The following is a 56,873-nucleotide window of genomic DNA, read 5'->3' on the forward strand; positions in this document are numbered from 1 at the left end:
ACGGCCACCGGAGGGGCGCTCGTCACGGCGGTCGCGGCCCTGGTAGCCACCGGAGGACGGGCGCTCGTCGCGGCGCTCGAAGGAACGGCCGCCGGTGGGACGGTCGCCGCCGGAGCGGAAACCACCGGAGGACGGACGGTCGTCACGACGCTCGAACGAACGGCCACCGGTCGGGCGGTCGCCGCCGGAGCGGAAACCACCGGACGGACGGTCGTCACGACGCTCGAACGAACGGCCACCGGAGGGGCGCTCGTCACGGCGGTCGCGGCCCTGGTAGCCACCGGAGCCCTGACGGTCGTCACGACGGCCGTAGTTGCCCCGGTCGTCACGGCGCTGCGGCTCGGGCTGGACCGGAATGGCCGCGATCCGGACTGCCTCGGCAGCCGCGGCCTCGGCGATCTCCAGGGCCTTGGCGGCGACGGCCTCTTCCGGGTCCTCGCCACGCTCGCGGGCCGAGCGCATGGTGAGGCGGTCGGCCTCCTCGCGCAGCTCGGTGGCCCGGCGCTGCAGCTTCTCCAGCTCGCGGGTCATCTCGGCGACCTCACGCTCGGCCTGCGCCGCGGCGTTCTGTACGGAGTCGGCCTGGACGTCGGTCATCGAGCGGGCGCCGGTGATCGTGGCGACCTCCTCGTCGAAGACGCCCGAGCCGCCGATGATGTGGCGCGAGGCGTCGACGCCCGCGTCCTCCATCAGACGGAAGATGGTCTTGCGCTGGTGCGGAAGCGCCAGCGACACGACCGTGCCGGACTCACCGGCACGGGCGGTACGGCCCGAGCGGTGCAGGTAGTCCTTGTGGTCGGCGGCCGGGTCGACGTTCAGCACCAGGCCGACGCCGTCCACGTGGATACCGCGCGCGGCCACGTCGGTCGCGACGAGGACGTTGACGAGACCGCCCTTGAAGTCCTCCAGCACGCGGGTACGCGCGCCCTGCGTCATACCGCCGTGCAGCGCGTCGGCCTTGACGCCCGACTCGAGGAGCTGCTCGGCGACGCGGTCGGCACCCATCTGGGTACGGACGAAGATGATCGTGCGGCCCTTGCGGGCTGCGATGGCGGCCGTGACCGGCGCCTTGTCCTTCGGCTTCACGACGAGCACGTGGTGGGTCATGGTGGTGACCGCGCCCTGCGCCGCGTCGACCTCGTGCGTGACCGGGTCCTTCAGGTAGCGCTTGACCAGCGAGTCGATCTCGTTCTCCAGGGTGGCGGAGAACAGCAGACGCTGGCCGCCGACCGGAACCTGGTCGAGGATCTCGGTGACCTCGGGCAGGAAGCCCATGTCGGCCATCTGGTCGGCCTCGTCGAGGACCGCGATCTGGATCTTGTCGAGCGAAGCGGCGCCACGGTTCATCAGGTCGCGCAGCCGGCCCGGGGTGGCGACGAGGATGTCGACACCGCGCTCCAGCGCGTAGATCTGGTTGGACATCGAGGTACCGCCGCAGACGACCTTCATCTTGAGGCCGAGAACGTCGCCGTACGGCTGCAGCGCGTCGGCGACCTGCATGGCGAGCTCACGGGTCGGCGTCAGGATGATGCCGCGCGGGCGCTTCTTCTCGGTGTGGCCGCCGGCGAGCAGCGACAGCAGCGGCAGGCCGAAGGAGAGCGTCTTGCCGGAGCCGGTACGGCCACGGCCGAGGATGTCCTTGCCGGCCAGGGCGTCCGGGATGGTCGCGGCCTGGATCGGGAACGGCTTGGTGACGCCGTTCTGCGCGAGCTTGCGGACGATGCCCTCGGCGAGACCCAGTTCTCCGAAGGTGACGCCGGTGTATTCCTCTTCCTCGGCCTCTTCGGCCTCGGCGGAAACCTCTTCGGCGGAAGCGTCGTCACCGGCGACTACGGCCTCGGCGGCCGCGTCGTCCTCGGTGACGGTGAAGTCGGTGGTGGTGTCGGCCTCGACGGCGTCGGTCTCGGTGGACTCGACGGCGGTGATCTCGGCCGTGGTGTCGATCGTGGTGTCGTCAGCCACGGAGTCGTCCATGGGCATGGCGGTACGGTCGGCGGTGTTAATGGGCATGCTAAAGCTGAACCTCTCGGAGACTCGGCACGCGCCAGCTCCGGGGTTCGCATACAACCGCCTCAATGCGGTCAGCAGCCTGGAGAAAAGGAACGCGCCACGCGGCGCTCTTCGGATTCGGCGCCGGGCATTAGGATCAAACGATCTACCAGCATACGCATCTCCGGCCCGATTGACCAATCGGGCCGGGAGCACGCTGCTAGGCCACCTACTTTACACCGGATACGGCGGATTCACCGGGGCCGGCGAGTGATGCCGGTTACACCGGATGCACTGGATGCGCTGGATGCGCTGGATGCGCTGGATGCGCTGGATGCGCTGGATGGGCCGGTTACGCCGCTGGGGCCGATTCGACGGGTGACTCCGACGGCGAGGCGGGCGTCGACGCGGGCGGAGCCGGAGGCTCGGTGGTCGCCGAAACCGTGGCGGAAGGCGTGGGGCTGGACGCCGGCGTGGTGGGGGTGGCACCGCCCGGCCCGGCGGACGGCTTGCCCGCTCCCGGGGACGGTGCCGGCTTCACGGCGGCGGGGGCACCGCCCACCGGCGGCACCCCGCCGGCGGAGGCGGACGCGGACGGCGACCCGTTCGGCTTGGCCTTGTGCCCGCCCGGCACCACCCTGGTGCCGTCCGGCAGCGTTCCATCGGGCCCCGCGCCGACCCGCGCCGACGGTGAGACCCCCTGCGGCCGCGGATCGTCCCGCGAGTCCCCGGTGCTCATACAGCCGGCCGTCAGCAGGACGGCGGTGGCGGCGAGTAGGGCTCCGGCGGTCCGCGCGGCGGCGCGGGAGGAGGAAGGGGGCACGTGCATGCACCTCGGGGAGTCAGGACGCGGCGGGCAGGGTCTCTGGTGCCCAACGCCCGTGCCACCCCCCAGGACACGCCCGGCCCGTCACGTCACCCCATGGCCGAGCGCGTGCGGCCCGCCCGTCACCTCACCCGTAGCCGAGCGCGTGCAGCCGCTCGTCGTCGATGCCGAAGTGGTGGGCGATCTCGTGAACGACCGTCACCTCGGTCTCCGCGACCACGTCCGCGCGGTTGTCGCACATCCGCAGCGTCGGCCCCCGGTAGATCGTGATCCGGTCCGGCAGGACCCCGGCGTACCACTCACCGCGCTCGGTCAGGGGTGTCCCCTCATAGAGGCCGAGCAGATCGGGGTCCTTGGGGTCGGGCTCGTCCTCGACGAATACGGCGACGTTGTCCATCAGCCGTGTCAGCTCGGCCGGAATCCGGTCGAGCGCTTCGCCGACCAGTTCCTCGAACTCCTCACGCGTCATCTCCAGCACCCGCCCATTGTCGGTCATGGGCGGCACTTTCCCCCGGCGTACGGCTCACTTCCGGGCGCCCCCTCGGCCCACCCTTCACCCCACCCCTCACCCCACCCCGCACCCGGCCCCGACCGCCCCCGCGACCGGCCGGTAAACCGTTTTGGCGATACCCGGCGGCATCCCATATGCTTCTCTCGTCCCCGACGGCGCCGACAAGCGCCCAAGGCGGGCCAATTAGCCCTCATCGTCTAGTGGCCCAGGACGCCGCCCTTTCAAGGCGGTAGCACGGGTTCGAATCCCGTTGGGGGTACGCTTTACCGTGTGTGAGACTCGTCTTACACATAGCTAGGTCCTGTGGAGCAGTTTGGAGTGCTCGCCACCCTGTCAAGGTGGAGGCCGCGGGTTCAAATCCCGTCAGGACCGCTGCGGCTGGGTAGCTCAGTTGGTACGAGCGACCGCCTGAAAAGCGGTAGGTCGCCGGTTCGACCCCGGCCCCAGCCACCGCACGACGAAGGCCCCGTCTCCGGACGGGGCCTTCGTCGTTCCCCAGCAGAACTTCCCCAGCAGAACTCCTCCGCTCGGAACTCCCCCGCCCAGCTCTTCGCCGGTGTCCGATGCGTCACACTCCCCCGCACCGGAGCCCCGCCCCGCACCCCCGTCGATCCCCCGCCATTCAGGCCCGGATTCAACGACTTTTGGCGGATCTCCCGCCCCGGCCGCGCGCCGCTCCCGGTCCGGTACGGGTCGAGCCCCGCTGGCACCGCGGCGAAATGATTCGCGGACTCTTCCGGCCGGGTGAGATCCTGGGGGCCGTATGTCTACGCAGCCTGCTTCCGCCTCCAGTGCCGCCGGCCAGCCCGGCCCCGCCACCCTCGCCGACCTGGGATCCCGTCTCTCCGCACTGTCGCTCCGCGACGAAGTGCGGCTCGGCCGCCGTCTTGAAGGCGCCCGCCGGATCCGCAAGACCGAAGCCCGCGCGGCGGTGCTGGCGGAGATCGCCGGCCAGATCGAGCAGGGCGAGGCGCGTGTGGAACGCCGGCGCGCCGCCGTGCCGAAGATCAGCTACCCCGAGCAGCTGCCGGTCAGCCAGAAGAAGGACGAGATCCTGGCGGCCGTCCGCGATCACCAGGTCGTGATCGTCGCGGGTGAGACCGGCTCGGGCAAGACCACCCAGATCCCCAAGATCTGTCTGGAACTGGGGCGCGGGGTGCGGGGCCTGATCGGCCATACGCAGCCCCGCCGGATCGCCGCCCGTACCGTCGCGGACCGGATCGCGGAGGAGCTGGACACCCCGCTCGGCGAGGCCGTCGGCTGGAAGGTCCGCTTCACCGACCAGGTCGGCGACCGCACCCTGGTCAAGCTGATGACCGACGGCATCATGCTCGCGGAGATCCAGACCGACCGCGAGCTGCTGCAGTACGACACGATCATCATCGACGAGGCGCACGAGCGCAGCCTCAACATCGACTTCATCCTGGGCTACCTCGCCCAACTGCTCCCCCGCCGCCCCGACCTCAAGGTGATCATCACCTCGGCCACCATCGACCCGGCGCGCTTCTCCCGGCACTTCGGGGACGCCCCGGTCGTCGAGGTGAGCGGGCGGACGTTCCCCGTGGAGGTCCGCTACCGGCCGCTGCTCGCCGAAGAGGGCGATGACGACGACCGCGACCAGGTCACCGCGATCTGCGACGCGGCGGAGGAGCTCCAGCGCGAGGGCCCGGGCGACATCCTGGTCTTCCTCTCCGGCGAACGGGAGATCCGCGACACCGCGGACGCCCTCAACAAGCTGAACCTGCGCTCCACCGAGGTGCTGCCGCTGTACGCGCGGCTCTCCTCGGCCGAGCAGCACCGGGTGTTCCAGAAGCACGCCGGCCGCCGCATCGTGCTGGCCACGAACGTCGCCGAGACGTCCCTGACCGTGCCCGGCATCCGGTACGTGATCGACCCGGGCAATGCCCGTATCTCCCGCTACAGCCACCGCACCAAGGTCCAGCGGCTGCCGATCGAGGCGATCTCGCAGGCCAGCGCCAACCAGCGCAAGGGCCGTTGCGGGCGTACCTCGGACGGCATCTGCGTACGGCTGTACTCCGAGGAGGACTTCGAGTCCCGCCCGGAGTTCACCGACGCGGAGATCCTGCGCACCAACCTTGCGTCCGTCATCCTCCAGATGACGGCGGCCGGGCTGGGCGACATCGCCAAGTTCCCCTTCATCGACCCGCCGGACAGCCGTCACATCAAGGACGGCGTCCAGCTCCTGGAGGAGCTCGGCGCGCTCGACCCGAAGGAGAAGGACCACCAGAAGCGGCTGACGCCGCTGGGCCGCAAGCTGGCCCAGCTGCCGGTCGACCCGCGGCTCGCCAGGATGGTGCTGGAGGCCGACCGCAACGGCTGTGTCCGTGAGGTCATGGTGATCGCGGCAGCGCTGTCGATCCAGGACCCGCGTGAGCGGCCCGCGGAGAAGAAGCAGCAGTCGGACGAGAAGCACCGCCGGTTCGCCGACGAGACCAGCGACTTCCTGGCGTATCTGAACCTGTGGCGCTATGTGCGCGAGCAGCAGAAGGAGCTGTCGTCCTCGGCCTTCCGCCGGATGTGCCGGTCGGAGTTCCTGAACTATCTGCGGATCCGCGAGTGGCAGGACATCTACAGCCAGCTGCGCTCGGTCGCCAAGACCATGGGCATCCATCTGGAGGAGAAGGAGAGCGACGCCGCTCCCGACTCGCAGCGGCTGCACACCTCGCTCCTCGCCGGGCTGCTGTCGCACCTCGGGCTGAAGGACACCGACAAGAACGAGTATCTGGGCGCCCGCAGCGCCAAGTTCGCGATCTTCCCCGGTTCGGCGCTGTTCAAGAAGCCGCCGCGCTGGATCATGTCGGCCGAGCTGGTGGAGACCTCGCGGCTGTGGGCGCGGGTCAACGCGAAGATCGAGCCGGAGTGGGTCGAGCCGCTCGCGCAGCACCTGGTGAAGCGCACCTACAGCGAGCCCCACTGGGAAAAAGATCAAGCCGCGGTGATGGCGTTCGAGCGGGTGACGCTGTACGGCGTGCCGATCGTCGCGCAGCGCAAGGTGAATTACGGACGGATCGACGCAGAGGTCTCGCGGGATCTGTTCATCCGTAACGCGCTGGTCGAGGGCGACTGGCGCACCCATCACCAGTTCTTCCACGACAACCGCAAGCTGCTCGGTGAGGTCGAGGAGCTCGAACACCGGGCCCGCCGCCGGGACATCATGGTCGACGACGAGACGCTCTTCGACTTCTACGATCAGAAGCTGCCACAAGACGTCGTATCCGGCGCCCACTTCGACTCCTGGTGGAAGCAGAAGCGCCGGGACGAACCCGAACTGCTCAACTTCGAGCAGTCGATGCTGATCAACGAGGCGGCCCAGACCGTCACCAAGGACGACTACCCGGACTCCTGGCGCCAGGGCCGGCTCAAGTTCAAGGTGACGTACCAGTTCGAGCCGGGCGCGGACGCGGACGGCGTGACCGTCCACATCCCGCTCCAGGTGCTCAACCAGGTCGTCCCCGACGGCTTCGACTGGCAGATCCCGGGCCTGCGCGAAGAGGTCGTCACCGAACTGATCCGGTCGCTCCCCAAGCCGATCCGCCGGCACTACGTCCCCGCGCCGAACTACGCGAAGGCGTTCCTGGACCGGGTGGTGCCCGTCCAGGAGCCGCTGCCCGACACCCTCGCCCGCGAGCTGCAGCGGATGGTCGGCGTCCGGATGGACGTCGAGGACTTCGACCTCGGCAAGGTCCCCGACCACCTCAAGATCACCTTCCGGGTGACCGACGAGCGCGGCCGCAAGCTCGCCGAGGACAAGGACCTGGAGGCGCTCACGCTGCGGCTGAAGCCGAAGACGCGTGAGGTGATCTCCAAGGCCGCCGACGCCATCGGCATCGAGCAGCGCACCGGCCTGACGCAGTGGACCATCGGGAGCCTGCCGCGCACCTTCGAGACCCGGCGCGGCGGTCAGCCCGTGAAGGCGTTCCCCGCGCTGGTCGACGAGGGCGCGAGCGTCGCCGTGCGGCTCTTCGACACCGAGGCCGAGCAGAGCGCGGCGATGTGGCGCGGCACCCGCCGGCTGATCCTGCTCAACATCCCCTCGAACCCGTCGAAGTTCGCGCAGGGCCAGCTGAACAACGAGGCCAAGCTGGCGCTCTCGCGCAATCCGCACGGCAGCATCCAGGCGCTCTTCGACGACTGTGTGACCGCCGCCGCCGACAAGCTGATCGCCGACCACGGCGGGCCGGCCTGGGACGAGGAATCGTTCCGCAAGCTCTTCGACAAGGTGCGCACCGACCTGGTCGACGTGACCGTGAAGACGGTGGCCCGGGTCCAGCAGGTGCTGGCCGCCTGGCAGGCCTGTGAGCGCCGTCTGAAGGGCACCACGAGCCTGGTACTGGTCGCCAACCTCACGGACGTCAGGGAGCAGCTGGCGGCCCTCGTGCCGGCCGGCTTCGTCACGGCCACCGGGCTGCGGCGGCTCCCGGACCTCATGCGGTACCTGGTGGCGGTCGACCGCCGGCTCCAGCAGATGCCCACGAACGTCCAGCGGGACACCATGCGCATGGAGAAGGTGCTGGAGATCCAGCGCGAGTACGCGGAGCTGCTGGCGTCCCGGCCGGCCGGGCGCCCGGTTCCGGACAAGGTTCGGGACATTCGCTGGCTGATCGAGGAGCTACGGGTGAGCTACTTCGCGCACGCGCTGGGCACCTCGCAGCCGGTCTCCGACAAGCGGATCTTCAAGGTGCTGGACGAGGCCTGGGGCTGACGGCTCCGGGTGCGGGGGCCGGCGCGGGCCGGTCCCGGGGGACGGTCCGCGAGGGGCCGTTGGCCGGTCCGCGGCCGTGCCGCCGAACGGGTTCGACCCCACCCCCTGACCTGCTGTACAGTCTCTCTCGCAGCGCAGGAAGGTTCAGCGCGGCAAAGCCTGGTCCTGTGGAGCAGTTTGGAGTGCTCGCCACCCTGTCAAGGTGGAGGCCGCGGGTTCAAATCCCGTCAGGACCGCATCATCGAAAGGCCCGGATCCCTTGTGGATCCGGGCCTTTCGCGTTGCCGGCGGCCCGTGCCGCTCCCCGTGCCCCGCCCGGCGGCCGGGGCTGTGCGCCGTCTTGACGGGTCCTGGCGGCCGCCGGTACGCCTTCGGTATGACGCCGACTCCCAGGCACGAGACGAGGGCGCTCCTGCGCGCCCACCTGGCGGCCGCTTCAGGGACCAGGCACCTCACCCGACACTGCGTCACCTGCCACCGCCTGCTGCGGCTTGCGCTTCTGAAGCCCGATTCCCCATTACCGCAAGGATCTGAGCAGCCACAAGACCCGTGCATGTGACGGGCGTCACCCAAAGATTTCCAAGACGTGGGGAACTCGACCCCCTTCTGGGGGGTGTCAATTTAATATGTGCAATTGCACCTGTGCCCGATCTGCCCGCGATGCGCATCGGTCGGCACCGACAGGTCCGCGCAAGATGCCCACAAGACTCCACAGCAGACCCCACAGAGGCGCGCGTACGGCCGGCCGCGCCGCCCGGCGCAACTGCCCGCGAAAGCCCCGCAACGTCCCGCAACGCCCCCTCAGTGGCCTCGTGGCGCCCCCCAAGGGCCCCTGGGAGCACAAAAAAGATCGCATCGGACCCGGCGGAGTCCGATGCGACCTTCTGTGTCCTTGTGGCGTCCCCGATGGGGGCAGGGAGCCCGTGGAGCTGGTGGAGCAGGTGACTTATGGGGTGGGGGCCCCATAAGACGGCCCTAAAGGGCATGTAAGGGCTAGTCAGGCCTCGCTGCGCTGCTGCGGAATGCCCGCCAGAAGTGCGCGGACCTCCGCCTCGCGGTAGCGGCGGTGCCCGCCGAGCGTGCGGATGGACGTGAGCTTCCCAGCCTTGGCCCACCGTGTGACCGTCTTCGGGTCCACGCGGAACATCGTGGCGACCTCAGCGGGGGTCAGCAGCGGCTCGGCATCAGGGGTGCGAGCGGTCATGAGCGGCCTCCTCGAGAGAACCGAACCAGCGCGGTTCTTCCTCTAAATTCTGCACCTTGACCCGTGTTGCCCGAAATGGCGGACGCGGGCCGAGTCGGTAATAGGACGAACGGCTTGTCCTCGGCACTACAACTACACCATCCGTCCAGCCTCGTCGGCCAAACCGATGGAATTGCCCTCTCAGGGGTTCAAGCTCTACGGAAGCCGATGGACCATGCCATAACGGACAGTCACTCCAGAGTGACGATCAGTCACAGCTGGATCACCAGCCCCATCCCCACCCTCAAGATATGCAATACCGGACAACCCGCCCATTGCTGGACGGAATAAGCTCTTCCAGGACTCGTTGTCCCATATTGGCACGACCGGTAGGGATGTCCGCAAGAGTCCAGTTACGTGCTCTCCGTCACGCTTGAGCCAATGGCCCGGATCGGGACCAACGTCCCCGGCCCTCCGGCGGCGCGTCGGCAGCCGCCGGCGTCAGCTCGCGAACTGCAGTTCGCGGATGGTCCGCCAGCGCTCGGTGAGCCGCTCGTACGCCTCGGAGGCGGCCGCTCCCGACCCGTCCTTGAGCGCGGCCAGACCCTCGGCCACATCGGCGGCCGACCGGTCCTCCGCGAGATCCGCCTCGGGGATCGCGTGCACCAGGCCGCCGTAGTCCAGCTCGACCATGGAACGCGGGTGGAACTCCTCGAGCCAGCGGCCCACGTCGATCAGGCCGTCGATCAGCGGGCCTTCCTCCAGCGCGTCCTTGAGCACCCGCAGCCCGCGCGCCACCCGGCGGCGGGCCTGCACCATCGGCGTCCGGTACCGCATCAGCGGCTCCTTGGACTCGCCGAGCCCGGCCGGCTCGTACTCCCGCTCGTCATCGCCGAACAGGGCGAACCAGCGGACCGGTACGTGCCAGGTCGCTGAGCGGATCCACGGCCGGGCGTCCGGGTTGCGCTCCCGCCATGCCTCGTGGTCCGCCTCGGCCTGCGCGCGCACCACGGCGGGCAGCACGGCGTCCAGCACGATCTCCGGAAGCTGCTCGGAGAGGGCGTCCAGCGCCAGCCAGCCGCGCAGCCGGGTACGCCAGGGGCAGATGTGCGTCACGCCGTTGACGACGGCCACGAAGGCGTCGCGGCTCTCGTGCACCGGGACGGCCACCGGCGGGACCGGCAGCAGGTCGGCCAGCGACTGCCGCAGCTCGTCCTGTGCGGTCCGCACCTCGCCCGCGGCCGCATACCGGTACCAGTGGGTGCGTTCGGGCTCGGGGAACGCCGCCAGCGGCTCGTAGACCCGCAGATACGCCGCGTACGGGACCAGCACCGACGACAAGCCCACACCCGCTCCCTCGTGACCGGCTCTCACCCGAATCGTCCCACGCTCCGGCCCGCGGTGGGGGTGATCCACAGCACTGTGCCCGTCCGGGGGGCCGGCGCCGGCCGAGGGGTCCTCCGGAATGTCGTTCCGCACAGCTCCGGAACACCCTCGTCCACTTTTTTCCGCGCTCTTTCCGCGTTCCCTCAGAGTGCCTTCCGGCGGCCGCGGCCCGCTACGGCGCGGCCCGGAGCGGTGCTCGGGAGGACGTACCGTGCGCAGCGGAGGCCGTTGGCGATCACCCGGCCGGGCCCTACGGCCGTACGGGCCGCCTGCGGGCAATACGCTTGCGCCAACCGGCCCTCCCCACCCGCACGGAGGGCAACCTCTGGACTGCAGGAGTCACCACCGTGACCGACGTTCTTCAGACTTCCAGCGTCGTCTCCAAACTGTTCCGGTCGGAACAGGGCGGACACGAGCAAGTCGTCTTCTGCCAGGACCGTGCCAGCGGCCTCAAGGCCGTCATCGCGCTCCACTCCACCGCTCTGGGCCCGGCCCTCGGCGGTACCCGCTTCTACGACTACGCGACCGACGAAGAGGCCGCGCTCGACGCCCTCAACCTCTCCCGCGGCATGTCGTACAAGAACGCTCTGGCCGGCCTCGACCACGGTGGCGGCAAGGCCGTGATCATCGGTGATCCGGAAGCGATCAAGAGCGAAGAACTCCTGCTCGCCTACGGCCGTTTCGTGGCCTCGCTCGGCGGCCGTTACGTCACCGCCTGCGATGTCGGCACCTACGTGGCCGACATGGACGTCGTCGCCCGCGAGAACCGCTGGACGACCGGCCGCTCCCCCGAGAACGGCGGCGCCGGCGACTCCTCCGTGCTGACCGCCTTCGGTGTCTTCCAGGGCATGCGGGCCGCCGCCCGCAGCCAGTGGGGCGAGCCCACGCTGCGCGGCCGCCGGGTCGGCATCGCCGGCGTCGGCAAGGTCGGCCACCACCTGGTGGAGCACCTGATCGAGGACGGTGCCGAGGTCGTGATCACCGACGTCCGCGCCGACGCCGTCGACCGGATCCGCGCCCGCCACCCGCAGATCAGCGCCGTCTCCGACGCCGATGTCCTGATCCGGACCCCGCTCGACGTCTACGCGCCCTGCGCGCTCGGCGGCGCGCTGAACGACGAGACCGTGCCGGCCCTCACCGCCACCATCGTGTGCGGCGCGGCCAACAACCAGCTCGCCCACCCGGGCGTCGAGAAGGACCTCGCCGACCGCGGGATCCTCTACGCGCCCGACTACGTGGTGAACGCCGGTGGCGTGATCCAGGTCGCGGATGAGCTGCACGGCTTCGACTTCGACCGGGCCAAGGCCAAGGCGACGAAGATTTTCGACACCACCGCCGCCATTTTCGACCGCGCGCGGACCGACGGCATTCCGCCGGCCGCCGCCGCGGACCGGCTCGCCGAGCAGCGCATCGCGGACCGGACCCCGGCCGCCGACTGGCTGCGTCCCGAGGCAGGCTGATTTCAGCCACTTACCCGCCGGTCACCCGCCGCTCACCTGGTGTGCGGCGGGCGGCCGCCTGTCCGAGGGCAGGCGACCGCCCGGTGATCTCCCCCGGAACGGCCCGGTGGTCCACCCGCTGACGCGGTGGGTGACCGAACGCACGACGCGATAGCAAGTTCGCGCTAGAACCGGGTAAAATCACGGCTGACCAGCCAGGACAGGGCCCACTTCGGCTCCCGCTCCGACGCGCGTCGTGCGGGCGACGTACCGTGCGGCTCCGGAAGCAGGTACCGTTGAGGGCCTACGGACCGGTCCCTCCCCGGAGAGACCGCTCCGATTCATGAACGCGTGTCAAGACTCGGGGCCATCGAGCCCCGCCGTTGAGGGGGTCGAGCCATGGGGCGCGGCCGGGCCAAGGCCAAGCAGACGAAGGTCGCCCGCCAGCTGAAGTACAACAGCGGCGGTACAGATCTGACACGTCTGGCCGACGAGCTGGGCGCATCGTCACCACTTCCGGTACTTCCGCCGGAGCCTGTTGTGGACGATGACGACGAGAACGACGACGACGATCCGTACGCACAGTACGCGAGTCGTTACAACGATGATGACGACGACGAGGACTCCGAGCCCTCGCCGCAACGTCGTCACTCTTGACGCTGCACTTCTACAGACCCGGTCCGGGGCCCGCCCCGGACCGGGTTTCGTCATGGCCCATGGTGCCTAGGGCCTGTCCGCTGGACAGACCCCAGGCGCCCGGACCTGGCTACTTCGCGTAGTCGCCGGTCAGGGTCACGGCCTCGGCGTGGTCACCGCGTTCGACGACCTCGCCACTCACCCATGCCTCCACACCGCGGTCGGCGAGAGTGGCGAGCGCCACATCCACCGAGTCCTGCGGCACGACGGCGATCATGCCGACGCCCATGTTCAGCGTCTTCTCCAGCTCCAGCCGCTCCACCCCGCCCAGCTCACCGACGGTGGTGAAGACCGGGTCCGGCCGCCAGGTCGAACGGTCGACGGTGGCGTGCAGGTGGTCCGGGATCACGCGGCCCAGGTTGTTGGCCAGACCGCCGCCGGTGATGTGCGAGAACGCGTGCACCGGGGCGAGCCGGGTGAGCGCCAGGCAGTCCAGCGAGTAGATCTTGGTCGGCTCCAGCAGCTCCTCGCCGAGGGTCCGGCCGAACTCCGGAACGTCCCGGTCCAGCTCCCAGCCGGCCCGGTCGAAGAAGACGTGGCGCACCAGCGAGTACCCGTTGGAGTGAAGTCCCGACGACTCGATCGCGATCACCGCGTCACCCGAACGGATACGATCCGCGCCCAGCACCTCGTCGGCCTCGACCACACCGGTACCGGCGCCCGCGACGTCGAAGTCGTCCGGGCCCAGCAGGCCCGGGTGCTCGGCGGTCTCGCCGCCGACCAGCGCGCAGCCGGCCAGGACACAGCCCTCGGCGATGCCCTTGACGATCGCCGCGACCCGCTCCGGGTAGACCTTGCCGACGCAGATGTAGTCGGTCATGAAGAGCGGCTCGGCGCCGCACACGACCAGGTCGTCCACGACCATGCCGACCAGGTCGTGGCCGATCGTGTCGTAGACGCCCATCCGGCGGGCGATGTCGACCTTCGTGCCGACGCCGTCCGTGGCGGAGGCGAGCAGCGGCCGCTCGTAGCGCTTGAGCGCGGAGGCGTCGAAGAGTCCGGCGAACCCGCCGAGGCCGCCCACGACCTCGGGCCGGGTGGCCTTCTTGACCCACTGCTTCATCAGGCCCACAGCGCGGTCGCCCGCTTCGATGTCCACGCCGGCGGAGGCGTAGCTGGCGCCGGTATTCTCAGGCATGGCTGGGAACTTTCACGTCGTCGAGTAGATGCGGTGCGATCGCCGGGGCGGCGATCAGGGGAGCCGGTTTCACGGGCGCCGGCTCCCGGGGTGGAGCGTCACGGCAGTAGTCCGAGTTTGCCCGACTACGGACGGCGCAGCGCGTCGGCGGCGTCGGTGCCACCGGCCAGCTCGCTCTCCAGGAGCTGCTTGCCGAGCAGCTCCGGGTCGGGCAGATCCATCGGGTAGACACCGTCGAAGCAGGCGCGGCACAGGTTCGGCTTGGCGATCGTCGTCGCCTCGACCATCGCGTCCAGCGAGATGTACGCGAGCGAGTCCGCGCCCAGCGACTTGCCGATCTCCTCGACGGACATGCCGTTGGCGATCAGTTCGGCGCGGGTCGCGAAGTCGATGCCGAAGAAGCACGGCCACTTGACCGGCGGCGACGAGATCCGGATGTGGACCTCGGCGGCCCCCGCCTCACGGAGCATCCGCACCAGCGCGCGCTGGGTGTTGCCGCGGACGATCGAGTCGTCCACGACGATCAGGCGCTTGCCGCGGATGACGTCCTTGAGCGGGTTCAGCTTGAGCCGGATACCCAGCTGCCGGATGGTCTGCGACGGCTGGATGAAGGTCCGGCCGACGTACGAGTTCTTGACCAGGCCGGTGCCGTACGGGATCCCGCTCGCCTCGGCGTAGCCGACGGCGGCCGGCGTGCCGGACTCCGGAGTCGGTATCACCAGATCGGCTTCGACGGGGGCCTCGGCGGCGAGCTTGCGGCCCATCTCCACCCGGGACAGATAGACGTTCCGGCCCGCGATGTCGGTGTCAGGGCGCGCCAGGTACACGTACTCGAAGATGCAGCCCTTGGGCTTGGCCTCCGCGAACCGGGTGGTCCGCAGACCGTTCTCGTCGATCGCGATCAGTTCGCCGGGCTCGATCTCCCGGACGAAGCTGGCACCGCAGATGTCGAGGGCGGCGGACTCCGAGGCGACGACCCAGCCGCGCTCCAGCCGGCCGAGCACCAGCGGGCGGATGCCCTGCGGGTCACGCGCCGCGTACAGCGTGTGCTCGTCCATGAAGACAAGGCTGAAAGCACCCTTGACCAGAGGCAGCACCTTGCCGGCGGCGAGTTCGACGGAGAGCGGCTTGCCGTCCTCGTCGACCTGTCCGGCCAGCAGCGCTGTCACCAGGTCGGTGTCGTTGGTGGCGGCCACCCGCGTGGCCCGGCCATTGCCCTGGGGCAGGTCGGCGACCATCTCGGCGAGCTCCGCCGTGTTGACCAGGTTGCCGTTGTGACCGAGCGCGATCGACCCGTTGGCGGTGGCACGGAAGGTGGGCTGGGCGTTCTCCCACACCGAGGCACCGGTGGTCGAGTAGCGGGCGTGACCGACGGCGATATGGCCGGTCAGAGAGCCGAGGGAGGTCTCGTCGAAGACCTGGGAAACAAGCCCCATGTCCTTGAAGACCAGGATCTGGGAGCCATTACTCACAGCGATGCCCGCGGACTCCTGTCCGCGGTGCTGCAGGGCGTACAGACCGAAATAGGTGAGCTTGGAGACCTCTTCGCCGGGGGCCCAGACACCAAAGACGCCGCAAGCGTCCTGGGGGCCCTTCTCGCCGGGGAGCAGGTCGTGGTTGAGTCGTCCATCACCACGAGGCACACAGCGAGTCTAAGGCAGATTCGACCCGCGTCCGAACGGGCGACGGACCGCGAACCCCGCGATCACGGGTGTGACCACGGGTGTCTCACCGCAGGTGAGGCGAGGATCACGTGCTTTACGGGCCCTGAGCGGACACCGTGTGAGCACCCCACTACGGGGTGGTGGGGACGGGGGTCCTGCGGACCCGCTCAGCCGAGCGCCGGTGGCGGCTCAGCCGATGACCGGGAGACCGGCGGGGTGGCTCAGCCGAGGACCGGGAGACCGGTGGGGTGGCTCAGCCGAGGACCGGGAGATAGGGACCGAGATCGGCCCGCTCCCCGCTCGCCGAGACGGCGGCGGCGTGGAGCGCGGTCTTCCAGTCGGTCCGGCCGGTGGCGAGCCGGATCCACGTCAGGGGATCGGTCTCGACGACGTTCGGCGGCGTGCCCCGGGTGTGCCGGGGCCCCTCCACGCACTGAACGGCCGCATACGGTGGAATGCGGACCTCGACGGAGTTCCCGGGCGCCTTGACCGCCAGCGCGTCGGCCAGCAGCCGGGTGACGGCCGCGACGGCCTGCCGGTCGTGCACCACCTCCACACCGGTGGCGCGCGCCAGATCGTCGCCGTGCACCACCAGCTCCACGAGCCGGGTGACGGTCATGTCCAGCGCCCGCATCGCCCCGAACACATGCGGAACGATCCGGTCCGCCCGGACCGCCTCGTCCAGGAACGGCTCGATCCGCTCGGCGGCCGCGTCGAGCGCGTGCTTGACGTCGGTGATGCCGGCGGCGGTCTCCCGCGTCGAAGCGTCCAGCCGGTCCGCGATGGCGGCGGTGGACACCGCCCACACCGACAACCCGGTGACCGGAGGCACCGGATCCGGCACGGGCTCACCGAGCAGCGACCCGACGGCGTCGATCTGCCGCACGATGTGCGCCACCAGCAGCCGCACATCCCACCCGGGCAGCCCGGAGGGCCTGGTCAGCTGCTCGTCCGTGAGCGATCGCACCGCCGCCCGCACCGCCCCCACCTGTGCGACGAGCGCGGCCCGCGTCCTGGCGGGGTCATAACTACGGGCACGGCGACCGGCTGACGTCATGCCTCCGAGCCTATGGGGCTCCCCCCGGGTTGTCCCCAGGCTTTCACCGCCCGGGGCCCGGCCCCGGACTCAGCCCTGGCGGGGGCGCTCGAAGGTCAGCAGCAGACCCTCGACGGCGCCGGGGCCGATGCGGCCCTTGACGTCGGCCGCGGTGATCGACTTCAGCGCCCAGCCGTCACCGGCGTGCTTGTTGAGCGTCTTCTCCAACTTGTCGCCGTCCAGCGCGTCACCGATCAGCGATTCGCGGAACGAAACAACCTTGTACTCGAACATGGCCCAGCCCCTCGTGCGTACGTACGGAATCCGTCCGCCGCCACCCAACCACGCTCCCGCGGGGTTACGGGGCGGCGGGGGCGGATCCGCCGCCCTTGAGGGTTTCGAGGAAGGCCGCGAAGCGGGCGGGGGTGGTGGAGAGGACGACGCCGGGCGCTTCGCTTTCCCGGAGGAGGACGGTTCCGTTGACGGCGGCCGCCAGCTCTACGCAGTTCTCGCCGCCGGAATCGCTGAACGAGGACTTCTGCCACTGAAGCTGAGACATGTTCGCCGCTCCTAAAGTGCGTAGGCGACGTGCTGGATCAGACCCAGCGAGTCTTTCACCAAGTGGCTTTCCGGCACTGCGCCGGGGTCGATTGGAGCCAGGGCCGCAGCAGCCAACCGTACGAACGTGTCGGCGTAGCTCTCGACGACTGTGTCTCCCCCGAGGAAAACGGTGCGTTCAGCCGGGGTATCGGCCACAACCGTTTCCAGTCCGGGCGCTTGGCCGTGCAAGAGCGAGAAGGAGGTGCTGAAGCTTCTGACCGCCCCGACGTCGAACGGGAGGATCTGCAGCGTCACATTCGGCAGACGTGCGGCCTCGATCAGCCGCATCAGCTGCTCGCGCATGACATCTGGGCCACCGACGGCAATCCTCAGCGCCGCCTCATGGACCACGGCATGCAGTGGAAGCGCGTCATCGCCGATGAGTAGGTGCTGCCGCTCCAGCCGAAACCGCACCGCCGGTTCGATGTCCGGTCGTTGTGCACTGCCGAGAATGGCCCACATGTACCCCTCGGTCTGCAAGAGACCGGGGATGAACAGCGTCTCGTAGCTACAGGCTCGCTTAGCTCCCGCCTCAAGCTCCGCCAGGTCCAGGGCGATCGGCGATACCAACTTGCGGTGCTCGGTCCACCAGCCCTTGCCGGAATCCTCCGCCATGTCGACGAGCGCCTCGACGTAGGGCTCATCCGTGCATCCGTACGCCTCGCACAGCGCGCGGAGCCGCGAAGTGACGATGGAGGTCCGGCCGGCCTCGATGTGGCTGAGGTGGGCCGACCCCATCCCAATCACCTCGCCAGCCTCTTTCGTGACCATGCCGGACCTCTCACGGAGCTTGCATAGTTCAGCACCCAGCCGACGCTGCCGCTCAGTGATGCTGGTGCGCAGTCCCAATGGGGCTCCTTCGAAGAAGTTCGCTCACAGTCTGCACCCGGCCGGTGACCCGGTCCATCACCTTCGACGATTGAGTTGCAATGCTGAACCCAATTCCCCTACCGTCTGTGATGTCGCCATCACAGGGCGCACGCTCGCAGTAGGACGGCAGCGCATCGCTACCCCATGCCCCGGCACGGGAAGGGCGACAGGCCACCGCATGGGGGCGTTTCCCAGAACCGTTCGGAGAGCCGCATGAACGCGAAGGACGAACCCCCTCGAACCCCGCCCGGTGAGGGCGCGGGCGCCGACGACGAGTGGGACTACTCGCTCCAGATCCCGCACGACCTGCGCGGCGCCGGCATCGCGCGCTGCACGCTCAGAGCGGTGCTCAACGCGTACGGGCTGGCGCCGATGATCGAAGTGGCGCAGCTCGTCGCGGCCGAACTCGTCGCGAACGCGCTGGAGCACTCCAGCGGGCCGGTCAGTCTGCGACTGCACTGGCGGGAGAGAAACCTGCGGCTCGGGGTGTGGGACACCAGTCCCGCGAAGCCGGAGTTCCTGACCGTCACGGACGAGGCCGAACACGGGCGCGGCATGTGGCTGGTCACCGGGCTCGCGGCGGCGTGGGGGTGCCACCTGCTCGGGGAGGAGCCCTTCGGGCTCGCGGGGAAGCTCGTGTGGGCGGACATCGCGGCGGGGTCCGCTGCCGCGTAACCGGAACGGGCGGGCGGTGGCTGAGGTCAGAGCAGTGCGAAGTGCTCTTCTGCGGCGCTGCGCACCTTGACCGGGCGGAGGGGAGGCCCCGGCGCTGCGCGCCTGCCAGGGAAGCGGTCCGTTGCGCGGCCCGGCGAGGCGGAGGGATTCCGGTCCGCTGCGCTCCGGGCGGGGTGGAGGGGAGCTGCGGCCGACGAGGCAGCACGGCCCGGCGGGTTGGGGCGCACCCCGCCTCTCGAACTCCGGCCGCTCTCAAAGGGAACGAACTGTGTGGCCGCAGCCCCGGCATGTTGAGTTTTGACCGCCCTTAGTGATCCACATCAACTCAAAAACCACCTCACAGGTCCCACGGAACACCATGTGTCACAGCCACCCCACTTCGCCGGGAGAAGAGCGGATCAGAACGTCAACCGGAGGCGCACCGCACGGCCCACCACCCCGCCCGGGGCGCGAAGCGAACCCGGCCCCCTGCGAAGGCCCCTCAAACGCCCCACCCCCAGGGCACCTCCGGCCGCGACCGGCCCACCACCCGCCAAGGGGAGCGCAGCGGACCGCCTCGCTGGCAGGCGCGCAGCGCCGGGCCTCCCCCTCCGCCCGGTCAAGGTGCGCAGCGCCGCAGAGGAGCACTCCGTATCTGACCTCAGCCACCCACCCGCCGTGCCACGAAGAACCGCCGGAGCAATACGCACTGCCGTCGCCAGCAGGCACGCCCTTCCCCACCCCTTCGTTCTCTCCCCACGCACAGACCGAGCCGCGCCGTCCGGGTCTCAACCAGTCGTTCGTGGCCCGGGTTCAGGCTCTGGAGTGCTTTTCCTTCGGGGTAACGTCGCCGAAAATCGTGCGGCGAGCTGAGCGTGACCGGTACAACCTTGGAGTCCGAGGCTCCTCACGGAGGCGACGGTTCCTCCCGCTCCGACGATTCTGGCTGGCGTACCGTGGCTCGTGCGACCCGAGGAGACGACCATGAGTACGCAGCCCGAGCACCCTGGCGGAGAGCTGATCCCCAGGCCCGAGCGAACCCCTGACGCTCTACGGGTCGCCCTCGCCCGGATCGCACCGCACCGGCTGGAGGAGATGGAGCGCCAGAAGAACGAAGCGTTCTCCATGGCTGCCCAGCACGACGCGCTCGGCCCTATTCGGATGTGGCTGCTGATCTGGTCAGGCGAAGTCGAAATCGAGCGTCGCCCGGACCTCTCCGAGCGGCGGCGCAAGGCGGAGCGAGCGGCTCAGACTCTCCCCAGAGAAGATCCAGCCTGGCGTGCGGCCATGGACGAAATCGTCGCCTTGACCGAAGAGGCACGCGCGGCAGTGGCCGGATGAATTGGTGCTGGGAGTACGACCCGAACGAAGAACACGTCATCGGTGGGGCACCGCCCGCCCTGGTTGCCGCCGTGGAAAAGCACTCGGTATCGCTCTGACCTCAGCCCCTACCGGCCCCCAACAGGTCCCCGCTCCTCCCCGGCCCCGGCGGCGCCCCCGCCTCGACGAACCACTCTCTCCCCAACACCAGTCCGAAGATCGGTGCCGGGAGGCGGATCAGTAGGCGGAACAGTGCCGACGAGCGGCCTTTGCCCTCTCCCGCTTGGGATCGGTGGGCGGCGAGGGCGGCGCGCTTTTGCTGGGCGTAGGGGCGGACGTTGATGCTGTGGGTGATCGCCGCTCGCGGGGTGAAGGACGTGCGCATCACCTCCGGGTCGTAGCGGACCGGCACCCGGAGGAGGCGCAGCGCACGGAACACCCGGTCGATGGGCTCGCGCGGCAGCGTCGCCTCCAGGACGCGGGTGCCCGTCAACCGGGCCGCCCGCGCGCCCACTTCGTGGACCCGGACGTGGTCGCGGTGGCCGTAGCCGCCCTGGGCGTCGTAGCTGAGCAGGACGTCGGCCCGCTCCTCACTCAACAGCTCCGCGAGCTTCGACGCGGCCTCGTCCACGTCCGCGCGGGCGAAGCGCACGCGGTCCGGTGGGTCCGGGAACAGCAGTGGGCCGTGGCCGCTGTCGGCGTATCCGAGGTGCACCACGCGGGCGACGCCCAGCAGCGCGGCGCTCGCCCGCAGTTCGTCCAGGCGCAGGGTGCCGTCCGGGCGGGTCGCCTCGCCCATGATCCCGTCGCAGGCGACGGCCACGACCACCCGGTGACCCTCCGCGGCCAGCCGCGCCAGCGTGCCGCCGGTGAGCAGCACCTCGTCGTCCGGATGGGCATGGAACGCGAGAATCGTCGTCATCCCGGCCATCCTGACAGGCCCTGGCAGGCGCCGGCAGGCATGCGAACGGCTCGGCCCCGGCTCCTCGGAAGAGGAGCCGGGGCCGAGCCGAGAGGCGGTCTCAGGCCAGCAGAGCCGGGATCGTCGCCTCGTGCGCCTGCTTCAGCTCACTCAGCGGGATCGTGAACTGGTCCTGGATCTCGATCGTCTCGCCGTCCACGACACCGATGCGCGCGGCCGGGAGGCCTCGCGCGCCGCACATGTCGTTGAAGCGGAGCTCCTCGCTGCGCGGGACGGCGACGACCGCGCGGCCGGCCGACTCGCTGAAGAGGAAGACGAACGGGTCGAGGTCGTCCGGGACGACGATCCGGGCGCCCTTGCCGCCGCGCAGGCACGACTCGGTGACGGCCTGGATGAGGCCACCGTCCGAGAGGTCGTGCGCTGCGTCGATCATGCCGTCGCGGGAGCCGGCGATGAGGATCTCGCCGAGCAGCCGCTCGCGCTCCAGGTCCACCGCGGGCGGCAGGCCGCCGAGGTGGCTGTGGACGACCTCGGACCAGGCGGAGCCGCCCAGTTCTTCCTTGGTGTCACCGAGGAGGTACAGGAGCTGGCCCTCTTCCGCGAACGCCATCGGCGTACGGCGGTTGACGTCGTCGATGACGCCGAGCACCGCGACCACGGGGGTCGGGTGGATGGCGACGTCACCGGTCTGGTTGTAGAGCGAGACGTTGCCGCCGGTGACCGGGGTGCCCAGGATCAGACAGCCGTCGGCCAGACCGCGGGTGGCCTCGGCGAACTGCCACATGACGTCCGGGTCCTCGGGGGAACCGAAGTTGAGGCAGTCCGAGATGGCGAGCGGCTTGGCGCCGGTGGCGGCGACGTTGCGGTACGCCTCCGCCAGCGCGAGCTGCGCGCCGGTGTACGGGTCGAGCTTGGTGAAGCGGCCGTTGCCGTCGGTGGCGATGGCGACGCCGAGGTTGGTGTCCTCGTCGATGCGGACCATGCCCGAGTCCTCGGGGTGCGACAGCACCGTGTTGCCCTGCACGAACCGGTCGTACTGGTCCGTGATCCAGGACTTCGACGCCTGGTTCGGCGACGAGACGAGGGCCAGCACCTGGCGGCGCAGTTCGTCACCGCCCGCCGGGCGGGCGAGCTTGTTCGCGTCGTCGGCCTGGAGGGCGTCCTGCCAGGACGGACGGGCGTACGGGCGGTCGTAGACCGGGCCCTCGTGGGCGACGGTGCGCGGCGGGACGTCGACGATCTGCTCGCCGTGCCAGAAGATCTCCAGCCGCTCGCCGTCGGTGACCTCACCGATGACGGTGGCGATGACGTCCCACTTCTCGCAGATCTCGAGGAAGCGCGCGACCTTGCCGGGCTCGACGATCGCGCACATGCGCTCCTGGGACTCACTCATGAGGATTTCCTCGGGCGAGAGGGAGGAGTCGCGCAGGTGGACGGTGTCGAGTTCGACGCGCATGCCGCCGGAGCCGGCCGAGGCCAGCTCGGAGGTGGCGCAGGACAGGCCCGCGCCGCCGAGGTCCTGGATGCCGTCGACGAGGTCGGCCTTGAAGATCTCCAGGGTGCACTCGATGAGGAGCTTCTCCTGGAACGGGTCGCCGACCTGGACGGCGGGGCGCTTGCTGGGCTTGGCGTCGTCGAAGGTCTCCGAGGCGAGGACCGAGACGCCGCCGATGCCGTCGCCGCCGGTGCGGGCGCCGTAGAGGATGACCTTGTTGCCGGCGCCGGACGCCTTGGCGAGGTGGATGTCCTCGTGCTTCATGACGCCGACGCAGAGCGCGTTGACGAGCGGGTTGCCCTGGTAGCAGGCGTCGAAGACGACCTCGCCACCGATGTTCGGCAGGCCCAGACAGTTGCCGTAGCTGCCGATGCCGGACACGACGCCGGGCAGTACGCGCTTGGTGTCGGGGTGGTCCGCGGCACCGAAGCGCAGCGGGTCCATGACCGCGACCGGCCGGGCACCCATCGCGAGGATGTCGCGGACGATGCCGCCGATGCCGGTGGCCGCGCCCTGGTGGGGCTCGATGTACGAGGGGTGGTTGTGCGACTCGACCTTGAAGGTGACCGCGTAGCCCTGGCCGACGTCGACGACGCCGGCGTTCTCGCCGATGCCGACGAGCATGGCGTCGTTCTCGGGGGCCTTCTCGCCGAACTGCTTCAGGTGGACCTTGCTGCTCTTGTACGAGCAGTGCTCGGACCACATGACGGAGTACATCGCGAGTTCGGCGCCGGTCGGGCGGCGGCCGAGGATCTCGCGGATGCGCGCGTACTCGTCGGGCTTGAGGCCGAGTTCAGCCCAGGGCTGGTCGGCCTCGGGGGTCTTTTCGGCGTTCGTGACGGTATCGAGGGTCATGCGGTGACCAGCTTCTTCAGGATCGAGGTGAAGAATCCCAGACCGTCGGTGCGACCGGTGCCGATCAGCGGCTCGACGGCGTGCTCGGGGTGCGGCATGAGGCCGACGACGTTTCCCGCGGCGTTGGAGATGCCGGCGATGTCGCGCAGCGAGCCGTTGGGATTGACGTCGAGGTAGCGGAAGACCACGCGGCCCTCGGCTTCCAGTTCGTCCAGCGTCCGCTCGTCGGCCACATAGCGGCCGTCGATGTTCTTCAGCGGGATGGAGATCTCCTGGCCGGCCGAGTAATCGGCGGTCCAGGCGGTGTCCGCGTTCTCCACCCGCAGCTTCTGGTCGCGGCAGATGAAGTGCAGGTGGTTGTTGCGGAGCATCGCGCCGGGCAGCAGGTGCGATTCGGTCAGCACCTGGAAGCCGTTGCAGATGCCGAGGACCGGAAGACCGTCCCTGGCGCCCGCGATGACCGACTCCATGACGGGGGAGAAGCGCGAGATCGCGCCGGCCCGCAGGTAGTCGCCGTAGGAGAAACCGCCGGGCAGGACGACCGCGTCGACCTGGTGGAGGTCCTTGTCGCGGTGCCACAGCGGCACCGGCTCGGCACCGGCGACGCGGATCGCGCGCTGGGTGTCGCGGTCGTCGAGCGTTCCGGGGAAGGTGACGACGCCGACGCGTGCGGTCACGACTCCACCTTCACGGAGAAGTCCTCGATGACGGTGTTGGCAAGGAAGGTTTCGGCCATCTCCCGGATGCGGGCGAGGGCGGCGTCGTCGACCGGCCCCTCGACCTCGAGTTCAAAGCGCTTTCCCTGGCGGACGTCCGCGATCCCTTCGAACCCGAGACGCGGCAGTGCACGGTGCACCGCCTGGCCCTGGGGGTCGAGGATCTCCGGCTTGAGCATGACGTCGACTACGACGCGTGCCACTGGCACTCCCGGTGTTGTGGTGGTGCGTGAAGTGACTTCAGCGTACCCGTCGCAAAAATCTACGCGGGTAGATATCCTGTTCTCCGCCGGTTGACGCTCATCACGTTTAAGTATCGGCCGTGCGATTCTCTAGGGGATGCGTTTCAAGAAACGTAGGGTCCCGATTGCGACGGGACACGCGGAGGAATAATCCTCCGGCTTCCCGACGTAATGCATGGCATCGTACAAATGAAAACTTATTGTCCCCGACTTGTCGGCTTCATCGCATCGACCCAGCTCAGCCGCAGATCAGTCGTTGATCAGTGGTAGCCAGGAGGCCGGCAGAAGCCGATTCCGCACGAAAGGACCGACACCCATGGCGCAGCGCGTAGTGGTCAGCCTCTCCGACGATCTCGACGGCGGCGAGGCAGCGGAGACGATCGTTTTCGGGATCGACGGAAAGTCCTTCGAGATCGACCTGTCGGCGGTCAATGCCGACAAGCTGCGGAGCGCCCTGTCGCCGTATGTCGGCGCCGGCCGGAAGCACGCCCGCTCGGGAAAGGTCTACAAGCGCACGGCCGTCGCGCCCGACCCGGCCGCGGTGCGCGCGTGGGCCCGGTCCAACGGCTTCGACGTGCCGCCGCGCGGCCGCATCCCGAAGAAGGTCTACGAGGCGTTCAACGAAGCGAGTTGAGCCGGAGGGCGTCCGTCCGTGATCTTGCGCCCTACCGACTGGACAGGCACCCCCTGTGTTCCGCTACTGTTTGGAGCACGCCGAGGGCAGGGTCGAAAGACCAGGTCGTCGATAGTCACGCGGGTGTAGCTCAGTAGTAGAGCGCCCCCCTTCCAGGGGGGAGGCGCAGTGTGCGATCCCTGTCACCCGCTCTGACTGTTCTGACCGGTCCAATGGATCGGGTAGAGTAGTCCTGCGCAACAGCGCGGTGCGGACGTAGCTCAGTTGGTAGAGCGCAACCTTGCCAAGGTTGAGGTCGCCAGTTCGAACCTGGTCGTCCGCTCAGTTCAATGAAGTCCCCGGTCGGATCTCCGACCGGGGACTTCATTGTTTCAGCCTTCTTCGCGTCGGCGACACGGGCGCTTCATGACATTCGTCATCAATGCCGATGACACCGCGCACTGCCCGCACGTCCCGGCCGGCGGAACGCTGGATATATGGACACGTACAGCGGGGACACGCACGAGAAGGTGATCGATGTCGCCGGATTGCGCCGCCGATATGACGGTCAATTCGAGGCGGTACGCGGAGTGACGTTCACGGTGGCGCGCGGCGAGCTCTTCGCGCTGCTGGGGACCAACGGGGCGGGCAAGACCTCCACCGTCGAGGTGCTGGAGGGGCTGGCCAGGCCGAGCGGCGGGCAGGTCAGGGTGCTGGGGCACGATCCCTACCGGGAGCGGGCGCGGGTGCGGCCGCGGATGGGCGTAATGCTCCAGGAGGGCGGGTTTCCTTCCGACCTGACGGTGGCCGAAACCGCCCGTATGTGGGCCGGCTGCACGACCGGGGCCCGGCCGGTCGGCGAGGCGCTGGAGATGGTGGGCCTCGGCACCCGCCACAAGGTGCGCGTCAAACAGCTGTCGGGCGGTGAACGGCGGCGCCTAGACCTGTCGATGGCGCTGCTCGGCCGTCCCGAAGTGCTCTTCCTGGACGAGCCGACCACCGGGCTCGACGCGGAGGGCCGCCATGAGACCCAGCAACTGGTGCGCGAGCTGCGGGACCGGGGCACGACCGTCCTGCTCACCACGCACTACCTGGAGGAGGCCGAGGGCCTCGCCGACCGGCTGGCGATCATGCGCGGCGGACGGATCGTCGCGACCGGCACCCCCGCCGAGGTGACGGCGGCCCGGCCGGCCCGGATCCACTTCACTCTGCCGGAGGGCGTGACGCCGGACCGGCTGCCGCTGTCCGTCCCGTCGGCCGCCGACGGGCGCCGGATCGAGGTGCGGACCGAACGGCTGCAGGAGGACCTGCTGGAACTGCTGACGTGGGCGCGCGACAGGGACGTACAGCTCCTCGGACTCGACGCGCGGCACGCGTCGCTGGAAGAGGCGTTCATGGACATCGCGAAGGGGGACGCACGATGAGCACGACGCGTACGGGAACGCTGAAGGGAACGGGCACGGTGCCGGCGACGGGCCCACGGACCCGGAGCCGTACGCGGCTGGTGGCGCTCGGCCGGGCCGAGCTCACCTTGCTGTGGCGCAACCGGACGGCGATGTACACCGCGCTGCTGCTACCGGTCGGCATGGTCTGGGCGACGCGTTCCGTGGTCCCGACCCACGACCTCAGGGAAGCCGGACTGACCCGCAACGCCCAGACGATGAGCGGCGGCATCGGCGTCATCCTGCTCCTCGTCGTCTACTACAACCTGGTGACCGCCTATGTGGCGCGGCGCGAGGAGCTGGTGCTCAAGCGGCTGCGGACCGGGGAACCGTCGGATCTGGAGATCCTGGCCGGGACGGCCCTCCCGGCGGCCGCCGTGGCGCTCGCGCAGTGCACGGCGCTGATCGCCACCGGTGCGCTGCTGCTGGACCTGCCGGCTCCCCGGCGGCCGGAACTACTCGTCGCGGGCGTGTTGCTGGGGGTGCTGCTGCTGGCCGCGCTGGCGGCCGTCTCGACCGTCTTCACCCGGAGTGTGGAGGTGGCGCAGTTGACCACCCTGCCGCTGTTCATGGTGTCGCTCATCGGATCCGGGCTCTTCGTACCGGTGGAACTGCTGCCCGGCTGGGCCCACGATCTGTGCCGGCTGCTGCCCGTAACGCCCGTCACCGACCTCGTACGGTTCGGCTGGCTGGGCGGCGCCGGGGCGGGCGAAATCCTGCGCACGCTGGGGCTCGCGGTGGCCTGGACCGCGCTCGCGGTGTTTGCTGTACGCCGGTGGTTCCGCTGGGAACCGCGTCGCTGACCAGGCCCAGGGGGACGACCGTGCCGAAGCTGACGGGATGGTGGGAGCGGCGCAGCGATCCGGCCCGCTTCGAGCTCTACACGCGGTGGTCGCTGTACTCCTTCGCGTTGATCGAGGTGTTCCTGGTCCTCGGCGCGGTCCAGCGCTCCGACAGTCCGATCGGTGCGCGCGTCGTCCTGTGGGCGCTGCTGGGGCAGGCCGTGCTGTGCGCGGTGCTGGTGTCCCGGGTGCTGGACTGGGCGCTGGGCCGGCGCGAGCGGCCGACCCGGCTGCTCGCCGCCGCCGGCGCCACGACGGCCCTCGCGGTGCTGGTCGTCGTGGTCCTGCGGGCGCGCGGCACCCTGCTCCCCGGGGGCGAGGCGGTCCAGATCGTCTCCGGCTTCACCGCCTTCGCGATCGGCCCCGCGGTGCTGAACATCCGCCGACCGCGCCGGATCGTGCTGCTCGTGATGGGTACGGCCGCACTGGTGGCGGTGTGCTCGGCGGCGGCGGGACTGCCGACGGGTGAGACCACCGGCTACGCCGTCGCGGTGGCGGCGGGGGGCGCCGCCATGGCGTTCACCTACCGCGGCTCCGCCTGGATCCTGGTCGTCGTGTGGGAGCTGGACCGGGCACGGGAGGCGCAGTCGCGGCTGGCGGTCGCGGAGGAGCGGCTGCGGTTCGGACGGGATCTGCACGATGTGATGGGACGCAATCTCTCGGTGATCGCGCTCAAGAGCGAACTCGCCGTCCAACTCGCCCAGCGGGGGCGGCCCGAGGCCATCGACCAGATGGTGGAGGTGCAGCGCATCGCGCGGGAGTCGCAGCGCGACGTGCGCGAGGTCGTCCGCGGCTACCGGTCGGTGGACCTTCAGGTGGAGCTGGCGGGCGCGCTGTCGGTGCTGCGGGCCGCGGGCGTCGACTGCCGGGCCGAGGGCGACGACGGGGCGACGCTGTCGCCCGCCGTCCAGTCCGTGATCGCCTGGGTGGTCCGAGAGGGCACCACCAACGTGCTGCGGCACGGGGACGCGCGCAGCTGCGTCATCCGGCTGCTGGTCGAGCCGGCCGGCTCGGCCGTACTGACCATGGAGAACGACGGAGCGGTGACCGTCCCCGCCGTGGCCGCTCCGACGACGCCGGGGACCGGGCTGACCGGGCTGCGCGAGCGCGTCGGCGCGCTGGGCGGCACGCTGACCGCGGAGCCGGACACGGGCGGGGTGTTCCGGCTGACGGCGTGCGTGCCGCTGCAACGCCGGGAAGCCGCTTCCAGTGCCCCCGGTACCACCTCCGTAGGTTCGCAGAGCACGGAAGGAGCCGCATGACGCATCCGATCGGGACCGGTGAGGCCGGCGAGGCGCGCGTCCGCGTTCTGCTCGCCGACGACGAGCACCTCATCCGCGGCGCGCTCGCCGCGCTGCTGTCCTACGAGGACGACATCCTCGTCGTCGCCGAGGCCGCCTCCGGGCCCGAGGCACTCGCGATGGCACGGGCGCACCGGCCGGATGTCGCGGTCCTGGATCTGGAGATGCCGGGCGCCGACGGTGTGGCGGTCGCCACATCCCTGCGGGCCGAGCTGCCCGGCTGCCGGACCATGATCGTGACCGGTCACGGTCGTCCAGGACACCTGAAGCGGGCCCTGACGGCGGGCGTCAGGGGCTTCGTTCCCAAGACCGTCTCGGCGCAGCGGCTGGCCGAGATCATCCGCACCGTGCACGCCGGGGGCCGTTACGTGGACCCGGAGTTGGCGGCCGACGCGATCAGCGCCGGGGACCCCCCGCTGACCGTCCGCGAGGCCGAGGTCCTCGATCTGGCGGCCGACGGCGCGCCGATCGCGGAGATCGCCCGGCGGGCCGCGCTGTCCCAGGGAACGGTGCGCAACTACCTCTCCTCGGCCGCCACGAAACTGTCCGCGGAGAACCGTCATGAGGCCGCGCGCATCGCCCGGGAGCGCGGTTGGGTATAGTGGCTCTCGCGCAAAGCACACAGCACGCGCGATGCGGACGTAGCTCAGTTGGTAGAGCGCAACCTTGCCAAGGTTGAGGTCGCCAGTTCGAACCTGGTCGTCCGCTCAGCAGAACGAAGGCCCCGGTGGATTTATCCACCGGGGCCTTCGTCGTACGCGGCCTTCGTCGTACGCGGCTGCCCGGGTGCCCGGCCGCGGGGTGCGCGGCCGGGCACTTGGGGCAGCCGGCCGCTAGGACCAGGTCGTGCCGGTGAGGCGCTCGTAGGCCTCGATGTACTTGGCGCGGGACTGCTCGATGATCTCGGGCGGCAGCGGCGGCGGGGGCAGTTCGCTGTTCTTGTCCCAGCCGGAGGCGGGGGACGTCAGCCAGTTGCGGATGAACTGCTTGTCGAAGGACGGCTGGGTCCGGCCGGGCTTCCACTGGTCGGCCGGCCAGAAGCGCGAGGAGTCCGGAGTGAGCACCTCGTCGCCGATGACGAGCTCGTCACCGTCGAAGCCGAACTCGAACTTGGTGTCCGCCAGGATGATGCCGCGGTCCCGGGCGACATCGCGGGCCCGGCTGTAGACCGCGAGGGTCGTCTGGCGCAGCAGGGCCGCGGTCTCGGCGCCGACCTGACGGGCCGCCTCCTCGTAGGAGACGTTCTCGTCGTGCTCACCGACCTCGGCCTTGGTGGCGGGCGTGAAGATCGGCGCGGGCAGCTCCGAGCCGTCGACGAGGCCCTCGGGGAGCGCGAGGCCGCAGACGGTGCGGTGCGCGTCGTACTCGACGAGGCCGGAGCCGGTGAGGTAGCCGCGGGCCACGCACTCGACCGGGATCATCCGCAGCGACTTGCAGACCATGGTGCGGCCGGCCCAGTCGGCGGGGGCGCCGGCCGGGACGTCGGTGGAGATGACGTGGTTGGGGACCAGGTCGGCGAGCTGGTCGAACCACCACAGCGACAGCTGGGTGAGGATCCGGCCCTTGTCGGGGACCTCGGTGGGCACCACCCAGTCGTACACGGACGTACGGTCGCTGGCCACCATCACCAGTTCACCGGCCGCGTTCCGGTACAGGTCGCGGACCTTACCGGTGTGCAGGTGCACCAGTCCCGGCACCTGGACGGGTACGGGTTTCTCAACGAATCCGGACATGGGTCCTCCCCACTCGGCGGCTCAGCTCCCGATTCTCCCGCACGAGGGAGGGTGCAACCCGACAGGGTCCGGCCGAGCGGGCAGGTCGGAACCCATCGGAACCTAATCGTGCTTGCAGATCCGGTCCAGGAGGTTGGCCGTGGCGCGCTGGATCCGGGGGTCCACATAGTGCGGACGGTCCAGCGCCGGGGACCAGGCGAAGGTGCCGGAGGCGAAGACATAGGCGCCGCTCGGTGCCCGGTACAGCGACGTCTCCTGATGGCGGCGGCGGCCGTCGGCGTCCTCGTACGGCGAGTGCGCGAGCAGGATCCGGTCGGTGGACTCGGGCAGCGCGGTGCGCGGGAAGTAGCGGTCCGCCTCACCCGCGACCAGGCCCTCGATCTCGTCCCCCTCGGCCGCGCCGGTGGCCTCCCACAGCCAGTGGTCGGCGTTGCGGACGACGAGCGGGGCGGGTTCGGGGACGCGGCCGGCGTACTGCACGCCCAGCAGCAGCTGTTCCGGCTCGCCCAGGTCCCGCCACAGGGCGCTGCGGCCGCGGGCGTCGCCGCGGCGCTTGCGGCAGGTCAGCAGCCGGTCGGGCTCACCGGCCGGCGAGGGGCCCAGTTCGACCTGCCAGTACATGGAGTTGGCGGAGAGGAACACCAGCGAGGTGCCGCCGTCCCTGGCGGCCTCGGCGGCGCGGCGCATCGGGACCGACCAGTACTCGTCGTGCCCGGGGAAGACCAGGCCGCGGTACCGGGAGGGGTCGACGCGGCCGGCGTGCAGATCGCGGGCGTCCGCGTAGGCCAGGTCGTAGCCGTACCGCTCCGCCCAGCGGATGAAGTCGTAGGCGTGGCCGACGTGCAGCGGCAGCCCCGCGCCCGCGTAGGGACGGTCGAAGGAGACCGTGGCGGGCGCCTCCTCCTCGCCGAGCAGCCGGCCTTCGGCGTCCCACGCGTGATAGAGGCTGGCGCCGGTCCTGCCGTCCTCCGGGTACAGGTTGTACGCCTGCCAGGTGACGTCGGGCATCACCAGCAGCAGGTCCGCGTCGAGCGCGGGGGCGTGCGGCGGCTCCTGGGTCGGGTACCGGCGCGGGGTCGGCGGGCGTGCGTCACGGACGGTGAACGGGATATGGCTGCGGTACCCGTCGGCGGTGGTGAGCACCGCCACATAGGCGCCGGTCTTCCAGTACCCCGGCACCTGCAGCCGCCAGGACTGCCACCAGTGATGGCAGGAGACGGTGCGGCCGGCGGCGAGCGGGGCCGACTGGACGATGCCGGAGAGCCGCGGGCTGGCCGTCATGTGGCACGCGCCGTCACCGCCGTAGTGGCCGATGCGGTAGATGTCGACGGTGAACTGCTGGGGCGGGTCCACGGTCACCCGGAAGTCGATGGCCGCGCCCGGGGCGACCGCGCCGGCCGAGGCGAAGCCCTTGACCTGGCAGCGCACGTCATCGGCGGTGCGCGGGCCCGGTACCTGCGGGCGGGCCGGTGCCTCGCCACGGCTCACGGAGAGGTCGACGTACCAGGGGACCACGTTCCCCTCGTCGTCCAGATACTGCTCGGCGCCGCGCAGCCACGGTAACGGGCCCTGTCCGAACGGGTCGGTCACCCCATGCGCGAGCGCTCCCGACTGCCAGCGCCGGATCTGCTCCGTCCCCACGTGTGCCCCCCTTCTTCGCCACGCCCCCGGGTCGAGTCCCACGCGTCCGAACCCAGCACATCACATAACGCACTCCCCTGGTTACTGTTCGTGGCGAATAATCGGAACAGTTTCGCTCCGAGTGGGGCAGAAACTGTCATCCGGCGGGTGCGGCGTGGCCCCTGTGTCAGACGAGGCGGACGGGCTTCTCCAGCCGGACGCCGACCGCGGTGAGCCAGGAGCGCAGCGGAGCCGCGTCACCGTTCTCCACGAGGCGCAGCACCGGCCACGCGAGGTCCGCCCGGCGGGAGCCGTTGACGAGCAGGGCGGGCCCGTCCAGCCAGTCGAGACCGGCCGTGGCGCCCGCGGTGTCGACGGCGGCGCAGCAGACCATCGCGGTGACGTGTTCGGTGAGCAGCTCGCGGCCGGTGCGGGGCGGGAGCAGTTGGTAGACCGGGGCGAGGGAGGTGCCGGTGGCGGGGGTCCGGTTGGCGTCGCGGGCCGCTTCCTCGCGGGCGACATGGCCGGTGATCCGGGCCGCCAGCTCCTCGCTGCCGCCCCGGGAGAGCCGGTCGATCACCCGGGCGATGGTGGCCCGGCCGGGCTCGTCGGGAAAGTCCACGGAGCCGGCCACGGCCGCCTGGCGGGCGGCCTGGGCGCCCATCAGCAGCCCGGCACCGGCGCGGCTCTCCGCGGTGTGCTCGGCGGTCTGCACGGTGATGACCGCGGGCCGGTCGCGCTCGGGGCGCGGTACGGCGCTGCCCGGCTCGTCCAGCACCCTGATCAGCAGGGCGGCCTCGGAACGCCATATGCGGTCCACGACCTCCTCGGGGTACGAGTCCCAGTCGACCGGCGACCAGTCCGGGCCGTGGCCCTCGGGGCCGCCGTGGAAGAGCCGGGCCGCCAGCAGGGAGGCCGCCTCGTCGACGGTGCCGGGCTCTTCGAGCAGATCGCAGGCGGGGCGCTCGCCCAGCCGTGACTCGAAGCCCTCGGCCAGCCGGTCGCGGCGGGACAGATCGGTGAGCGCGGCCACCACTCCGGCGTCGAGCCGGGACGGCCAGCGGCCCATCCGCCAGGCGGGCAGCGCGACCCTCGTCAGCAGCCGGTCCCAGCCCGCGTAGGCGAGGCCGACCTGCTCCTGGGCGACGATCCGCAGCCCGTAGTCCACCGCCTGGGCGCGCTCCGAGGCGGACGCGGCCACTCCGCGCTCCATCTCGGCGGCATGCGCCCGGCAGCCGCGCAGCAGCAGCCGCGCGACCCAGCCGAGGAAGGCGTACGCGGGCCACACGAGACCGCGTGAACGCGCCGAGGCGACGCCGGCTGCGGCGTCCAGACCCCGGATGAAGCGCCGGGCCGCGGCTATGTCCGGGTCGGCGGACGGTCCGGTGCCGGCCACGACGGGGGCGAGCAGGGCACGCAGCTCGGCGACCCGCATCCACCACATGAAGGGCGAGCCGATCACCAGCACCGGCGCGGCCGGCTCCCGGCGGCGGCCCCAGCGGCCCGCGCCCGCTCCGTCCGGGCGGCGGTCCTCCAGCCAGCTGTCGCAGTCCGGGGTGAGCTCTATCGAGGAGGGCGTGGGGACCTGGAGGCGGACCGCGAGGTCATGGACCATCCGGTACAGGTCGGGGGCCGACGATTCGGCGACCGGGACCGTCGGGCTGACCGCGGGGCGGGCCCGGACGACGACGGCGGCGACGGCGCCCGCGAGCACCAGCACCACCAGCGCTCCGCCGACCACCGACCACCGCAGCGCGTCCCAGCTGTCGCCGATCCGCCCGGTGGCGCCGCCCACGAGCAGGACGACGGCGGCGGCGGCGGGCAGCAGCGCCACGGCGAGCGCGGTGCTGCGGATCCGCAGCACCGCCAGCGCACGGGAGCGTGCGACTCCCTCACCTGTTTCTCCAGCCATCGGGCGGCTCACCCCCGTCTCACTGTCAGGACCGCCGTCGGCGGCTTATCCCACTGTCGCACCGCCCACGGACATCGCAATGTCTGTACGGCTACTTGCCGCACAGCACCACGCCGTCCGGCAGTGCGCTTCCGGGGCACAGTAGTTGGGGACCGCTGCCACGTCAGCCGGATGGGGAAGCCATCACTCCTTGGGGTGGCTTTGGGTAACGACCTGCCCCGCGGTATGGAGTGGATCAGGCAGCGGCGCCCTGTGGCTTCGATTGCAAGGCGGAGGAGGGAGTCCATGCGGTGGGGCACCTCCCAGCGGTAGCTGGGGGCCATCGGCGACCGACGACAACGCCGCAAGCGAAGTCGCAGGGCGCCGCGAGCCCGCTCCGTACCGCGGGGCAGGTCGTGAGCCACCCCAAGGGCTGATTCAGGACTGGCCGGTTCCCGCCGCCTTGGCCGCGATGTCGGTCCGGTGGTGCGAGCCGTCGAGCCGCACCCGGGCGACCGCGCGGTACGCCCGTTCCCGGGCCTTGGCCAGGTCAGCGCCGGTGGCGGTGACGGACAGCACCCGGCCGCCCGCGCTCACCACGCGGCCCTCGTCGTCGATCCTGGTGCCTGCGTGCAGCACGTACGCGTGCTCGTCCTGCTCCACGACGTCCGCCAGACCGGTGATCGGGTCGCCGGTGCGCGGGGTGTCCGGATAGTTGTACGAGGCGATGACGACGGTCACGGCCGCGCCCTCGCTCCAGCGCAGCGGCTCCACCTCGGAGAGGCGGCCCGTCGCGGCGGCCCGCAGCAGACCGGCCAGCGGGGTCTTGAGACGGGCGAGGACGACCTGGGTCTCGGGGTCGCCGAAGCGCGCGTTGAACTCGATCACGCGCACCCCGCGCGAGGTCATCGCCAGACCCGCGTAGAGCAGCCCGGCGAACGGGGTGCCGCGGCGGCGCAGCTCGTCCACGGTGGGCTGCAGAACGGTCCGCTCGACCTCGTCGACCAGCTTGGGGTCGGCCCACGGGAGCGGCGAGTACGCGCCCATACCGCCGGTGTTGGGGCCCTCGTCGGCGTCCAGCGCGCGCTTGAAGTCCTGGGCGGGCTGCAGCGGGACGACCGTCACACCGTCGGTGACGGCGAACAGCGAGACCTCGGGGCCGTCGAGGAACTCCTCGATGACGACGCGGTCGCAGGCCAGCGCGTGCGCGCGGGCGGTGGCGAGGTCATCGGTGACGACGACGCCCTTGCCCGCGGCCAGTCCGTCGTCCTTGACGACGTACGGGGCGCCGAAGGCGTCCAGCGCCACGTCGATCTGCTCGGCGGTGGTGCAGACGTAGGAGCGGGCGGTGGGCACCCCCGCGCCGGCCATGATCTCCTTGGCGAACGCCTTGGAGCCTTCCAGCTGCGCGGCTTCCGCGGACGGGCCGAAGCAGTCGACACCGCGGGCCCGGACCGCGTCGGCGACGCCCGCCACCAGCGGGGCCTCCGGACCGACGATCACGAAGTCCGCGCCGATCGAGACGGCGAGGTCGGCGACGGCGGCGCCGTCGAGGGCGACGACCGGGTGCAGCTCGGCGACCTCCGCGATCCCGGCGTTGCCGGGGGCGCAGTGCAGCGAGGTGACATCGGGGTCGAGGGACAGTGAGCGGCACAGGGCGTGTTCGCGGGCGCCGCCGCCGATGACAAGGACCTTCACGTGCCCAAGGGTAGTGGCCCCGTGCGGAGCCCCGTGCCGCGCGCGGCGGCTCACTCTTTCGAGTGGGACGGATGTTCGGCCCATACCTGACCACGCGGCCTTTAAGGGATGAAATCCAAAAATCCTTCCCCCATGGTCAGCCGTTCGGCGGTAAGAAGGGAGCTTCGTCGTGTCGGAAGACGAGCGCCGGAATGCGAGGGAGCGCGCAGTGAGCCAGCCGGACATGTATCCCGAGGAGGCTCCCCGGGAGGAGCCCGTTCAACGGGCTCTGCATAGCCAGGAGGACCTGCGGGCGCTGCCTTTTCCGCTCGGCGACTGGGGCGAGCCCGCCGAACGCCTGGAGGAGCTCTACCGCTGGGCCGAGTCCGGGGCGCTCAACACCACCGACTGGTACCTCGCCGACCGGGTCTGGAAGCGGCACGGGGCGCGCGGGCTGCGGCTGGCCGCCGCGTTCTTCGGCACCGTGGGCGTGGGGCTGCCGCTGATCGAGCTGACCGGGGCCGCGGCCGGCGCCGCGCGCTGGGGTTATGTGGCACTGCTCCTCGCCGCGGCCTGTGTCGGCATCGACCGCTGCTTCGGGCTGACGTCCGGCTGGATGCGGGACGTCGCCACCGCGCAGGCGGTGCAGCGGCGGCTGGAGGCGCTGCGCTTCGACTGGGCGTCGGAGAGCGTCCGCGAGGTGCTGGGCCCCACCGAGGGCACGGCGGCCGAGGCGGCCGAACGCTGTCTGGCGGTGCTGCGCCGGTTCTGCGAGGACGTCTCGGACCTGGTCAGGATGGAGACGGCGGACTGGATGACGGAGTTCGGGACGCGGACCGCGCCGCTGCGCGCGCAGGCCACCGTGCCGTGGGCCGCGCGCACCGAGGGGGTCCCCGCCGGCCGCTTCCCGATGGCACCCGGCGGCCGTCCGAACATGCCGCGCCAGCGGCCCCCGGAGGGGCCGGCCCGCTGAGCGGCCGGCGGCCCCTCCGTCAGCTGAGGGCCGCCTCGAACGTCGCCTCGACCGGAGGCCGCCTCAGCTGAAGACCACCATCGAGCCCTGCGCCAGCGAGCGGGTCGCCGCCGCGTGCAGGCCGAGCCAGACATGCCGTTCGCGGGCGAACGGGCTGGGATCGTACGACGGCGGGGCGGCCGGCTCCTCCAGTCCGGTGGGCCGGTCCGGCGGGGCCGGGGCCTGCGGCGGGTTGGCCGCGTCGATGCCGATCGCCGCCGCGACGGACGCGAGATCGCGCAGCAGTCCGTGGCTCGAACCCAGCGGGCCGCCGCCTTCGAGCAGTTCGTCGTTGACGACCGGGTGCGGGAAGTCCAGCGGCACGTACGCGCCGGCGTGGTCGTAGTGCCAGACGAGGTGCGACTGCTGGGCGGTCGCCTCGAACATCTCCAGCAGTTGCTCGTAGTCGCCGCCGAGCGCGTCGACGGGGGTGACCTCCAGGCCCTGCAGGTTCAACAGGAAGGCCCGGCGCAGGAAATGCAGGGCGTCGTAGTCGAAGCCGGCGACCGGGCCGACGTCGCCGGACAGCCCCGGCATATAGGTGTGGACGGGCACCGGCGGCAGGCCCGCGTCGTTCAAGGCCTTGTCGTAGCGGGCCAGTTCCTCGGAGAAAGGGTTTTCGGGGCTGTGGCAGAGCACATCCACGAGGGGAACCAGCCACAAGTCGCAGGCCACAGGCGCTCCAAGTCGTCTATGCGATCGTCGGGCCAGCGTAGTGCGAGGCACGGTCGGCGTCAGGAGGTGGAACCCTTCCGGCTGTCCTGAAGGGTCGTTCGCGCGGTCGCCCGCCCTCGTTATCGGGGGGCCAGCTTCGCCATGAGGGCGAGGGCGTGCTCGTTGTAGTCGGCGACGATACGGCGTGCCGCGGCCAGATCGCGGTCCCGGACGGCGTCGACGAGTTCGACGTGGTCCGACCAGCAGACGCCCGCGAGCATCGGATGGGCGCGCAGATACGGGATCGAGTACATCCAGGTCTGGGTGCGGATCCGGTCGAGGAATTCGCAAATGTGTGGATTGCCCGACAATGCCGCGACTTCGCGCCAGAAGCGGATGTCACAGCCGATGAGTACGTCGAGCATGCCGGACCGCGCGGCCCGCGCCGCGGCCTCGCCACGGCGGCGCACCGACGCGAGGACATCGGCCGGCACTTCCCGCAGTTGGTCGCCCTCGATGCGCCGGAAGATCCCCTCGGTCACCAGGTTGCGGGCCTCGACCATGGAGACGAAGTCGTCGGGGCCGAACCGCCGGACCTGGAAGCCGCGGTGCTGCTCGACGTCGAGCAGGCCCTGCGCGGCCAGGTCGACCAGCGCCTCACGGACGGGCGTGGCGGAGACGCCGTACAGCTCCGCGATCTCCTTGACGGTGAAGTCCCGCCCGGCCGGGAGCCGGCCGGTGAGCACCTCGTCGCGGAGTGCGTCGGCGATCTGCTGCCGCAGGCTGTTGCGCTTCACCGGTGTGGTGTCCGCAAGCACTGCCGCCTCCTCGCCCGAACGTACGTTTCACTCCGATTACTCCGCACACGATAGGCGAAGGTTCGGAAATCAACCGCACGTCCGGGGAGGGAAGCGTGTGGGGGTTATGTGCATTTCGCGATGAGCCACGCGGTGTTGACGGCCGGCGGAGGCCGCTACCGGGGGTCGGCGGGCCGTTGCCGGGCGGTCGCCGGGGGCAAGCGCTATCCGTTGACGGCGTACCGGTCGGTCACCGCGAGCGCCTCGTCCAGTGCCGCCAGGCCCTCCTTGGCCTCGGCCTCGGTCACCGTGCACGGCGGGACGACATGCGTGCGGTTCATGTTGACGAAGGGCCACAGACCGCCCTTCTTGCACGCCGCCGCGAACTCGGCCATCGGCGCGTTGTCGGCGCCGGCCGCGTTGTACGGCACGAGCGGCTCGTGCGTCGCCTTGTCCTTGACGAGGTCGAGGGCCCAGAAGACACCGAGGCCGCGCACCTCGCCGACCGAGGCGTGCCGGGCGGCGATGTCGCGCAGCGCCGGGCCGATGACCCGTTCACCGATGTCGGCGGCGTTCTCCACGATCCGCTCCTCGCGCATCGCGTTGATGGTCGCGACGGCGGAGGCGCAGGCCAGCGGGTGGCCGGAGTAGGTGAGACCGCCCGGGTAGGCGCGGGTGGCGAAGGTCGCGGCGATCTCCGGGGAGATGGCGACGCCGCCGAGCGGCACGTAGCCGGAGTTGACGCCCTTGGCGAAGGTCAGCAGGTCCGGGACGACGCCCCAGTGGTCGGCGGCGAACCACGCGCCGGTGCGGCCGAAGCCGGACATGACCTCGTCGAGGATGAAGACGATCCCGTACCGGTCGCAGATCTCCCGCACGCCGGCGAGGTAGCCGGCCGGCGGCACCAGGATGCCCGCGGTGCCGACCACCGACTCCAGGATGATCGCGGCGACGGACTGCGGGCCCTCGAACGCGACGAGCTGCTCCAGGTGCTCCAGCGCGCGCTCGCACTCCTGCTCCTCGCTCGTCGCGTGGAACTGCGAGCGGTACAGGTACGGGCCCCAGAAGTGCACGACGCCCGCCGAGGCGGTGTCCGACGGCCAGCGGCGCGGGTCGCCGGTGAGGTTGATCGCGGTGGAGGTGGCGCCGTGGTACGAGCGGTAGGCGCTGAACACCTTGTGCCGGCCGGTGTGCAGCCGGGCCATGCGGACGGCGTTCTCGACCGCCTCGGCGCCGCCGTTGGTGAAGAAGACCTGGTTCAGATCGCCGGGGGTGACCTCGGCGATCAGCCGGGCCGCCTCGGACCGGACGTCGACGGCGAAGCCCGGCGCGATGGTGCAGAGCTTGGCGGCCTGCTCCTGGATCGCGGCGACGACCTTCGGGTGCTGGTGCCCGATGTTGGTGTTCACCAGCTGGGACGAGAAGTCCAGATAGCGGTTGCCGTCGTAGTCCCAGAAGTACGAGCCCTCGGCCCCGGCCACGGCCAGCGGATCGATGACCGCCTGCGCGGACCACGAGTGGAAGACGTGCGCCCGGTCGGCGGCCTTGACGGCGGCTCCGGTCTCGGGATCGGCGACGGCGAAAGGAGGGGTCATGCGCTCCAGGCTAAGGATCCCCGCCGGTCAGGGACACGGTCACCTTGTATGGCACACGCCACGTTCCCCGACAGGCTGTCATGGGATCCGGTCCCACGGAGCTCCCGGAACGGGGTCCCGGGAATCCGGCGCGGGACCTTACGTGGACCCGGTGCGGGCGCCTTTCAGGCCCGGGCCACCCGCCCCGGGGGCCCGCTCGAACGGTCAGACTATTCTTCGGCTACGGGTCGGCCGGAAGGCCGGGAGGAGGCACGGGGGGCATGGAAGAACTCAGGGCCGGCGATCCGCAGTGGATCGGCGCGTACCGGCTGCTGGGCCGGCTCGGCACCGGCGGTATGGGGCGGGTCTTCCTGGCCCGTTCGGAACGCGGCCGGACCGTCGCGGTGAAGCTGGTGCGGGCCGAACTGGCCGCCCAGGACGAGTTCAGGGCCCGCTTCCGGCAGGAGGTCCAGGCGGCCCGCCGGGTCGGCGGCGCATGGACGGCGCCGGTCCTCGACGCCGACACCGAGACCGAGATCCCCTGGGTCGCCACCGGCTACATCGCCGGGCCGACGCTGCAGCACGTCATCGCCAAGGAGTACGGCCCGCTGCCGGAGCGCTCGGTGTGGGTGTTGGCGGCCGGGCTGGCCCACGCGCTCAAGGACATCCACGCCGCCGGGCTCGTCCACCGCGATCTGAAGCCCTCGAATGTCATGATCACGATCGATGGCCCACGGGTCATCGACTTCGGCATCGCCCGCGCCCTGGAGACCGTCACCGGCGGGGTGACGAGCACCGGCGCACTGGTCGGCTCGCCGGGCTTCATGTCGCCGGAGCAGGTGCGCGGCGACCGGGTCACCCCGGCCTGCGACGTCTTCTGCCTGGGCTCGGTGCTGGCGTACGCGGCGACCGGGAAACAGCCGTTCGGCGCCGCGAGCAGCGGGGTGCACGCCCAGATGTTCCGGATCGCGCAGGAGCCGCCGGACCTGGACGAGCTGCCCGGCGCGTTGCGCGAGCTGGTCGCGGAGTGTCTGGTCAAGGTGGCCGACCAGCGGCCGGACCTGGACGCGGTGCTGGAGCGGATCGCCGCCCACCCGCCGGAGGACGGCAGGACCTGGCTGCCCAGCGCGATCGTCGCGCAGCTCGGCCGGCACGCCGTGCGGCTGCTGGAGGCCGAGAACCCGCACGACGGAGGTGCCACCCCGACGCCCCCGGCCGCGCGGCCCGCACCCGAGCCGGAATCCGGCTCCGCTCCCCTCCCGACCCCGGCCCCCGCCTCCGCGCCGTCGCTGCCCGCCCGGCCGACCGCGGTCGACCCGGCCCCACCGGCCCCGTCCCCGTACGCGCCCGGCGGCTACGGCTACCCGCACCCCGGATACGGACACCCGCCGGAGTACGCGGATCCGCCGCCGCGCCGGCGGCGGCAGGGTGTGCTGATCGCCGTCGCGGTGGCGGTCGCGGTGCTCGCGGGCGCCGGTGCGGCCGTCGTCGCACTCGACCTCGGCAAGGGCAAGGGCGACAGCACGGGCAACCAGGGCCTCGGCGGCGGTCCCGGGACGGGAACCCCGTCCGGCTCCGGTACGCCGCAGAACTCGCCGTCCACGTCGGAGACCGCCTCCACCCCGCCCGGTGAGGTACCCGACCGGCTCGTCGGCACCTGGCAGGCGGGGTTCGACAGCAACGGCACCAACACCCGCACGCTGACGATCCGGCGGAACGGCACCGTCACGCTGGCCGGCACCGGAAGCACCTATCAGTGCGAGTGGACGATGCACATGACGTCGGCCGGTCCGCCGCTGGCGCTGAGCCCTTCGCTCCTGACCAGCGCGGTGCCCGCCACCTCCTGCAACCCGGGGCTGTCCTCGACGCTCACGGCGATCGACGACTCCCATCTGCTGCGCGACTCCCGTGAGCCGGGCAAGGCCCCGCTCACCTACACGAAGATCGACTGACGGCGCGGAACGACGGACAGCTGGTCCGCGGACGGCAGAACGCGGCGCGCCCCGGTGGTCCTGCCACCGGGGCGCGCCGCGTCGATGCCGTCGGCCTGACCGGCCGCCGTCCGTCAGAGGAACGAGTTGATCTCGATCGTCTCGGTACGGCCGGGGCCCACGCCGATCGCGGAGATCGGCGCGCCCGACATCTCTTCGAGCGCCTTGACGTACGCCTGCGCGTTCTTCGGCAGGTCGTCGAAGGTCTGCGCCTTCGTGATGTCCTCGGACCAGCCGGGGAGCATCTCGTAGATCGGCTTCGCGTGGTGGAAGTCGCTCTGGTTGTAGGGCAGCTCCTCGACGCGCTTGCCGTCGATCTCGTAGGCCACGCAGACCGGGATCTGCTCCCAGCCGGTGAGGATGTCGAGCTTGGTGAGGAAGAAGTCCGTCAGGCCGTTGACGCGGGTCGCGTACCGCGCGATGACCGCGTCGAACCAGCCGCAGCGACGGTCGCGGCCGGTGGTGACCCCGCGCTCGTGGCCGATGACCCGCAGCTTCTCGCCGTCCTCGTCGAACAGCTCGGTCGGGAACGGACCGGCGCCGACTCGCGTCGTATAGGCCTTGAGGATGCCGATCACACGGCTGATCTTCGTCGGGCCGATGCCGGAGCCCGTGCAGGCACCGCCGGCGGTCGGGTTCGACGAGGTGACGAAGGGATAGGTGCCGTGGTCGACGTCGAGCAGCGTGCCCTGGCCGCCCTCCATCAGCACGACCTTGCCCTCGTCCAGCGCCTTGTTCAGAATCAGACCGGTGTCGGCGACGAAGTCCTTGATCTGCTCCGCGTAACCGAGGTATTCCTCGACGACCTGGTCGACGCTGATCGCACGCCGGTTGAAGAGCTTGACCAGGAGCTGGTTCTTCTCGTGGAGTGCGGCCTCCACCTTCTGGTGCAGGATCGACTCGTCGAAGAGGTCCTGAACGCGGATCCCGACGCGGTTGATCTTGTCGGCGTAGGCCGGGCCGATACCGCGCCCGGTCGTACCGATCTTGCGGCTGCCGAGGAACCGCTCCGTCACCTTGTCGATGGTCTGGTGATACGGAGTGATCAGATGGGCGTTCCCGCTGATCAGAAGCTTGGACGTATCGACGCCGCGGTCGTTCAGTCCGCTCAGCTCGGAGAGCAGGACCGCCGGGTCCACGACGACACCGTTACCAATGACCGGGGTACACCCCGGCGACAGGATTCCGGAGGGGAGGAGATGCAGTGCGTACTTCTGGTCGCCGACGACGACCGTGTGGCCGGCATTGTTGCCGCCCTGGTAACGCACGACATAATCCACGGAGCCACCGAGCAGGTCAGTGGCCTTCCCCTTGCCTTCGTCACCCCACTGAGCACCGAGCAGCACAAGTGCGGGCACAGGCGTACACCCCTTCCGGGCGGGGCATGTCCAACGTGCAGAGAGCCGTCGAACCGGTGCCCCGGAATAGACCAAGCCCCTGACGCAACGGCGCAAGGGGCTCTTGCACCGAGATTTTACCTGAGGAAGGACCAAGGTGTCGGCTCAGCCACCTGACGGGCGTCAATTGCTCGTGGTCATCGACCCCGCGGCACGTGCCGTCGACGGCGAATCCGTCCGCATCGCGAAGGATGTCCTGTGTGCGGGCGCGTCCTCCGTAAAAATCGCTCTTCCGGATTCGGCCGAAGAGGTGGCCCGGGTGCTGGCCCATCGCGGCCGGCGCCGTCCGGTGGTGCTGGGCGACGACCGGACCCTGCTGCGGGCGGTGCGGGCACTGCACCATGAGCGGGCACTCGGCGAGGCCCCGCTGGCGCTGGTGCCGATCGGGCCGCGCTCCTCGCTCGCCCGGGCGCTGGGCGTGCCGGGCCAGGTGCTGCCCGCGGCGCGGGCGGTGCTCGACGGCATGGACCGCGAGCTGGACCTGCTGGTCGACGACAGCGGCGGCATCGTGCTGGGCACGCTACAGATCCCCTCCAACGGCGCGGGATCCTCGTCGCACTGGTGGTCGCCGAATAGGGATGGGGAGCGAAGCGATTCGTTGAAAGGGTGGTGGCGGGTGACGGGTGGGCGCACCGCCCGGTCGCTGGTCCGGACGCTGACGATGCCGGCGCCCTCGAACGCGCACGGGCCGGGGCACGGGCACGCGCCGCGCCAGCGGCTGCGGATCGAGGCGGACGGGGTGGTGCTGGTGGACCTGGACCACCCCGTGCACGAGGTGTCGTTCCGGACGGTGAACCCGGGGCTCATCGAGGTCCGGGTGAGCCTTCCCGACAGCCCGGAACCGCTGTGCGTGGAGGCCGCGACCGTCACCGTCTCGGGCCGGGACTTCCGCTACCGCGCGGATTCCGCCCTCGCCGGACCGGTCAGGACCCGCACCTGGACGGTCCAGCCGGGCGCCTGGCGGCTCACGGTGCCCCGCGCCTGAGGAAGAGACGCAGATCACGTCGGGGGCCGGGCGCGTCACCAGCTCGCGTCACCAGCTGACGAGCAGTTCTTCCAGGCCCCGGATGACGTAGCCGGGCTTCCAGCGCGGTTCGGCGGCGAGCCGCAGACCCGGCGCGCGGCTCAGCAGCGTGCCGAAGGACGCGGCCAGCTCGATGCGGGCCAGCGGCGCGCCCAGGCAGTAGTGGATACCGGCACCGAAGGTGAGATGCCGGTTGTCGGCGGCCGGGCGGCGCAGGTCCAGCCGGCCGGGGTCGGGGAAGCGCGACGGGTCGCGGTTGGCGGACCCGAAGAGCAGCGCGACCTCGGAACCCCGCGGGATCACCGTGTCGCCGACCTGGATGTCGTCCAGGACCCAGCGCTCGAACATCTGCAGCGGGGTGTCGTACCGCAGCAGTTCCTCGATGGCGTCGCGGAGCAGCCCGGATTCCGCGCGGAGCAGTTCGAGCTGATCAGGATGGCGGAACAGGGTGAACCAGCCGTTCGCTGTGGTGTTCACCGTCGCCTCGTGGCCGGCGTTGAGCAGCAGCACGCATGTGGAGACCATCTCCTGCTCGCTGAGCGTGTCCCCGTCCTCGTAGGCGGCGATCAGGGCGCTGATCAGGTCCTCGCCCGGTGTACGGCGGCGCTCGGCGATCAGCCCGCGCAGATACTCCGAGAACTCCTCGCTCGCCCGCACCGCCCGCCGGGCGGTCTCCTCGTCCGGGTTCAGCTCGTACATCCCGCAGATGTCCGCCGACCAGGGCCGCAGCGGCTGCCGGTCGCCGGGCGGGATGCCGAGCATCTCCGCGATGACCGCGACGGGCAGCGGTTCGGCGACCCGGGCCAGCAGGTCACCGCCGCCGTCCGCCTGCAGACCGTCGACCAGCTCGTCGGCGAGCCGTTGCACGGTCGGCGCGAGCCGCTCGACGGTGCGCGGGGTGAACGCCTTCGCGACCAGCCGGCGGATCCGGGTGTGGTCGGGGGCCTCCAGGTCCAGCAGGCCGTTGTCGTTGAGGACGTGGAACGGCTCGTGCCCGGCCGGCGGCGCCTCGCGGCCGAACTCCTCGTGGGTGAACCGGTGCAGATACGTACGCCCCAGCCGGCGGTCGCGCAGCAGCGCGCTCACATCGTCGTAGTGCGGGATCAGCCACTGCCGGGTGGGCTCGAACCAGTGCGCGCGGCCCGCCGCGCGCAGCGCCTCGTACGCCGGATACGGGTCCGCGACGAACGCGGCGGACCACGGGTCGAACTCCTTCACCGCCGGGCCGGACGTCTCCTGGCCGCTCATCGGTCGATCCGTCATCAGTAGGTCCGCCGGTCCTCGATCAACCCGTGCTCGCGCAGATAGTCCAGCTGCGCCCGCACCGACAGCTCCGCCGCCGGCCACAGCGACCGGTCGACGTCGTAGTAGACGTGCGCGACCACCTGGGCGGGCGTCAGACAGCCCGCCTCCACGGCGGTCTCCACCTGCGCCAGCCGGCTCGCGCGGTGCGCGAGGTAGTACTCGACGGCGCCGCGCGCGTCCTTCAGCACCGGGCCGTGGCCGGGCAGCACCGTGTCGACGCCGGCCATCGTCATCGCCTGCAGACGGCGCAAGGAGTCGAGGTAGTCGCCGAGCCGGCCGTCCGGGTGCACCACGATCGTCGTGCCGCGCCCCAGCACCGTGTCACCGGTCAGGACGGCGCTGTCGGCCGGCAGATGGAAGGAGAGCGAATCCGCGGTGTGCCCGGGCGTGCCGACGACGCGCAGCTCCAGACCGCCGGTGGTGATGACGTCGCCCGCCGCCAGCCCCTCGTCGCCCAGCCGCAGCGCCGGGTCGAGCGCCCGGACCTTCGTCCCCGTCAGCTCGGCGAAGCGCGCGGCGCCCTCCGCGTGGTCCGGGTGGCCGTGGGTGAGGAGCGTCAGCGCGACGCGCTTGCCGGCCGCCTCGGCGGTCGCGACGACGTTGCGCAGATGCGCGTCGTCGAGCGGGCCCGGGTCGATGACGACCGCGAGATCGGAACCCGGCTCGGAGAGCAGCCAGGTGTTGGTGCCGTCCAGGGTCATCGGCGACGGGTTCGGGGCCAGGACGCAGACGGCACGTGCCGTCGCGGGGCCGCCGACCGTCGGCTGCGGCCTGCCGGGCAGGATCGCCGACGTCATTCAGCAGCTCCTTGCGACGAGTTGGGTCCTTGCTCGGATCCTTGCCCGGTTCCTTGCTCGGATCCTTGCGGAATGTGCTTGGTGAATTCCTCGTGCCCCGGCCAGCTCAGCACGATCTGCCCCTCTTCGAGCACCGCCCGCGCCAGCACCGGCGTCAGATCCCGGCTGGCCGCGCCCGCCAGGGCCGCCTTCACCGAGTCGTACGGGAGCAGCGCGCGCAGCGTCGCGATGGTCGGCGGCATCATCACCATCTCGCCGCGCCGGTAGCCCTCCACGGCCTCGGCCGGGCGCAGCCACACCGTGTGGTCGGCCTCGCCCGAGACGTCCAGGGTGCGCTGCCCGGCCGGCATCATCGCGACGAAGAACCAGGTGTCGTAACGGCGCTCCTCGAACTCCGGGGTGATCCAGCGCGCCCACGGGCCGAGCAGATCGGAGCGCAGCACCAGCTCGCGCCGGGCCAGGAAGTCGGCGAACGACAGCTCCCGGCTGACCAGTGCCTCGCGGTCGGCCTCCCAGCTCTCGCCGGTGGTGTCCGCCACGACGCTGTCACCGTCGGGACCCGCCAGCAGGACGCCCGACTCCTCGAACGTCTCCCGCACCGCCGCGCAGACCACCGCCTGCGCCGACACCGGGTCCACCCCGAGGGCGGCCGACCACTGCGCGAGCGACGGGCCGGCCCACCGGACCGGCTTCTCGTCCCGCGGGTCGACCCCACCGCCCGGATACGCGTACGCGCCCCCGGCGAAGGCCATGGAGGCGCGTCTGCGCAGCATGTGGACGGCCGGGCCGTCGCTCGTACCGTCCGGGCTGTCCCGCAGGAGCAGTACGGTCGCGGCCCTGCGCGGGGTCACGGGGGTCAGATCCCCGTTCGCCAGCGCCCGGATCCGGTCCGGCCAGGAGGCCGGGAACCACTGTCCGTCACTCGTGCCGCCGCTGCTCGTGGTCATGGGCGGGATCGTACGTCCTGCCGCCCTGATGTTCGAGGGTGAGTCTCCGCGGCCGGGCACCCGGCCCGGCCTGCGGAGCGCTCGGACCAGCGCGACCCGGCGTCAGACCAGCTCGACCTGGATCTCGACCTCGACCGGAGCGTCCAGCGGCAGCACGGCCACGCCGACGGCGCTGCGCGCGTGCACGCCCTTCTCGCCGAGCACCTCGCCGAGGAGCTCGCTCGCACCGTTGATCACGGCCGGCTGCCCGGTGAAGTCCGTCGCCGAGGCGACGAAACCGACGACCTTCACGACCCGCTTGATGCGGTCCAGGTCACCGACGACCGACTTGACCGCCGCGAGCGCGTTCAGCGCGCACGTACGGGCCAGGTCCTTGGCCTCCTCGGGCGTCACCTCGGCGCCGACCTTGCCGGTCACCGTCAACTTGCCGTCCACCATCGGCAGCTGGCCGGACGTGTACACGTACACACCCGACTGCACGGCCGGCTGGTACGCGGCCAGCGGCGGCACGACGGCGGGCAGCGTCATCCCGAGCGAGGCGATCCTGTCCTCGACCGCGCTCACGCCTGCTTCTCCCGCTTGAAGTAGGCCACCAGCTGTTCCGCGTTGTTCCCATTGGGTACGACCTGGACCAGCTCCCAGCCGTCCTCGCCCCACGTGTCCAGAATCTGCTTCGTCGCGTGCACAAGAAGCGGCACGGTCGCGTATTCCCACTTAGCCATGGAGCCGACTGTAACGCCTGCTCCCACCCGCCCCGGCCAGCACCCGCCAGCGCTGCCCGGCGAGGTCCCGCCGGGAGATAGAGGCCACACCTGGGCAGTGGGCTGCTTGGGCCGAAGGCCGAGTGGTTAGGCTCGAAGGGTGAGCCCTCAACAGTCCACCCCCACCAGGCTCCATATCGTCACGGGCAAGGGCGGCACCGGGAAGACCACGGTCGCCGCCGCTCTGGCGCTCGCCCTCGCCGCCGAAGGCCGCCGCACGCTGCTGATCGAGGTCGAGGGACGGCAGGGCATCGCCCAGGTCTTCGAGACCGGGGCGCTGCCCTACGAGGAGCGGAAGATCGCCGTCGCGCCCGGCGGCGGCGAGGTGCGCGCGCTCGCCATCGACCCCGAGCTCGCGCTGCTGGACTACCTGGACATGTTCTACAAGCTCGGCCGGGCGGGCCGCGCCCTCAAGAAGCTCGGCGCGATCGACTTCGCGACGACCGTCGCCCCCGGTCTGCGGGACGTCCTGCTGACCGGCAAGGCGTGCGAGGCCGTGCGCCGCAAGGACAACGCGGGCTGGCGGGCGTACGACGCGGTCGTGATGGACGCCCCGCCGACCGGCCGCATCACCCGCTTCCTCAACGTCAACGACGAGGTCGCGGGACTGGCCAGGATCGGGCCGATATACAACCAGGCGCAGGCCGTGATGCGGGTGCTGAAGTCCACCGAGACCGCGGTGCACCTGGTGACGCTGCTGGAGGAGATGCCGGTCCAGGAGACCGTGGACGGCGTCGCGGAACTGCGGGCGGCCGGGCTGCCCGTGGGAGCCGTCGTGGTCAACATGCTGCGCCCGGTGCTGCTGGACGACGCGGACCTCGAATCGGCCGCCAACGGCCGGCGCACCGCCGTCGCCAAGGCACTGTCCCAGGCCGGCCTGGGCGGTGCCCGCAAGGGCGGGCAGGCGGAGCGGCTCGTCGACCCGCTGCTCGCGCAGGCCCACGAGCACGCCCAGCGCGTCCTGCTGGAGCGCCGCGAGCGCGCCGAGATCGCCACCCTCGGCCTGCCGACGTACGAACTGGAACTGCGCGGCGAGGGCGTCGACCTCGGCGGCCTCTACCGGCTGGCCGACAGCCTGCGCAAGCAGGGAATGACGGGCGGGGAGAGCTGACATGGGTAGGAGCCGGCGGGGAGAACCGACATGGGCACGTCGGCGGGGGGAACTGACATGAGCCTGGAGAATCCGGGGGATCTGGAGAGTCCGGTGCTGGCGATCGACCCGCTCCTCGACGATCCCAAGACCCGCATCATCGTCTGCTGCGGCTCCGGCGGCGTCGGCAAGACCACGACCGCCGCCGCGCTGGGAGTGCGTGCCGCGGAACGCGGCCGCAAGTGCGTCGTCCTGACCATCGACCCGGCCCGCCGGCTCGCGCAGTCGATGGGCCTCAGCGAGCTGGACAACACACCGCGCCCGGTCACCGACATCGACGAGTCCGCGGGCGGCACGCTGCACGCGATGATGCTCGACATGAAGCGGACCTTCGACGAGGTCGTGCTCCAGCACGCGGACCCCGAGCGGGCCCGCGCGATCCTCGACAACCCCTTCTACCAGTCCCTGTCGGCCGGCTTCGCGGGCACGCAGGAGTACATGGCGATGGAGAAGCTGGGCCAGCTGCGCGCGCTGGACGCCTGGAACCTGATCATCGTCGACACCCCGCCGAGCCGGTCCGCGCTGGACTTCCTGGACGCCCCGCAGCGCCTCGGCTCGTTCCTGGACGGGAAGTTCATCAAGCTGCTGATGGCGCCCGCGAAGGTCGGCGGCCGGGCCGGGATGAAGTTCCTCAATGTCGGCATGTCGATGATGACGGGCGTCCTGAGCAAGGTGATGGGCGCACATCTGCTGGGTGACGTGCAGACCTTCATCGCCGCCATGGACACCATGTTCGGCGGCTTCCGCAAGCGCGCGGACGCCACGTACAAGCTGTTGCAGGCCCCCGGGACGGCGTTCCTCGTCGTGGCCGCGCCTGAGCGGGACGCGCTGCGCGAGGCCGCGTACTTCGTCGAGCGGCTGGCCGCCGAGCGCATGCCGCTGGCCGGCCTGGTGCTGAACCGGGTGCACGGCAGCGGAGCGCCGCAGCTCACGGCGGAGCGGGCGCTGGCCGCCGCTCAGGCGCTCGAGGAGCCGCGGGAAAATCTTGTGGACGGCGGCATTGTGGATCGTGAGGCCGGGAAGGCTGACTCCGTTGCCGACGGGACCGACGACGGGACGGACCCGAAGACCCCGGCCGAAGCGGCCGACGACATGACGATTCCGCCCGAGCAGAGGCTTGCCGCCGGGCTGCTGCGGCTGCACGCCGAGCGCATGCGCGTGGTCGCGCGCGAACGCCGCACCAGGGACCGTTTCGTCTCCGTGCACCCTGAGGTGCCGATGGTCGACGTAGCGGCCCTACCGGGCGACGTGCACGATCTGGACGGCTTGCGCTCGATCGGCGAACGGCTTGCCGGGGATCACCCCGCGGCGGCGTAGTCGTCCTCTTCGTCCAGCGGCAGGATGCCGGTGCTCCGCTCGTACTCGGTACGGGCGGTCTCGAGCAGCCTGCGCCACGAGGTCACCGTTGGACGGCGTCGCAGCAGTGCCCTGCGCTCGCGTTCCGTCATCCCGCCCCACACGCCGAACTCGACCCGGTTGTCGAGTGCGTCCGCCAGGCACTCCGTCCGCACCGGGCATCCGGTGCATACCGCCTTGGCCCTGTTCTGGGCCGCTCCCTGGACGAAAAGCTCGTCCGGATCAGTCGTCTTGCACGCTGCCTGCGTGCTCCAGTCGGTTACCCAGCTGCTCATGCTGGCGCCGTCCTCTCCCGAATCGAGGCTCCCCCACGGCGGCAACCGGCATATTCACCGTTGCCAGTTGAGGACGTTACGGAAGGTAGGCGTGACGCAACAGCCCTTTCAGGCCCAATCTTCGATGGCCCGAATGGACTATGGGTGTGCGGCAGATCACCCAACGGAGTGAGCGGCACCCATTTCGGACTTATGGGGCAGAGCGGTCACTGCGCCTGGCATATCGCCCAAGTCGCCCGGCATATGACAGGAATTCGGGCAGTTCTCATCACCCACAAGAGTGACGATGGAGGACAGGCGCACGCTCAGCGACCGCGCCTGTCCGTTACAGAGTAGGCGAACAGATGGGCGCACGTCCGGGGAATCGCAACGTAGGCTGCCTCCATGCCTCACAAGCGATCGGGCGGGGGTCTCTCGACGGCCCAGCAGGCCGCCAAGTTCCTCGGTGTCAGTGTCCTGTCCGGAGTGGTACTGGCAGGAATCGCCCTGCCGGCCGCCGGCGCCCTCGGCCTGTCGGCGAAGGGCACCGCCTCAGGGTTCCAGGACCTGCCCGGTGAGCTGAAGCGCCCTCCGCTCAGCCAGGCCTCGAAGATCCTCGACGCCAACGGCGGACTGATCGCGACCGTCTACTCGCGCGACCGCACCGTCATCCCGATCCAGCAGATGAGCCCGAACATACTGAAGGCCATCGTCGCGATCGAGGACGCCCGCTACTTCGAGCACGGGGCGATCGACCTCAAGGGCATCCTGCGCGCGCTCAACAAGAACGCGCAGGACGGCGGCGTCTCCGAGGGCGCCTCCACCCTCACCCAGCAGTACGTGAAGAACGTCTTCATCGAGCAGGCCGGCGACGACCCGGACAAGGTCGCGCAGGCGGTCCAGCAGACCGTCGGCCGCAAGATCAAGGAAATGAAGTACGCGATCCAGGTCGAGAAGGAACTCGGCAAGCAGCAGATCCTGGAGAACTACCTCAACATCACGTTCTTCGGCGAGCAGGCCTACGGCGTCGAGGCAGCGGCCAAGCGGTACTTCAGCAAGCACGCCAAGGACCTGACCGTCGGCGAGGCCGCGATGCTGGCCGGCATCGTCCAGTCGCCCAGCCGCTTCGACCCGGTCAACGACGAGCAGGAATCGATCAAGCGCCGCAATCTCGTACTGCAGCGGATGGCCGACCTGAAGGACATCACCCAGGCCCAGGCCGACGCCACGAAGAAGCTGCCGCTCGGCCTCAAGATCAGCAAGCCGAAGAACGGCTGCATCACCGCCGTGAACGGCGCCGGCTTCTTCTGCGACTACGTCCGCAACACGTTCCTGCAGAACGCGGCCTTCGGCAAGACGAAGGAAGCCCGCGCGAAGCGCTGGCGCCAGGGCGGCCTGACGATCAAGACGACGCTGGACCCGCAGGCGCAGGCGTCGACTCAGAACGGCATCGCCAAGCACGTCTACAAGGACGACCCGATCGCCGCCGCCGTCACCCTCGTCGAACCGGGTACGGGCAAGATCCGGGCCATGGCACAGTCCCGGCCGTACGGCTTCGGCAAGAACGAGACGCAGATCAACCTCTCGGTCGACCGGAACATGGGCGGCGGGGCCGGGTACCAGCCGGGCTCCACCATGAAGCCCTTCACCGCGGCAGCCGCCCTGGAGAACGGCTACCTGCCGGCGCAGCAGTATCCGGCGCCGTACGAGATGCCCTTCCCGGACGTCACCGACTGCGCCAACAACAACTACACCGACCACTCGCCGGTCCACAACGAGGACGAGAAGGAGAAGGGGCCGTACGCGATGCCCGAGGCGCTCCGGAAGTCCATCAACACCTACTTCGTCTCCCTCGAGGCCGAGGTCGGCCTCTGCAACGTGACGAAGATGATGAACAACCTGGGTATGACCAAGGCCGCCGGTGGCACGAACTGGAAGCTGGGCGCCTCCTTCACCCTCGGGTCCAACGAGGCCTCACCGCTCAACATGGCCGCCGCGTACGCCGCCTTCGCCGCTCGTGGCACGTACTGCGTGCCCCTGGCGATCGAGTCGGCGACGGACACCACGGGCAAGCCGGTCCCCGTGCCGAAGGCGAACTGCTCGCAGGCCATGTCGGAGACGACGGCCGACACCATCAACACCATGCTCAAGGGCGTGGTCGACGACGGTACGGGCGCCAAGGCGGGCCTTGAGGACCGTGCCACCGCGGGTAAGACCGGTACCACCAACGACCGGTACGCCGCCTGGTTCGTCGGTTACACGCCCAACATGGCGGCCGCCGTCTGGATCGGCGACCCGCGGCACGCGGTGAAGATGTACAACATCACCTTCGGCGGCCAGACCTACGACAAGGTGTACGGCGCGGACGGCCCGGCACCCATCTGGAAGGACTCTGTCAGCGGGGCCCTGGAGGGCAAGCCGGTCGAGTCGTTCAACGAGGTGCCGCTCAACATTCCGGAGAAGCCGACCGGTACTCCCCCGCCCAACCCCGGCAACCCGCCCAACCCCGGCAACCCGGGCAAGCCCGGCCACACCACCGGCGCCACGACCGCCGGCACCGGCAAGCCGCCGGCCAGTCCGAACCCCTTCCCCTCGTTCACCATCCCGCCGGGCATCATCGGCGGCGGGAACGGGCACTCGGGCGGCGGGACGGGCGGCAACCGCTGACGGCGGGGGCCCGGAACGACTGCGATCGGAACGGCTGGAACGGCTGAGGGGCGCCACCCGGAATCTTCGGGTGGCGCCCCTCACGCGTGCGATCGTGCGATACCGGGTGGATCAGCCCGCGAGCTGCTTCTTCACCTCGGCCGCGACGCGGCCGCCCTCGGCGAGACCGGCGACCTTCGGGTTCACGATCTTCATGATCGCGCCCATGGCGCGCGGGCCCTCGGCGCCGGCCGCCTTCGCCTCGGCCACGGCGGCGGTGACGATCCCGACCAGCTCCTCGTCCGACAGCTGCTTCGGCAGGTACGCGTCGAGCACCTCCCCCTCGGCCAGCTCGCGCTCGGCCGAGGCGGGACGGTTGCCCAGGGCGAAGGCTTCGGCCGCCTCGCGGCGCTTCTTCGCCTCACCGGCGATCACCTTGAGCACCTCGTCGTCGGAGAGTTCACGGGCGGTCGTGCCCGCGACCTCCTTCTTGGTGATCGCGGTCAGCGTGAGGCGGAGCGTGGCGGAGCGAAGTTCGTCGCGGCCCTTCATGGCCGCGATGAGGTCGTCGTGCAGTCGCTGTTTGAGCGTGGTGGTCATGCCGTCGAGTCTCGCACCCGCAGGGCGGTGCTGCCGCCCATTAACGCCTGCGTCCAGGGTCCCGTCGGCGTTCCGTCGGGTCCTGTCGACGTCCCGTCGGGTCCCGTCCGCGTCCTGTCCGGGTCCCGTCCGCGTCCCGTCCGCGTCCCGTCCGCCTCCCATCCGCCTCCCATCCGCGTCCCGCCCAGGTCCCGTCCAGGTCCCGGAGGTGTCCCGGACCGGTCCCGCGCGCCGGAACACCAAGCGCCCCATGGCATCCTGTTCGGTCACAGCTCTGCCGGACGGATCGGCGGACGTCCGGGGGGCAAGGGGACCAGATGAGGCTCTGTTTCCTCGTCGAGGAGCACTACCGTCACGACGGCATGCCTCTCGACGTGGTCAGGCAACTGGGCGCCTGGGGACACCAGGTGGACGTCATCCGCCCCGGCGGTTCTCTCATCCGGCTGTCCGAGTTCTCCGAACTGTCCGGGCTCTCCGCCGCGGTGCAGTCGGGCGCGCACGATGCCTGGGTGCTCAAGACCGTCTCCGGCGGCCCCGGCCTGACCCTCCTCGAAGGCGCGGCGGCACTCGGCCTGACCACGGTCAACGACGCCCGCGCGATCCGGGCGGTCCGCGACAAGGCACTCACCGCGCTCGTCGCGCAGCAGCACGGTCTGCCGATGCCGGTGACGTACGCGGCCGCCAGGGCCGAACTGTTCGCGGAGGTCCCCGAGGAGCACTTCCCGCTGGTCGTGAAGCCCGCGGCGGGCAGCTCGGGGCGCGGGGTGCGGCTGGTGCACACGCCGGACCAGCTCACGGGGTCCGGCGACAGCGGCGAAGCGGCCTCCGGTCCCGGCCCGGGCCCCGGTCCTGAGGACGGTGGTCTGCTCATAGCCCAGCCGTACGTGCCCAACTCCGGGACGGACCTGAAGGTGTACTGCGTCGGCGGTGAGGCGTTCGCGACCGTACGGGCCTCGCCGCTGCGCCCGGAACTCGCCGTGGACGAACGGCTCGTGCCGCTCCCCCGCGAGGTGGCGGGGCTGGCGGCCGAGATCGGTGCCGTCTTCGGCCTGGACCTGTACGGGATCGACGTGCTGCTCGGGCCGGACGGCCCGGTCGTCGTCGACATCAACGACTTCCCGAGCTTCCGCAAGGTTCCCGACGCCGTCGCCCGGGTGGCGCGGGCCGTGCTCGACCTGGCCAGGACGGGCGGAGCGGGCGGGCACGCCGGACTCACTCCCCAGGCCGCGGCCTTCGTCCCCGCACAGGCCGGCACATGAACACCGCTGATTCCGCCGGACAGCGCGTCTGTTTCCTGACGGACAAGCCGGACCACCCGCTACTGGCCGCCACCGCCACCCTGCTGGCGGACCGTCACCACACCCACGTCGAGTTCACCGACCCGGCCCACGCCACGGAACCCGCACCAGGCGCGCTCGCCGACGTCTACCTCCTCAAGTCCCATACGCCGCAAGCGATCCGGCTCGCCCGGGCCCTGGAGCGGCGCGGTGCGCGTGTCGTCAACTCGGCCGCGTCGACCGAGCTGTGCCAGGACCGGGTCCGGATGGCGGAGACCGCGCTGGCCGCGGGCCTCCCGTTCCCCGTGACCCGGACCGTCGCTCCGCTGTCACGGCTCACCGCTCCGCCGCCGTCGGGCTATCCGTTCATCGTCAAGAGCCGGGCCAACCGGCGCGGCGATGTCGTCGCCAGGGTCGACGACACCGCCGGGCTGCGGGACCTCGCCCGCAGGTGGCCGGACGAGCTGGTCGTCGTCCAGGACTTCACGCCGGGCGACGGCTGGGACCACAAGCTGTGGGTGATCGCCGGCCAGGTCTTCACCGGCCTGCGCCCGTCCCCCCTGGGAGCCCTGGACAGCCCGGACGGCCCGGACGGCCCGGACAGCGCGGACGGCGCGGACAGCGCGGACAGCGCGGACAGCGCGGACAGCGCGGCAGCTGAGCCCGGGGGCCAGCCCCCGCCGCCTCCGCCGCCCCCCGGGGCCCACGATCTGGCGCTGCAGGCGGGCAAGGTCTTCGCCCTCGACGTCTACGGCGTGGACGTGATCGCCGACCGGTCCGGGACCCCGCTCATCGTCGATATCAACGCCTTTCCCGGCTTCCGGGGCGGCAGCGGAGCGCCGCACGCTCTGGCGGCGCTCATCTCATCTGCGACGATGGACACATGCGAGCGCGATACGGAGTTCCCCTCGGCGTAACGGTAGTCGGCGCGGCGTGCGTGGCCTATGCCACGGCAATCGAACCGCAGGCCTTCCGGCTGCGCCGCGTCGAGGTCCCGGTGCTGCCCGCCGGGATGCGGCCGATCCGGATCCTGCAGGTCTCCGACATCCACATGGTTTCCGGCCAGAACAGGAAGCGCCGCTGGCTGCAGTCCCTGGCGGGGCTGCGCCCGGATCTCGTCGTCAACACCGGTGACAACCTCTCCGACCCGGAGGGCGTCCCCGAGGTCCTGGACGCGCTCGGCCCGCTGATGGATTTCCCCGGCGCCTACGTCTTCGGCTCGAACGACTACTACGGGCCCCGGTTCCGCAACCCGGCCCGCTACCTCATCGAGAAGTCCCGCAGCCAGCACGGGCTCAACGGCAAGACGGACCCGGTCACCAATGTGGTCCGCAACCCGTGGGGCGATCTGCGCGACGCGTTCGACGCCGCCGGCTGGATCGGCCTCAGCAACACCCGCGGCCACCTCAAGCTCGACGACGGCATCGAGATCGCCCTCACCGGCCTCGACGACCCGCACATCAAGCGCGACCGCTACGCGGCCGTCGCCGGCGGCCCCGACCCGGCCGCGGACCTCAGCCTCGCCATCGTCCATGCCCCGTACCTGCGGGTCCTGGACGCCTTCGCGGCCGACCGCTACCCGCTGATCCTCGCCGGCCACACCCACGGCGGCCAGCTCTGCATCCCCTTCTACGGCGCCCTCGTCACCAACTGCGACCTGGACACCAAGCGCGTGAAGGGCCTGTCCGCCCACACCGCGGCCGGCGAGCGCTCCTACCTCCACGTCTCCGCGGGCTGCGGCGCCAACCGCTACACCCCGATCCGCTTCGCCTGCCCTCCGGAGGCGACACTCCTCACGCTGACCGCCCGGAAGGCGGGCCGCCCCGTACGGTGAGGCGATGTCCGAGCCGGCGCTCCGTCGTCCTTACGTCGCACTCTGCCGCGCCCTCATCGCCGCGGCCGCCGTCACCGGCATCACCATCGAGTGCGTGCACACCGACCCGCTGC

General features: G+C 70.7%; 51 protein-coding genes and 7 tRNA genes (1 of these 58 running past the window's edge). 28 read left to right on the forward strand and 30 right to left on the reverse strand.

The features are described from left to right. The 3 genes from C6N31_RS29720 to C6N31_RS29730 all read right to left on the reverse strand — a co-directional run. A partial coding sequence (locus C6N31_RS29720) for a DEAD/DEAH box helicase (RefSeq protein WP_232485818.1) occupies window positions 1-2,010 on the reverse strand: 2,010 nt, incomplete at its 3' end. A 331-nt stretch (window positions 2,011-2,341) separates the two neighbouring features. Then, complete coding sequence (locus tag C6N31_RS29725) at window positions 2,342-2,812, reverse strand: hypothetical protein (protein ID WP_138355810.1); 471 nt, start codon at window positions 2,810-2,812, stop codon at window positions 2,342-2,344. Between the two features lie 130 nt (window positions 2,813-2,942). Further along, window positions 2,943-3,293, reverse strand: a complete 351-nt coding sequence (locus tag C6N31_RS29730; protein ID WP_187145304.1) for a metallopeptidase family protein — start codon at window positions 3,291-3,293, stop codon at window positions 2,943-2,945. 219 nt (window positions 3,294-3,512) lie between these two features. Here C6N31_RS29730 and C6N31_RS29735 point away from each other — a divergent pair. From C6N31_RS29735 to C6N31_RS44295, 6 genes are all read left to right on the forward strand, one after another. Further along, window positions 3,513-3,585: transfer RNA gene (locus C6N31_RS29735), tRNA-Glu, on the forward strand. Window positions 3,586-3,623: 38 nt separating this feature from the next. Then, a tRNA-Asp gene (locus tag C6N31_RS29740) sits at window positions 3,624-3,698 on the forward strand. A 4-nt stretch (window positions 3,699-3,702) separates the two neighbouring features. After that, window positions 3,703-3,776, forward strand: a tRNA-Phe gene (locus tag C6N31_RS29745). Window positions 3,777-4,089: 313 nt separating this feature from the next. Beyond that, entirely contained in the window at window positions 4,090-8,049 is a 3,960-nt protein-coding gene (gene hrpA / locus C6N31_RS29750; RefSeq protein WP_198358594.1) for an ATP-dependent RNA helicase HrpA, read from the forward strand. Between the two features lie 161 nt (window positions 8,050-8,210). Next, window positions 8,211-8,285, forward strand: a tRNA-Asp gene (locus C6N31_RS29755). Between the two features lie 140 nt (window positions 8,286-8,425). Beyond that, entirely contained in the window at window positions 8,426-8,608 is a 183-nt protein-coding gene (locus C6N31_RS44295; RefSeq protein ID WP_232485820.1) for a DUF6274 family protein, read from the forward strand. A 438-nt stretch (window positions 8,609-9,046) separates the two neighbouring features. Here C6N31_RS44295 and bldC read toward each other — a convergent pair whose 3' ends face one another. Together bldC and C6N31_RS29765 are read right to left on the reverse strand one after the other, a co-directional pair. Beyond that, window positions 9,047-9,253 (reverse strand): developmental transcriptional regulator BldC, encoded by a 207-nt coding sequence (gene bldC / locus C6N31_RS29760; protein WP_003949541.1) that lies wholly within the window; start codon window positions 9,251-9,253, stop codon window positions 9,047-9,049. Between the two features lie 480 nt (window positions 9,254-9,733). Further along, a complete protein-coding gene (locus C6N31_RS29765; protein WP_138355814.1) occupies window positions 9,734-10,579 on the reverse strand; it encodes a DUF8083 family protein in 846 nt (281 codons plus the stop codon). Window positions 10,580-10,965: 386 nt separating this feature from the next. Between C6N31_RS29765 and C6N31_RS29770 the strand changes: the two genes are divergently transcribed. After that, complete coding sequence (locus C6N31_RS29770; RefSeq protein WP_138355815.1) at window positions 10,966-12,078, forward strand: Leu/Phe/Val dehydrogenase; 1,113 nt, start codon at window positions 10,966-10,968, stop codon at window positions 12,076-12,078. Between the two features lie 378 nt (window positions 12,079-12,456). Next, window positions 12,457-12,714, forward strand: coding sequence for a DUF3073 domain-containing protein (locus tag C6N31_RS29775; RefSeq protein WP_138355816.1), 258 nt, complete (start codon window positions 12,457-12,459; stop codon window positions 12,712-12,714). A gap of 109 nt (window positions 12,715-12,823) precedes the next feature. Here C6N31_RS29775 and purM read toward each other — a convergent pair whose 3' ends face one another. The 6 genes from purM to C6N31_RS29805 form a co-directional block, all read right to left on the reverse strand. Then, window positions 12,824-13,891 (reverse strand): phosphoribosylformylglycinamidine cyclo-ligase, encoded by a 1,068-nt coding sequence (gene purM / locus C6N31_RS29780; protein WP_138355817.1) that lies wholly within the window; start codon window positions 13,889-13,891, stop codon window positions 12,824-12,826. 125 nt (window positions 13,892-14,016) lie between these two features. Beyond that, window positions 14,017-15,534 carry an amidophosphoribosyltransferase gene (gene purF / locus C6N31_RS29785; RefSeq protein WP_138355818.1) on the reverse strand — a complete coding sequence of 506 codons (1,518 nt, stop codon included), beginning with the start codon at window positions 15,532-15,534 and terminating at the stop codon, window positions 14,017-14,019. Window positions 15,535-15,808: 274 nt separating this feature from the next. Beyond that, complete coding sequence (locus C6N31_RS29790) at window positions 15,809-16,612, reverse strand: maleylpyruvate isomerase family mycothiol-dependent enzyme (protein ID WP_138355819.1); 804 nt, start codon at window positions 16,610-16,612, stop codon at window positions 15,809-15,811. Between the two features lie 69 nt (window positions 16,613-16,681). Then, the gene (locus tag C6N31_RS29795) at window positions 16,682-16,885 is read right to left on the reverse strand and encodes a DUF4177 domain-containing protein (protein ID WP_138355820.1); all 204 of its coding nucleotides are present in this window, start codon (window positions 16,883-16,885) and stop codon (window positions 16,682-16,684) included. A gap of 64 nt (window positions 16,886-16,949) precedes the next feature. After that, window positions 16,950-17,150: a DUF397 domain-containing protein gene (locus C6N31_RS29800; RefSeq protein ID WP_138355821.1), complete on the reverse strand. Its 201-nt coding sequence runs from the start codon at window positions 17,148-17,150 to the stop codon at window positions 16,950-16,952. Between the two features lie 11 nt (window positions 17,151-17,161). Continuing rightward, on the reverse strand, window positions 17,162-18,040 hold the full coding sequence (locus C6N31_RS29805) for a helix-turn-helix domain-containing protein (protein ID WP_198358595.1): 879 nt from the start codon (window positions 18,038-18,040) through the stop codon (window positions 17,162-17,164). A gap of 234 nt (window positions 18,041-18,274) precedes the next feature. Here C6N31_RS29805 and C6N31_RS29810 point away from each other — a divergent pair, with 234 nt between their 5' ends. Next, the gene (locus tag C6N31_RS29810; RefSeq protein ID WP_138355823.1) at window positions 18,275-18,736 is read left to right on the forward strand and encodes an ATP-binding protein; all 462 of its coding nucleotides are present in this window, start codon (window positions 18,275-18,277) and stop codon (window positions 18,734-18,736) included. 963 nt (window positions 18,737-19,699) lie between these two features. After that, window positions 19,700-20,056, forward strand: a complete 357-nt coding sequence (locus tag C6N31_RS29815; RefSeq protein ID WP_138355824.1) for a hypothetical protein — start codon at window positions 19,700-19,702, stop codon at window positions 20,054-20,056. A 100-nt stretch (window positions 20,057-20,156) separates the two neighbouring features. Here the strand turns inward: C6N31_RS29815 and C6N31_RS29820 are convergent, their stop codons facing one another. From C6N31_RS29820 to purS, 4 genes are all read right to left on the reverse strand, one after another. Continuing rightward, complete coding sequence (locus C6N31_RS29820; protein WP_138355825.1) at window positions 20,157-20,957, reverse strand: PIG-L deacetylase family protein; 801 nt, start codon at window positions 20,955-20,957, stop codon at window positions 20,157-20,159. 100 nt (window positions 20,958-21,057) lie between these two features. Continuing rightward, window positions 21,058-23,307 carry a phosphoribosylformylglycinamidine synthase subunit PurL gene (gene purL, locus C6N31_RS29825; protein ID WP_138355826.1) on the reverse strand — a complete coding sequence of 750 codons (2,250 nt, stop codon included), beginning with the start codon at window positions 23,305-23,307 and terminating at the stop codon, window positions 21,058-21,060. Next, window positions 23,304-23,984 (reverse strand): phosphoribosylformylglycinamidine synthase subunit PurQ, encoded by a 681-nt coding sequence (gene purQ, locus C6N31_RS29830; protein WP_138355827.1) that lies wholly within the window; start codon window positions 23,982-23,984, stop codon window positions 23,304-23,306. Before purQ ends, purL begins: the two co-directional genes overlap by 4 nt. Next, window positions 23,981-24,226 (reverse strand): phosphoribosylformylglycinamidine synthase subunit PurS, encoded by a 246-nt coding sequence (gene purS, locus C6N31_RS29835; RefSeq protein ID WP_138355828.1) that lies wholly within the window; start codon window positions 24,224-24,226, stop codon window positions 23,981-23,983. The genes purQ and purS overlap by 4 nt, the downstream gene beginning before the upstream one ends. Before the next feature lie 355 nt (window positions 24,227-24,581). Here purS and C6N31_RS29840 point away from each other — a divergent pair, with 355 nt between their 5' ends. From C6N31_RS29840 to C6N31_RS29875, 8 genes are all read left to right on the forward strand, one after another. Next, window positions 24,582-24,899, forward strand: coding sequence for a histone-like nucleoid-structuring protein Lsr2 (locus tag C6N31_RS29840; protein WP_138355829.1), 318 nt, complete (start codon window positions 24,582-24,584; stop codon window positions 24,897-24,899). A gap of 119 nt (window positions 24,900-25,018) precedes the next feature. Further along, window positions 25,019-25,090 (forward strand) — tRNA-Gly (locus tag C6N31_RS29845). Window positions 25,091-25,148: 58 nt separating this feature from the next. Then, window positions 25,149-25,221: transfer RNA gene (locus tag C6N31_RS29850), tRNA-Gly, on the forward strand. Window positions 25,222-25,375: 154 nt separating this feature from the next. Next, window positions 25,376-26,302 (forward strand): ABC transporter ATP-binding protein, encoded by a 927-nt coding sequence (locus C6N31_RS29855; protein ID WP_198358596.1) that lies wholly within the window; start codon window positions 25,376-25,378, stop codon window positions 26,300-26,302. Then, complete coding sequence (locus C6N31_RS29860; protein WP_138355831.1) at window positions 26,299-27,123, forward strand: ABC transporter permease; 825 nt, start codon at window positions 26,299-26,301, stop codon at window positions 27,121-27,123. The genes C6N31_RS29855 and C6N31_RS29860 overlap by 4 nt, the downstream gene beginning before the upstream one ends. Window positions 27,124-27,143: 20 nt before the next feature. Beyond that, a complete protein-coding gene (locus C6N31_RS29865; RefSeq protein WP_138355832.1) occupies window positions 27,144-28,424 on the forward strand; it encodes a sensor histidine kinase in 1,281 nt (426 codons plus the stop codon). Next, window positions 28,421-29,065, forward strand: coding sequence for a response regulator transcription factor (locus C6N31_RS29870; RefSeq protein WP_198358597.1), 645 nt, complete (start codon window positions 28,421-28,423; stop codon window positions 29,063-29,065). Before C6N31_RS29865 ends, C6N31_RS29870 begins: the two co-directional genes overlap by 4 nt. Window positions 29,066-29,098: 33 nt before the next feature. Next, a tRNA-Gly gene (locus C6N31_RS29875) sits at window positions 29,099-29,171 on the forward strand. Window positions 29,172-29,296: 125 nt separating this feature from the next. On the opposite strand, the gene C6N31_RS29880 is transcribed toward C6N31_RS29875, so the two are convergent. From C6N31_RS29880 to purD, 4 genes are all read right to left on the reverse strand, one after another. After that, a complete protein-coding gene (locus C6N31_RS29880; RefSeq protein WP_138355834.1) occupies window positions 29,297-30,196 on the reverse strand; it encodes a phosphoribosylaminoimidazolesuccinocarboxamide synthase in 900 nt (299 codons plus the stop codon). 102 nt (window positions 30,197-30,298) lie between these two features. Further along, window positions 30,299-31,837: a N,N-dimethylformamidase beta subunit family domain-containing protein gene (locus tag C6N31_RS29885; protein WP_138355835.1), complete on the reverse strand. Its 1,539-nt coding sequence runs from the start codon at window positions 31,835-31,837 to the stop codon at window positions 30,299-30,301. Between the two features lie 166 nt (window positions 31,838-32,003). Continuing rightward, window positions 32,004-33,728, reverse strand: a complete 1,725-nt coding sequence (locus tag C6N31_RS29890) for a hypothetical protein (RefSeq protein WP_138355836.1) — start codon at window positions 33,726-33,728, stop codon at window positions 32,004-32,006. Window positions 33,729-34,145: 417 nt separating this feature from the next. Continuing rightward, window positions 34,146-35,405, reverse strand: coding sequence for a phosphoribosylamine--glycine ligase (gene purD / locus C6N31_RS29895; protein ID WP_138355837.1), 1,260 nt, complete (start codon window positions 35,403-35,405; stop codon window positions 34,146-34,148). A gap of 208 nt (window positions 35,406-35,613) precedes the next feature. Between purD and C6N31_RS29900 the strand changes: the two genes are divergently transcribed. Beyond that, window positions 35,614-36,357 carry an SLATT domain-containing protein gene (locus C6N31_RS29900; protein ID WP_244809256.1) on the forward strand — a complete coding sequence of 248 codons (744 nt, stop codon included), beginning with the start codon at window positions 35,614-35,616 and terminating at the stop codon, window positions 36,355-36,357. A gap of 63 nt (window positions 36,358-36,420) precedes the next feature. Here C6N31_RS29900 and C6N31_RS29905 read toward each other — a convergent pair whose 3' ends face one another. The 3 genes from C6N31_RS29905 to C6N31_RS29915 form a co-directional block, all read right to left on the reverse strand. Then, complete coding sequence (locus C6N31_RS29905; protein WP_138355838.1) at window positions 36,421-37,071, reverse strand: putative DNA-mimic protein; 651 nt, start codon at window positions 37,069-37,071, stop codon at window positions 36,421-36,423. 119 nt (window positions 37,072-37,190) lie between these two features. Further along, window positions 37,191-37,868, reverse strand: coding sequence for a GntR family transcriptional regulator (locus tag C6N31_RS29910; protein ID WP_138355839.1), 678 nt, complete (start codon window positions 37,866-37,868; stop codon window positions 37,191-37,193). Between the two features lie 203 nt (window positions 37,869-38,071). Further along, window positions 38,072-39,442 (reverse strand): aspartate aminotransferase family protein, encoded by a 1,371-nt coding sequence (locus tag C6N31_RS29915; RefSeq protein WP_138355840.1) that lies wholly within the window; start codon window positions 39,440-39,442, stop codon window positions 38,072-38,074. 260 nt (window positions 39,443-39,702) lie between these two features. On the opposite strand from C6N31_RS29915, the gene C6N31_RS29920 reads away from it, so the two are divergent. After that, a complete protein-coding gene (locus C6N31_RS29920) occupies window positions 39,703-41,373 on the forward strand; it encodes a serine/threonine-protein kinase (protein WP_198358598.1) in 1,671 nt (556 codons plus the stop codon). 113 nt (window positions 41,374-41,486) lie between these two features. Here the strand turns inward: C6N31_RS29920 and C6N31_RS29925 are convergent, their stop codons facing one another. Continuing rightward, complete coding sequence (locus C6N31_RS29925) at window positions 41,487-42,770, reverse strand: adenylosuccinate synthase (protein ID WP_138358690.1); 1,284 nt, start codon at window positions 42,768-42,770, stop codon at window positions 41,487-41,489. Window positions 42,771-42,906: 136 nt separating this feature from the next. Between C6N31_RS29925 and C6N31_RS29930 the strand changes: the two genes are divergently transcribed. Continuing rightward, the gene (locus tag C6N31_RS29930; protein ID WP_244809258.1) at window positions 42,907-43,794 is read left to right on the forward strand and encodes a diacylglycerol kinase family protein; all 888 of its coding nucleotides are present in this window, start codon (window positions 42,907-42,909) and stop codon (window positions 43,792-43,794) included. 48 nt (window positions 43,795-43,842) lie between these two features. Here the strand turns inward: C6N31_RS29930 and C6N31_RS29935 are convergent, their stop codons facing one another. The 5 genes from C6N31_RS29935 to sp36 form a co-directional block, all read right to left on the reverse strand. After that, on the reverse strand, window positions 43,843-45,096 hold the full coding sequence (locus tag C6N31_RS29935; protein ID WP_232485821.1) for a cytochrome P450: 1,254 nt from the start codon (window positions 45,094-45,096) through the stop codon (window positions 43,843-43,845). Then, window positions 45,096-45,935 carry an MBL fold metallo-hydrolase gene (locus C6N31_RS29940; RefSeq protein WP_138358692.1) on the reverse strand — a complete coding sequence of 280 codons (840 nt, stop codon included), beginning with the start codon at window positions 45,933-45,935 and terminating at the stop codon, window positions 45,096-45,098. The genes C6N31_RS29935 and C6N31_RS29940 overlap by 1 nt, the downstream gene beginning before the upstream one ends. Next, window positions 45,932-46,882 (reverse strand): NUDIX hydrolase, encoded by a 951-nt coding sequence (locus C6N31_RS29945; protein WP_138358694.1) that lies wholly within the window; start codon window positions 46,880-46,882, stop codon window positions 45,932-45,934. The genes C6N31_RS29940 and C6N31_RS29945 overlap by 4 nt, the downstream gene beginning before the upstream one ends. Before the next feature lie 102 nt (window positions 46,883-46,984). Then, complete coding sequence (locus tag C6N31_RS29950) at window positions 46,985-47,446, reverse strand: RidA family protein (RefSeq protein WP_138358696.1); 462 nt, start codon at window positions 47,444-47,446, stop codon at window positions 46,985-46,987. Beyond that, window positions 47,443-47,604 carry a Sp36 family protein gene (gene sp36, locus C6N31_RS29955; RefSeq protein WP_138358698.1) on the reverse strand — a complete coding sequence of 54 codons (162 nt, stop codon included), beginning with the start codon at window positions 47,602-47,604 and terminating at the stop codon, window positions 47,443-47,445. Before sp36 ends, C6N31_RS29950 begins: the two co-directional genes overlap by 4 nt. Before the next feature lie 139 nt (window positions 47,605-47,743). Here sp36 and bagA point away from each other — a divergent pair, with 139 nt between their 5' ends. Together bagA and bagB are read left to right on the forward strand one after the other, a co-directional pair. Beyond that, window positions 47,744-48,754, forward strand: a complete 1,011-nt coding sequence (bagA, locus tag C6N31_RS29960) for an ATPase BagA (RefSeq protein ID WP_138358700.1) — start codon at window positions 47,744-47,746, stop codon at window positions 48,752-48,754. 57 nt (window positions 48,755-48,811) lie between these two features. Beyond that, window positions 48,812-50,110 carry an ATPase BagB gene (bagB, locus tag C6N31_RS29965; protein ID WP_138358702.1) on the forward strand — a complete coding sequence of 433 codons (1,299 nt, stop codon included), beginning with the start codon at window positions 48,812-48,814 and terminating at the stop codon, window positions 50,108-50,110. Here bagB and C6N31_RS29970 read toward each other — a convergent pair. Next, on the reverse strand, window positions 50,092-50,424 hold the full coding sequence (locus C6N31_RS29970; protein ID WP_138358704.1) for a WhiB family transcriptional regulator: 333 nt from the start codon (window positions 50,422-50,424) through the stop codon (window positions 50,092-50,094). The two genes, bagB and C6N31_RS29970, sit on opposite strands and share 19 nt — an antisense overlap. A 384-nt stretch (window positions 50,425-50,808) precedes the next feature. On the opposite strand from C6N31_RS29970, the gene C6N31_RS29975 reads away from it, so the two are divergent. Further along, window positions 50,809-53,070, forward strand: coding sequence for a transglycosylase domain-containing protein (locus C6N31_RS29975; RefSeq protein ID WP_198358599.1), 2,262 nt, complete (start codon window positions 50,809-50,811; stop codon window positions 53,068-53,070). Between the two features lie 111 nt (window positions 53,071-53,181). On the opposite strand, the gene C6N31_RS29980 is transcribed toward C6N31_RS29975, so the two are convergent. Beyond that, window positions 53,182-53,649 (reverse strand): GatB/YqeY domain-containing protein, encoded by a 468-nt coding sequence (locus C6N31_RS29980; protein WP_138358708.1) that lies wholly within the window; start codon window positions 53,647-53,649, stop codon window positions 53,182-53,184. Window positions 53,650-53,966: 317 nt separating this feature from the next. Between C6N31_RS29980 and C6N31_RS29985 the strand changes: the two genes are divergently transcribed. The 4 genes in view from C6N31_RS29985 to C6N31_RS30000 are tightly spaced (at most 4 nt apart) and all read left to right on the forward strand, a layout consistent with a single transcriptional unit that may run on beyond the window. Continuing rightward, window positions 53,967-54,908, forward strand: a complete 942-nt coding sequence (locus tag C6N31_RS29985; RefSeq protein WP_138358710.1) for an ATP-grasp domain-containing protein — start codon at window positions 53,967-53,969, stop codon at window positions 54,906-54,908. Continuing rightward, a complete protein-coding gene (locus tag C6N31_RS29990; RefSeq protein WP_187144932.1) occupies window positions 54,905-55,843 on the forward strand; it encodes an ATP-grasp domain-containing protein in 939 nt (312 codons plus the stop codon). The genes C6N31_RS29985 and C6N31_RS29990 overlap by 4 nt, the downstream gene beginning before the upstream one ends. After that, window positions 55,810-56,760, forward strand: coding sequence for a metallophosphoesterase (locus tag C6N31_RS29995; protein WP_138358712.1), 951 nt, complete (start codon window positions 55,810-55,812; stop codon window positions 56,758-56,760). Before C6N31_RS29990 ends, C6N31_RS29995 begins: the two co-directional genes overlap by 34 nt. Before the next feature lie 4 nt (window positions 56,761-56,764). Further along, window positions 56,765-56,873: the 5' portion of a Pr6Pr family membrane protein gene (locus tag C6N31_RS30000; protein ID WP_198358600.1), read on the forward strand. 584 nt of this gene lie beyond the right edge of the window; the window shows 109 of its 693 coding nt (coding positions 1-109); it begins with the start codon at window positions 56,765-56,767; its stop codon lies beyond the right edge, outside the window.

The sequence above is a fragment of the Streptomyces fildesensis genome, assembly GCF_016107395.1.
Classification (GTDB): domain Bacteria; phylum Actinomycetota; class Actinomycetes; order Streptomycetales; family Streptomycetaceae; genus Actinacidiphila; species Actinacidiphila fildesensis.

Coding starts and splice junctions, on each gene's coding strand:
- bagB (WP_138358702.1), top strand. CDS start 48,812: ATGAGCCTGGAGAATCCGGGGGATCTGGAGAGTCCGGTGCTGGCGATC.
- C6N31_RS29975 (WP_198358599.1), top strand. CDS start 50,809: ATGCCTCACAAGCGATCGGGCGGGGGTCTCTCGACGGCCCAGCAGGCC.
- C6N31_RS29985 (WP_138358710.1), top strand. CDS start 53,967: ATGAGGCTCTGTTTCCTCGTCGAGGAGCACTACCGTCACGACGGCATG.
- C6N31_RS29995 (WP_138358712.1), top strand. CDS start 55,810: ATGCGAGCGCGATACGGAGTTCCCCTCGGCGTAACGGTAGTCGGCGCG.
- C6N31_RS29810 (WP_138355823.1), top strand. CDS start 18,275: ATGAACGCGAAGGACGAACCCCCTCGAACCCCGCCCGGTGAGGGCGCG.
- purM (WP_138355817.1), bottom strand. CDS start 13,891: ATGCCTGAGAATACCGGCGCCAGCTACGCCTCCGCCGGCGTGGACATC.
- hrpA (WP_198358594.1), top strand. CDS start 4,090: ATGTCTACGCAGCCTGCTTCCGCCTCCAGTGCCGCCGGCCAGCCCGGC.
- C6N31_RS29790 (WP_138355819.1), bottom strand. CDS start 16,612: ATGACGTCAGCCGGTCGCCGTGCCCGTAGTTATGACCCCGCCAGGACG.
- C6N31_RS29815 (WP_138355824.1), top strand. CDS start 19,700: ATGAGTACGCAGCCCGAGCACCCTGGCGGAGAGCTGATCCCCAGGCCC.
- C6N31_RS29775 (WP_138355816.1), top strand. CDS start 12,457: ATGGGGCGCGGCCGGGCCAAGGCCAAGCAGACGAAGGTCGCCCGCCAG.
- C6N31_RS29945 (WP_138358694.1), bottom strand. CDS start 46,882: ATGACCACGAGCAGCGGCGGCACGAGTGACGGACAGTGGTTCCCGGCC.
- C6N31_RS29980 (WP_138358708.1), bottom strand. CDS start 53,649: ATGACCACCACGCTCAAACAGCGACTGCACGACGACCTCATCGCGGCC.
- C6N31_RS29800 (WP_138355821.1), bottom strand. CDS start 17,150: ATGTCTCAGCTTCAGTGGCAGAAGTCCTCGTTCAGCGATTCCGGCGGC.
- C6N31_RS29890 (WP_138355836.1), bottom strand. CDS start 33,728: ATGGCTGGAGAAACAGGTGAGGGAGTCGCACGCTCCCGTGCGCTGGCG.
- C6N31_RS29915 (WP_138355840.1), bottom strand. CDS start 39,442: ATGACCCCTCCTTTCGCCGTCGCCGATCCCGAGACCGGAGCCGCCGTC.
- C6N31_RS29880 (WP_138355834.1), bottom strand. CDS start 30,196: ATGTCCGGATTCGTTGAGAAACCCGTACCCGTCCAGGTGCCGGGACTG.
- C6N31_RS29940 (WP_138358692.1), bottom strand. CDS start 45,935: ATGACGTCGGCGATCCTGCCCGGCAGGCCGCAGCCGACGGTCGGCGGC.
- C6N31_RS29970 (WP_138358704.1), bottom strand. CDS start 50,424: ATGAGCAGCTGGGTAACCGACTGGAGCACGCAGGCAGCGTGCAAGACG.
- bldC (WP_003949541.1), bottom strand. CDS start 9,253: ATGACCGCTCGCACCCCTGATGCCGAGCCGCTGCTGACCCCCGCTGAG.
- C6N31_RS29990 (WP_187144932.1), top strand. CDS start 54,905: ATGAACACCGCTGATTCCGCCGGACAGCGCGTCTGTTTCCTGACGGAC.
- C6N31_RS29840 (WP_138355829.1), top strand. CDS start 24,582: ATGGCGCAGCGCGTAGTGGTCAGCCTCTCCGACGATCTCGACGGCGGC.
- purL (WP_138355826.1), bottom strand. CDS start 23,307: ATGACCCTCGATACCGTCACGAACGCCGAAAAGACCCCCGAGGCCGAC.
- C6N31_RS29820 (WP_138355825.1), bottom strand. CDS start 20,957: ATGACGACGATTCTCGCGTTCCATGCCCATCCGGACGACGAGGTGCTG.
- C6N31_RS29935 (WP_232485821.1), bottom strand. CDS start 45,096: ATGACGGATCGACCGATGAGCGGCCAGGAGACGTCCGGCCCGGCGGTG.
- C6N31_RS29860 (WP_138355831.1), top strand. CDS start 26,299: ATGAGCACGACGCGTACGGGAACGCTGAAGGGAACGGGCACGGTGCCG.
- sp36 (WP_138358698.1), bottom strand. CDS start 47,604: ATGGCTAAGTGGGAATACGCGACCGTGCCGCTTCTTGTGCACGCGACG.
- C6N31_RS29855 (WP_198358596.1), top strand. CDS start 25,376: ATGGACACGTACAGCGGGGACACGCACGAGAAGGTGATCGATGTCGCC.
- C6N31_RS29795 (WP_138355820.1), bottom strand. CDS start 16,885: ATGTTCGAGTACAAGGTTGTTTCGTTCCGCGAATCGCTGATCGGTGAC.
- C6N31_RS29870 (WP_198358597.1), top strand. CDS start 28,421: ATGACGCATCCGATCGGGACCGGTGAGGCCGGCGAGGCGCGCGTCCGC.
- C6N31_RS29920 (WP_198358598.1), top strand. CDS start 39,703: ATGGAAGAACTCAGGGCCGGCGATCCGCAGTGGATCGGCGCGTACCGG.
- C6N31_RS44295 (WP_232485820.1), top strand. CDS start 8,426: ATGACGCCGACTCCCAGGCACGAGACGAGGGCGCTCCTGCGCGCCCAC.